Source organism: Pontixanthobacter sp. (genome assembly GCF_049682855.1).
Lineage (GTDB): Bacteria > Pseudomonadota > Alphaproteobacteria > Sphingomonadales > Sphingomonadaceae > Pontixanthobacter.
In genome coordinates this window covers 111,972-169,207 of record NZ_JBAUIK010000002.1, presented here as the reverse complement: position 1 = coordinate 169,207, position 57,236 = coordinate 111,972, and the positions used below count along the sequence as shown (strand labels likewise).

Below are 57,236 nucleotides of genomic sequence, written 5' to 3'. Positions count from 1 at the left end.
TGGGCAAGTGTCTGCCTGCCGCGCTCGCGCGCTTTTGCAGCGCCGCGGGCCAGGATTGCATCGAGCGATTCGCGGTCCTGTTTTAATTCGCGGAACCGCTGGGATATCGGCGCAAGGGTTTCGACCAGTACCGCGCCCAAGGCAGGTTTGAACGCACCGAACCCTGCCCCGCCATGCTCGCGCAGTACGGCATCGGCGCTTTGCCCGGTAATGGCGGCATAGATCGTTACCAGATTGAGCGCCTCCGGGCGGTCTGCCAGACCGGCGCTTTCCGATGGCAGTGCATCTGCATCGGATTTGGCTTTCTTGACCTTTTTCATGATCGTATCGGCGTCGTCATGCAGGTTGATCCGGCTCATTTCGGACGGATCGGATTTGCTCATTTTGGCGCTGCCATCGCGCAGGCTCATAATCCGTGCGGCTTCGGGGGGGATGATCGGTTCGGGCAGAGTGAATACCGGATCATCCTCACCGCAAAAATCGCTGTTGAATTTCTGTGCGATATCGCGCGCCAGCTCAAGATGCTGTTTCTGGTCATCGCCCACGGGCACATGCGTTGCCTGATACAGCAGGACATCGGCAGCCTGCAGCACAGGATAGGTGAACAGGGCAATACTTGCCCCTTCGCGGTTCTTGCCCGATTTATCCTTGAACTGTGTCATCCGGCCCAGCCAGCCCATCCGCGCGGTGCCGCTCAGCAGCCATTGCAATTCGGCATGGGCGGGCACTTGCGCCTGGTTGAACAGGATCGATTTGTCCGGATCGATGCCGCACGCCACCAGCGCAGCGGCCATTTCCAATGTCCCGGCACGCAAGGCTGCCGGATCATGCGCCATCGATAGCGCATGCAAATCGGCCAGAAAGAACAGACACTCGCCCGCATTTTCGCCATTACCGGCGATGTCGTCCTGCATTTTTACCCAGTTACGGATGGCGCCAAGATAATTGCCGAGGTGAAGATTGCCGGTCGGCTGGATGCCGGACACGACCCGCATCGGGCCGGTTCTGGTTGGGATATCAGACATTTTTCGGCAGCTCTCTTTTGGTCAGTGCACGGATGCGTTCGCGGTCTATCGCGCCAAGCGTAAAGGCTATCCCGAAATAGACGATAGCTGCGCTTAGTCCCAATATCGCAAGGGCAAACAGGCGCGCAAACAGGCCGGCATCATAAAATTCGGTCAGCACATCACTGGTGTACCACAAAACCACGCCCATTGCTGCAGCGGCAATGATCTGGCGGCCCAGCCTCAGCAGCAATGCGCCGGGAATGCGGTAATCGCCGCGCCTCGCCAGAATGACATAGAGGAACGTGACATTGAGCCATGCGCCGAATGCGCTTGCGGCTGCCACGCCTACAACGCCGAACCGGTTCATGAAAATTATATTGAGCGCGATGAACACTGCCAGCGCCAGAAATGCCGCATAGACCGGCGTTCGCGTGTCCGAACGGGCATAGAAACCGGGCACCAGCACTTTCACCAGAACATAAGCGGGCAGACCAAACACCAAAGCGGTCAGCACTTGCCCGGTATATGCGGCATCGGCGAGGTCGAACCGGCCGCCCTGAAAGATGATGGTGATGAACGGCACGGCGCAAATCGCCAGCGCGACCGCAGCCGGAAGCGTGAGCAACATCGCCAGCTCAATCGCATCGGACTGGATCCGCGCTGCACCCTCCTTATTATTGCTGCCGACAAAGCGCGACAGGGTGGGCAAAATCGCGGTGCCCAAAGCGATGCCGATGATGCCCAGCGGCAACTGGTTCAGCCGGTCGGCATAGTTCATGTAGGATACCGCGCCGCTATCCAGCTGGTTGAGAAAATAAAGCTGGACCAGAGTATTGATCTGATAGGCACCGCCGCCGATTGCAGCGGGCAGGGCGATAATGCCCAGCCGTTTGACCTCGGGCGTTATCCGCGGCCAGATCAGCCTGGGCCGGAAACCTTCCACCCGCACCCAGATATACAGCCAGACCAGCTGCATCACGCCGCCGCCGGTCACGGCCCAGGCGACGCCGTAAGCGACTTGCTCAAGACTGGCACCGGCGGCCATCCACCGTTCGCCAACCAGCAATGCGGCAATCAGCACCAGATTGAGAATGATCGGGAAGCTTGCCCCTGGTGCAAAGCGTGATACCGAATTGAGCATTCCGGTGAACAGCGTGACCAGACTGACAAGAATAATATACGGGAACATGATTCGCGCGAAATCTACAGAGATCGCAAAATTGCCCGGATCCACGGGTTTTTCTGCCAGAAGCCAGATCACGCCCGGCATCGCCAGCAGGAATATCGCCGTCAGCGCGATCAGGACCGGCAGGAATACCGACAGGACATCGGCGCTGAAAGACCGTGCTGCCTCCAGCCCGCTCTCCCCCTCAGCGCCTTTGCCATGCAGACGCTTGGAAAACATCGGCACGAATGCGGCAGAAAACGCGCCCTCGGCAAATAGCCGCCGAAAGACATTGGGAATAATGAACGCTTGAAACCACGCATCGGTGACATCATTCGCGCCAAGAACGCGCGAGAAAATCATTTCCCGCGCCATTCCGGCGATCCGGCTGACCATAGTCAGCCCGCCAATGGTCCCGACGCTTTTAAGCAGGCTCATATCTGCGTGCCCGCCCCGTTTCAGCCACGTGCCGCCTGCGCTTACGCTTCGCCGGCAGGAGGCCCGCCAGCGGCAGCTTCTTGCTCAGCCTTTTGCTGGAGCTGCTGCATGTACAGACCGTTAAAGTCGATCGGATCAAGCATCAGCGGCTGGAAACCGGCATCGCGTGTCGCATCGGCCACGACATTGCGGGCAAACGGGAACAGCAAACGCGGACCTTCTGCATACATGAAGGCGTGCATCTGTTCATCCGGCAGATTGCGCATGCCAACCAGCCCGCAATAGGCGAGTTCGACGAGGTAGATATTGCCCTTTTCCGATTTCGCGGTGACATTGATTTTCAGCTCGATCTCGTGGATTTCGTCATTCACCGGCGTGGCGCCGATATTGAACTGCAAATCGATCTGCGGCTTGTCCTGCCATTGGAAACTGTCCGGCGCGTTCGGATTTTCGACCGAAAGATCTTTCACATATTGCGAAATAATTCCTGCAACCGGGGACGTATCCGCGCCGTTTGCTGCAGGGCCTTCATTAAGATCGGTAAGAACGCCTTCATCGGCCATGATCGCTGACTTTCATAATTCACATTGCAAATATGTGCCCTGAATTTTCAGCCACACAGTTCGCGCGCCGCGTAGCACCGCCGCGCGCGGGCCGCAACGGGGGTAGCACAAGTTTGCTGCGGCGCGACATGGAATAATGTGCATATTTAGCGCCCAGCGTAAAGTTTCCGGAGCCAAATTGCTGCCTTAGGCGTTGTGCGTTTGTATTCAGGCCCTATTTAAGGCAGGAATGTTAGGGAAGTATGGATAGGCATTCCTATCCCAGCAACAACAGGACTCCATCGTGTCAGGTCATATTATCGAAATCGTTATCCTTGCTATGGTTGCGGCCTTTCTTGGTCTGCGGCTCTATTCGGTGCTCGGACAGCGCGCCGAGCATGAGGAGGAATCGATCCCGACACGGGTGGAGCAGACCCCGCCAGCACCGGCTGCCGCCACCCCGGCGCAGCGGCATAGCGTGCAGAGTGCGGGCAATGTGCACCCGCTGCCCGATATGCTGCCCGCCGTGGAGCGCGGTATCAACGAGATAGCGTCAGCGGACCGCCGGTTTGACATTTCCAGTTTCGTCGAAGGCGCGAAGGGAGCCTACCAGATGGTGCTCGACGCGTTCTGGGCCGGAGACCGCGAGACATTGAAAGAGCTGTGCGATGATGACGTCTATGAAAGCTTCGACGCCGCCATCACAGTGCGCGAAGACGCGGGCGAAACGCTCAATAACCGCCTGATCCGCATCGAAGAAACGGTAATTACTGGCGCCGCACTGGAGGGTACGGAGGCGCGCGTCTCGGTTCGTTTCGTGGCGGATATTGCTGCGGTCACCTATGACAAGGATGGCGCGATGATTGCCGGTTCACTCGATGATGCGATCGAAAGCCGCGATGTGTGGACATTCATGCGCGACGTGAAATCCTCCGATCCCAACTGGCTGCTGGACGAAACAGACGCGGCGTAACGCCCCATGCGGCTGCTGACCGGTCTTGCCAGTTTGGCCCTGCTGTCGGGCTGCGGCGGCACCATTTCCCCATCACTCGACCCTGACCCGCCTGTAAGTGGAGCGCCGTTCACCTCCGCAGTGATGGCCGGAGTAAAGCAGGGCCCTCCTGTAGCGCGTTTGGCAATCGGTTCTGCCGATGCCGAGGCTGCCCTGCGATCCTTTACTGAAAGCTGCCCGTCTGCGCTGCGGCGTGAGGACCGGTCGGGATTGACGCGGCCTTTCGATTGGCAGGACGCCTGCGCCGCCGCCCCGGGCAATCGCGGGACGGCCACTCTATTCTTCGCCACCTATTTTGAAACCGCGATTATCGGTTCGGGCGAGGCGTTTGCCACAGGCTACTTCGAACCGGAGATTGCCGGGTGCCGTACGCGCAAGCCGGGGTGCGACGTGCCTGTCTATGCTCTGCCTGATGATCTGGTGCGCCAGTGGCCCGCCGACATGCCAGCGGCGGAACGCACAGGCCGCCCGCCGCTCGGCCGGATTGATGATAGCGGCGCATTTATACCCTATTTTGAACGCGCAGAAATTGATGCGGGCGCTTTGGAAGGGCGGGGCCTAGCCTTTGCTTGGGCAAAAGATCCGGTGGAAATGTTCTTTCTCCAGATCCAGGGTTCCGGCCGTCTGGCGCTGGATGATGGAACTGTCATGCGGATCGGTTATGCGGGGCAGAACGGGCGCGGTTATACCGGGATCGGCGGCGTGATGCGTGAACGCGGATTGCTGGGCGATGGGCCGGGCCAATATGCGGGTTCAATGCAAGGCATCATGCAATATATCCGCGAACATCCGGGCGATGGTAAGGCGCTGATGCAGCTCAACAAAAGCTGGATATTCTTTACCGAGTTAACCGGGGACGGCCCGCTTGGGTCGCTCGGCATTCCCGTGCGGCGGGAAAGTTCGGTCGCGGTGGACCCGCTCTTCGTCCCATATGGCGCGCCGGTATTTCTCGATCTTGACCGCGATGTGGCAGACGGGCTGTGGATCGCTCAGGATACCGGCGGCGCAATCAAGGGCGCGAACCGGTTTGATACATTCTGGGGCGCGGGCGAAGATGCACGGAGCATTGCGGGCGGCATGACCGGACGCGGCAGCGCGCTGATTCTGGTACCGCGCGGCACGGTTAAACGCCTCAATAGCCAGTGAAATTCCCGCGCGGCCTGTCGGTTGAGGAACAGGCCGCGTGGGCACATCTCGCCTCCTCGGTTGATCCGCTGGACGGGCGGGAGCGGCCAAAACTCCCCGTCAATGCGGCTGCGGCGGCCAGCCCACCTCCGCCGCCAAAATCCAAAAAATCGGTCACGTCGCCGCGTATGGTTCCGGTGCCAGCGCGCCCCGTTACGCCCCGCAAAATTGGCCACACCAGTCTGGATTCGCATTGGGACCGCAAGCTGAAAAGCGGCGCGATTGCCCCCGATTATACGCTTGATCTGCATGACCACTATCTTGATGCAGCGCATGACCGGCTCGAAAGCGGATTGTCGCAAGCGCGCGCGATGGAGGCGCGGCTGGTGCTGGTGATCACTGGCCGCCCGCGCCCGGTGGAGGCGGCCGATCGCGGGTCAAAACGCGGCGTGATCCGGGCAAAACTGCTCGATTGGCTGGCGGCCGGTTCGCATGCTGATGCCATCGCAGCGATCCGCAAGGCGCACCGCAAACATGGCGGCGAAGGCGCGGTCTATGTTGTGCTGCGGCGGGAGAGGTAATCCTTCACCCACACTGCGCGCGGTGGAGCATTTTGTGATCGGCCAGTACCAGCGCCATCATCGCCTCCACCACCGGCGCGCCGCGAATACCGACGCACGGATCATGGCGGCCTTTGGTCATGATCTGGGTGTTTTGCCCGTCGCGGCCAATCGTGTCGACGGGTGTCAGGATGGAACTGGTCGGCTTGAACGCCACGCGGCACACCACCGGTTGGCCAGTGGAAATGCCGCCGGCAATTCCGCCCGCATGATTGGCCCCGAATGTGGGGCCGTTCTCGCCGGATCGCATGGCATCGGCGTTTTGTTCACCCGACAGGCGCGCTGCGCCAAAACCGTCGCCAATCTCCACGCCCTTGACCGCATTGATGCTCATCATGCCTGCTGCAAGATCGGCATCCAGCTTGGCATAGACCGGCGCGCCCCATCCTGCGGGAACGCCTGTGGCCACGCATTCCACTACGGCTCCCATTGACGAACCCGCCTTGCGCGCATCATCGACCAGTGCCTCCCACCGCTTCGCCGCCACAGGATCGGGACAGAAAAACGGATTATTGCCGATTTCCGCCAAGTCGATTTGGCTGCGGTCAATTTCATCTTCACCGATCTGGCTGACATAGGCGGTCACAGTCACTTCGGGCATCACCAGCCGCGCCACTGCGCCAGCGGCAACCCGCGCCGCGGTTTCGCGCGCTGAACTGCGCCCGCCGCCGCGATAATCGCGAAAGCCATATTTGGCGTCATAGGTATAATCGGCATGGCCTGGGCGGTAAGCCTTGGCAACGTCGGAATAATCTTTGCTTCGCTGGTCAACATTCTCGATCATCAGGCTGATCGGCGTGCCGGTACTTTTGCCCTCAAACACGCCGGACAATATCCTTACCTGATCGGGCTCTTTACGCTGCGTGGTGAATTTTGATTGGCCCGGACGGCGCGCATCCAGATAGGGTTGGATATCCGCTTCGCTCAGCGCCAATCCCGGCGGGCACCCGTCCAATATTGCGCCCAGCGCAGGTCCGTGGCTCTCGCCCCAGGTGGTGAATCGCAGCACGCGGCCAAATGTGTTCCAGCTCATATGGGCAGCCATGTCTCAACTGTGGGCCGCTGTCCACAATGGGTTGCTTTGGGCTGGACCAAGAGGCGCTTTGCGCGCAAGAACAAACCATGCCCAAGGGGAATGCGTAAATGATTGCCAAACTCAAAGGACTGCTTGATGAAACCGGCAATGACTGGGCGGTGATCGATGTGCAGGGCGTGGGCTATCTGGTCCATTGCTCGACCAAGACGCTGGCCGCGATGGCAGGCATTGGCGAGGGGTGTACGATCTATACGGACTTGCAGGTGAGCGAAAGCGACATGCGGCTGCTGGGATTTGCAGATAGCGCAGAGCGTGACTGGTTCCGTCTGCTCAACCAGGTGCAGGGCGTGGGCAGCAAAGTCGCGCTGGCGATATTGTCGGCGCTGTCCACCGCAGAGGTCCAGACCGCTTGTGCCAATGGCGATGCGGCAATGGTCGCGCGGGCCAATGGCGTGGGGCCGAAACTGGCGGGCCGGATTGTGAACGAGCTGAAGGACAAAGCGGGCGCGCTACCGGCATCGGCGGGCGGCGGGGCGACGGCGATCACACCGGCTGGCGGTGCAAGCGCGGATGCCGTGTCGGCACTGGAGAATTTGGGTTTCAAGCCGCTGGTGGCTGCGCGCGCCGTGGCGGCTGCGCAGAGCGAATTGGGCGATGATGCGAGCGATAGCGATTTGATCAGAGTCGCGCTAAAACGGGCGGCGGGATGATGGAGAATATGATGAAATTTATGATGGCTTTGGCTGCGCTATTCTTTGTTGCACCGGCATCCGCGCAGGATATGTCGGCATTCAAAACGGGGCCGGTGTTTGAGAGTTTCGGGCCGCATGCGCCGGTAGATGGTATGGGGGAAGTCGCTGCTGATACCGAGTTTTCCATCGCGTTTGATGTGGCAAAAGCTGCCGAAGATGGCATGCTCAATCGCGGGTTTGAAAGTGCCGCACGGTTCATCAATATGCATGTTGCGGTGGGCGTTGATCCTGACAATATCCGGCTGGTGGTGGTCGTTCACGGCAAGGCCTCGCTCGATTTGCTCGATGATGCAGCCTGGGCCGCGCGGCAACCGGCGGTAATGTCGGGTGGGGAGGAAGAAGCGCCCGACAATCCCTCCTCTGCGATGGTCCGCGAAATGATGGATGCGGGCGTGCGATTTGTCCTATGCGGCCAAAGCGGCGCGGCCAATGGCATGGCGCAGGAAGATCTTATACCGGGCGTGGAAACCGCGCTCTCCGCCATGACCGCACACGCAATCTTGCAGCAGCGCGGCTATACGGTGAACCCGTTTTGATTGGGGCAGAGTGGATATCGGCGGGAACATCGGTTATCGCTATAGTGTTATCTTCAATCGCTTTTTTTAAAGCTAGAAAATCAGATAGCCAGTCACGATCTTTGGAATTTAAAAATGCTCAACTTGCTGAGTTGCAAACCAAGTTAGCTCATCAGAGTTGGGTCGATGAGTACTTTCGCGAGTTAACTGTTTGGGCCGCTGAAATTGCGGATCAGATATCGCAAGCTATTCATTATTTGGACGTAGACGATGATAAGGCTCGTCGCGACATACTTGCACGACTATCGTCGAGGATAGATACTGGGCGATGGTATTTTCCAAATAGTCTTGAAAAAGGTTACGGCGATGAAAAGGAGCCTGCTTATAGAGGCTTCCGCCAACCTCTTTTGGATTGGGTAATTCTCGCCTATGATATTTTTGCTGGCAATCGCGTTTTCAGTGATCCACGCGGAATGCTCTTAACTTGTCAGCGGCAATTCGTGAGCGCTGTGCAAGAACATATCGATCCTCGGTCGCGTAAAGATGCTATTTTGAAGGTATTGTCGGACTTTGGACCTGTCGGCTCTCTACCGAAGATTGAAAGTCCAGCTAAAGAATGACCGATAACCCCGACCTTACCCCTGAACGCCAGCCGGAGGACCATGACGCGGCTTTGCGGCCCAAATCGCTTACCGAATTTATCGGGCAGGAGGCGGCGCGGGATAATTTGCGGGTTTTTGTCGAGGCGGCAAAGGCGCGCGCGGAGGCGATGGACCATGTGCTGTTCTTTGGCCCGCCGGGGCTGGGCAAGACCACTTTGGCGCAGATTGTCGCCAAGGAATTGGGAGTTGGTTTCCGCGCCACATCGGGACCGGTGATTGCCAAGGCTGGCGATCTGGCGGCATTGCTGACCAATCTGGAAGAGGGCGATGTCCTGTTCATTGACGAGATTCACCGGCTCAATCCCGTGGTCGAGGAAGTGCTCTATCCGGCGATGGAGGACCGCGCGCTCGATATCATCATTGGCGAGGGGCCCTCGGCGCGCAGCGTGCGGATCGACTTGCCCCCCTTCACGCTGGTTGGGGCAACTACGCGGCAGGGGCTGCTGACCACGCCATTGCGCGACCGGTTCGGCATTCCCGTGCGGCTCAATTTCTATACCGAGGACGAACTGGAACAGGTCGTCATGCGCGGGGCGCGGCTGCTGGATATGGATATAGACCGCGCGGGCGCCCGCGAGATCGCCCGCCGCGCGCGGGGCACTCCGCGGGTTGCCGGGCGGCTGATGCGCCGGGTGCGCGACTTTGCCTATGTGGCGGGTGATGGGGTGGTGACGGCGCGCATCGCAGACGAGGCCTTGACCCGGCTCGAAGTCGACCGGTTGGGGCTGGATGCGATGGACCGGTGCTATCTGACCATGATTGCCGATATCTATAAAGGCGGGCCGGTAGGGGTGGAAACGCTGGCCGCTGGCCTGTCCGAACCGCGCGACACGGTAGAGGAAGTGGTCGAGCCATATCTCATCCAGCTGGGCCTGGTGGCGCGCACCGCTCGGGGGCGCTGCTTGAATGACCTCGCCTGGACGCATCTGGGCAGGATTGCCCCAAAACGGCCAAAAAGCGCGCCAGGTGATTCGGGTGGCGATACCGCACAAAGCGGTTTGTTTGACCCGAAAGGTTAAGATCAGTGAAGGGATTGGCGCGGGTTTGGTTCCATTGTGGGACAACTCGCCGAATCGCGCGGCTCCGAGCTCAGAAAAATCGGCTTAAGCGGAAAATTGATGGTTAATTTGATTGCCGGTTAACTGGTGAAGGCGTCTCTTGGTGTCACAGGGATCTGAATGGAGGTGGACCCGCCGCTTTCCAAACATCCCGACAGAGTAACAAGAGAGTTCGTCCATGTCTGTTAAAATGGCCCTTGCAAAATTATCTGCTACTGCAGCAGGCGGAGCGCTTCTGGCGGGCGGTGCAGTGCACGTCGCTGAAACGCCGATCACCGATGCGCCTTCGTACAAGTCGTCCGGTCAGACAAGCGTGAAGGCCCAGCCTGTCCGCTATATCAAGGAACGCCCGCGCGCCCAGCGTCAGGTAAAAACCACAGTGGTTCCGCGCCAGCGCCGCATCGTGCAGCAAGTCACCGAATGTCAGCCCATCGGGGCCGGACAGATCATGACATATGGCCAGGGCGCACACGCGGGTAGTGCAGCACATGCCGGAAGCACACGCATTGTGAACGGCCAAGTCGTAAATACACAATATGCAACCGGGGTCGATGGATGTGCGCCTGCCTATCAAATGGCACTGGCTGCGATCCCTGCACCGCTTGCACCGCCGCCCCAACCGCCCATTTCCGGCGGCGGCGGAGGCGGCGTTACCGTAATCGGCGGCAGCGGCGGCTTTGGCGGCGGCTTTGGTGGCGGCTTCTTCGGCGGCTTTGGCGGCGGCGGCGGTGGATCGGGCGGCAGCGTGGTTGTTAGCTCGACCACCACCACATCGGGCGGTAGCACCTCCACTTCCGGCGGCAGCACGTCGACCGGCGGTAGTTCCAGCTCAACCGGGGGCAGCTCAACCTCGACATCGGGAGGCACCACTTCTGATGGCGGCACGTCTGGCAATACCAGCGGCAGCACCACCACCACCACCACCAGCGGTAACGTATCGAGCACCAGCGGCAATACATCGACCACTGGCGGCAACACATCAACCACCACCACATCGAGCACGAGCGGTAACACCACCACCAGCACGGGCGGCAATACCAGCACGTCAACCACAACGGGCGGTAACACCACCACCAGCACAGGCGGCAATACCAGCACGTCAACCACAACGGGCGGTAACACCACCACCAGCACAGGCGGTAATACCAGTACGTCAACCTCGTCCACCAGCGGCGGCAACACGACAACCACTACCAGTACTGGCGGTAACACGACCACAGGCGGCAGTTCGTCGTCCTCGTCCTCATCTTCCTCATCGAGCAGTTCGTCGAGCTCAAGCTCATCCTCTTCGGGTGGCAATACCACATCGGGTGGCTCGGGCGGTTCGGGCGGCTCAGGTGGTTCGTCTGGTTCGTCTTCGTCAAGCAGCTCATCCAGCTCCAGCTCCTCGTCATCCTCTTCGGGCGGCAGCACTGGCGGTAACACGACTACTGGCGGCACGAGCGGCCACCCCGGAACGACTACCGGCGGAACAACCACCGGCGGAACAACCACCGGCGGAATGACGACTACTGGCGGGTCCTCGGGTTCAAGCAGCTCTTCATCGAGCTCTTCCAGCAGCGGTTCGTCCTCTTCGTCGGGCGGCACCAATGGCGGCGCGACTTCGAGCGGCGCGACCTCTAGCGGTTCATCCTCCTCATCGAGCAGCAGCTCTTCCTCGTCGAGCTCGAGCTCCTCATCGGGCGGCGGTACATCAAGCGGGGCTACATCAAGCGGGGCAACCTCAAGCGGCTCTTCCAGCTCGTCGGGTTCGTCGAGCTCATCAAGCTCGGGCGGCAGCACTTCGGGCATCATTACCAGCTCGACCAGCTCGTCATCCTCCAGCAGTGGCTCTTCATCGAGCAGCTCCTCGACATCGGGCGGCAGTACGGGTGGCACAACAACCGGCGGCACCACTGGCGGAACACCGGTCCCGGCACCGCCAATGATGATCCTGTTCGGCCTGGCTGCGGCAGCGGTGATGGGACGCAAGAAACTGATGCTAAAGAAAACCGCTTAACCGCAGTCTTAACGCAGCTTCATAAAAAGAGCGGTCCGGGAACGGGCCGCTCTTTCTTTATGCGTAATGTTTTTTCGCAGTATTTTCGCAGTGCTTTTGGTATCTTTTGCGGTGTTTGCCGCTTGCACTGTTTGCCGTTGGTGGTGGCTGTCCACGCTGCGATAGGCATCGGCGCAGCCACGCGCGCAGCGTCTACCGGCTATACATACAAAAAAGGCCCCGCCTAAGCGGAGCCTTTAATGGGTACCGCGACCAGCCTGTTACGAAGCGAGCTTGCGCAATACGTAATGCAGGATGCCGCCATTGCGGTAATATTCCATTTCGTTGGCAGTATCGATCCGGCACTGCGCCGTGAAAGTGGCCTCGGTACCGTCTGCGCGGGTCACGGCCACATCGACGTCCTGGCCCGGTGTCAGATCAGCAAGACCTGAAATGCTGAAGCTTTCATCGCCTGTCAAAGCGAGCGTTTCGCGCGTATCGCCGTCTTTGAATTGCAACGGCAACACGCCCATACCAACCAGATTGGAACGGTGGATCCGTTCAAAACTTTCCACGATGACCGCGCGCACACCGAGCAGGATTGTGCCCTTGGCGGCCCAGTCACGGCTGGAGCCGGTGCCATATTCCTTGCCGCCGATCACCACCAGCGCAGTGCCATCGGCTTTGTGCTTCATGGCCGCATCATAGATGGCCATCTGTTCGCCCTTATAGGTGGTAAAGCCGCCTTCGACACCGGGGACCATTTCATTCTTGATCCGAATATTGGCGAACGTACCGCGCATCATCACTTCGTGATTGCCGCGGCGGCTGCCATAGGAATTGAAGTCCGCCTTGGCGACCTGGTTGCTCATCAAATATGCGCCGCCGGGGCTGTCTTCCTTGATCGCGCCAGCCGGACTGATGTGATCGGTGGTGACAGAATCGCCCAGCAACGCGAGCGGTTTCGCATCGGTAATATCCATGATCGGGGCGGGAGTCATTTCCATCCCGTCAAAATAGGGCGGGTTGGCGATATATGTGCTGCCCGGACGCCATTGATAGGTATCGCTGCCGACCACGTCGATCGCTTGCCAATGCTCGTCACCCTTATAGACATCGGCATAACGGTCTTCGAACATCTTGCGGTCAATCGCGCCGGAGCGGATGGTGGCAATTTCATCATTGCTGGGCCAGACATCTTTCAGGAAGACATCATTGCCGTCCTGGTCCTGGCCGAGCGGTGTTGTGGTGATATCCTCCGTAACGGTCCCTTTCAGCGCATAGGCCACGACCAATGGCGGCGAGGCGAGAAAATTGGCGCGCACATCAGGTGAAACACGGCCTTCAAAGTTGCGGTTGCCCGACAGGACCGATGCGGCCACAATATTATTGCTGTTGATTGCCTGGCTGATCGGCGGGGCCAATGGGCCCGAGTTCCCGATACAGGTGGTGCAGCCATAGCCAACCAGATCAAACCCGATAGTATCGAGTTCGCTTTGCAGGCCGGCCTTGATCAGATAATCCGTCACCACTTGCGATCCCGGGGCAAGGCTGGTCTTTACCCACGGTTTGGGTTTCAGCCCCTTTTCATTGGCTTTTTTCGCGACCAGACCGGCGGCTATCAGCACATCGGGATTGGATGTGTTGGTACAGCTGGTGATCGCCGCAATCACGACATCGCCGTCGCCTATGTCGTGATCTTTACCATCGACAGCAGTGCGCACAGGGCCGGCTTTTTTATATGTGGTTTTGAGGTCATTATTGAACAGCTCGTCCACTTCGGGAAGAACGACCTTGTCCTGCGGGCGTTTTGGTCCGGCGAGCGAAGGTACCACCGATGCCACATCCAGTTCCAGCCTATTGGTGAAAACAGGCTCGTTCTCAGGGGTGAACCACATGCCCTGTTCCTTGGCATAGGCTTCGACCAGCGCGATGGTGTCTTCGCTCCGGCCGGTCAGACGCATATAATCAAGCGTCTTGTCGTCAATACCGAAAAAGCCGCAGGTCGCACCATATTCGGGCGCCATATTGGCGATTGTCGCGCGGTCGGCCAAGGACAGCGCCGCAACGCCCGGGCCATAAAATTCAACGAAGCGGCCCACAACGCCCACTTCGCGCAGCATCTGGACGCAGGTCAGAACCAGGTCTGTCGCAGTCACGCCCTCGGCCATTTTACCGGTCAGTTTGAAACCGACAACTTCGGGCACCAGCATGGATACCGGCTGGCCCAGCATAGCCGCCTCGGCCTCAATACCGCCAACACCCCAGCCCAGCACGCCAAGCCCGTTAATCATGGTGGTGTGACTGTCCGTGCCGACACAGGTATCGGGATAGGCAACAGCCGCGCCGCTGGCATCGTCTGTGGACCAGACACCGCGGCCAATATGTTCCAGATTTACCTGGTGACAGATGCCGGTCCCGGGCGGGACAGCAGAGAAGTTCTCAAAGCTTTTGGAACCCCATTTCAGGAAATCATACCGTTCCGCATTGCGCGCATATTCCAGCTCGACATTCTTCTCGAATGCTTTTGGATGGCCAAATTCATCGACCATGACCGAGTGATCGATAACCAGATTGACGGGTACTTGCGGATTGATTTTTGCGGTATCACCGCCGAGCCTGGAAATCGCGTCACGCATCGCTGCCAGATCAACCACGCACGGTACGCCGGTAAAATCTTGCAGCAAGACCCGTGCCGGACGGTACTGGATTTCATTGCCGGTTTTGGGGTCTTTCTGCCAGTCGGCAATGCCCTGAATGTCATCAGTGGATACCGTAAAGCCGCCATCTTCGAACCGCAGCAGGTTTTCCAGCAGCACTTTCATTGAAAATGGCAGCTTGCTGACATCGCCAATCGTTTCTGCCGCTTTGTCGAGCGAGTAATAGGCATATTCCTTGCCGCCAACTTTCATGGTGCTGCGGGTTCCGAGCGTGTCCTTGCCGACCTGGGTCATTGAGCGCGTTTCCTTCTATGGGTGGGCCTGCGCCGCCGCCATGCATTTGCACGGCAATGCGGCAGGCAAACTGTTACTGCGCACCTGCTCTTTCGGCGGCGTTTGGTCAAGGGTAACGGTGCATTTGCCGCCATGTTGCATCAATTTACTAACGGCTCAACCGGGCGATGGTTAATGAAGTCTTACCGGCCAAGATTATGAACAGGGGAATGCAGGTCAGATGCGCGAAAATACGGACACTTCACGGCGATCATTGCACCAGTTGCGCATGGGCGTGCTGGGGTCGGTGACCGCAGTCGTTCTGTGCTTTGGTGCAGCAGCGGCCTTTGCTGGCGATCCGGCAGAACGCGCGGCGCAGGAGGCGTTCGTTGCCCGCTAGCTGCTGACCCTACATCGCAGTGTGTTCAGGGCGGGCCTGCTCGGCGCTATGCCGCGCCGCAATCCAGCATCCGCAAACAATCAGGGCTGTACCGATGACTGCGCTGATGGTCACGGTTTCCTGAAAGAATAACCACCCAAACAGCCCGGCCCACAGAAAGCCGGTATATTCCAGCGGGACCAGCACCTGCGCCTCGGCCCGGGCATAGGCCCAGGTCAGCGCCAGCGAACCGCCAATCGTCAGCACAGCGGCAGCGGCAATATCTGCGTACACCGGCACAGCGGGCAGGGTTAATAACCACGGGGCCGCCAGCAACAGCACGAATGCACCCACGCTGCTGTGAAACACGGTGGCCTCCAGAGGGCTGGACACCAGTGCCTGTCTGCGGATGATGATGAAATTCCAGGCATAGAGCAGAGCGGAAAATAGCAACGCAGCCAGACCTTTCAGCGTTTCGAGATCGAAATCTGCTGCACCCAATCGCCCGCCAACGATAATCATCGATCCGGCAAAGCCCAGAACCGATGCAAGCACTGCCTCATGCCGGATGGTTTCACCCAGCAGAATGGCTGCGAGATACAGCGCGACAAGCGGCGCGATAAAGGAAATGGCGATCGCTTCTGCAATTGGCAGCTTGGTCAGTGCATAAAAGAAGCTGAGCGCCATGAAAGCCGACACTGTCCCGCGCAGCAGGTGAATTTTCAGCACAGCGAAGACCGGCCACTTACTGCCCCGCATCAACCATATGGGCGTTATCATACCCGCTGCAATGGCCGACCGGAAAACCGCAGCACTATAGGCACCCGCTGCCAAGGCCGCGCCTTTCATGAAAGCATCCATCAAAGATAGGGAGGCAATCGCCATCAAGGCAGCCACAATCGGCAGGAAGGCGCGGTTATCAGGCATGGCGGCGCTATAGAACCGCGATCCCCAGCCGTCACCTGCGGTTTATCGGCAATAGTCCGGCATAATTCAGCAGGCAGTCAGGCATGACAGTTGATGCTGCCCTCGTCTTGCGGCAAAACTGTGCTATATAGATGACAATATTCGATTTCAGACTGGTGGGACGCGCAGTGATTACGATTTTCAATACCAAACGGGCGATACAGGTTTCCTTCGTGGCTTTGGCGGCAGCGATGTTGCCCGCCAATTCAGGAGCGCAGAATGCCGCGCCTGAAAATCTGCTGCCGCAAACACCCGAAATTCAGCAGGAAGCTATCGAAGTCGCTCCTGATGCGGTCGTTTCGGACCCTGTGGTGCAGGCCATTGATGCAATGGCGGAACCGGATCTGTCGCCCGTCCAGAATTGGGATATCGACCATGCCCGCGCGCTCGCCGCAATCATCGAAGGCATCGGTGCAGACGGTCTCAATCCGGCGGATTACAATCTGGCCGGGTTGCGTGCAGCGATCAGCACCGCGATCAGCGTTGGAGCCCCTGACGCTGATACGCCAAATGCCAATCTCAACGCAGTCGCCAGCAAGTCTTTTGCTTTCCTGGTCGAGGATCTGCGCGATGGCCGCACGCCGATGGATGGGCGCAAGCAATGGTTTGTTCTCGATCCTGATGTTGACCGGTATCCGACCGAGACATTGATGTCCGATGCCCTGGCCAGCGGCGACATGGCCGGTGTGCTGGCGCGCATCATGCCCGAACATCCCGACTATTTCCGGATGAAGCTGGAACTCGCCAAGAGCCAGGCGGGCACGAAGCGGTACAAATTGATCCAGGCGAATATGGACAGGTGGCGATGGCTTCCGCGTGATTTGGGCAGCCAGTATCTGATGACAAACGTACCTGAATACCAGCTGCGTCTGACCGTAAATGACAAGATTATCCGCACTTACCGAACAGTGGTCGGCAAGCCGGGCCGAACAGCGACGCCGCAATTGGCAGAAAGCGTCGAAGGCGTGATTTTCAACCCGACCTGGACAGTGCCGCAATCCATCGTGAAGGGGGAGGGCCTTGGTGCCCGCGTGCTCAACAATCCGGCATGGGCGCGCCGGGCCGGATATACCGCTACTCGCGGTGCCAATGGCTGGGTATCAGTCGTGCAGCAGCCTGGACCAACCAATTCGCTTGGCCTGATGAAGCTCGACATGCCCAACCGCCATGCCATCTTCTTCCACGACACACCCTCGCGGCACTTGTTCAAGAATGCCCGCAGGGCGCTCAGTCATGGCTGTATCCGGACAGAGAATGCCACGACTCTCGCGATCACTTTGGCTATTTTGCAAGGCGGGCTTACTGCCGATGAAGGCGTGGAAAAACTGAAGTCCGGCAAATATACCAAAGTGCCGTTCAACAACACCATACCCGCCTACATCACCTATTTCACGATGGCGCAGGACATTAATGGCGATTTGACCACTTTTGAGGATATTTACGGCCGCGACGCTGCCGTGCTCAGCAGCTTCCAAGAGGCGCGGGTTCCAAACCGCAGCCGCGTGACCGGCGAACAGATTATCCCGATTGAGAATGACCCGCGCGATATTGTCTGATCGTATATGCGGATAACCGGCTGCAACGTCGACCGGGTGGGAAGGCGGGGCGCTTAGAACACGCCCGGGTTGGCGCGCTCCGCCGCGGTTGGCATATCGCGCTGCAGAATTTTTAAATCAACCGGTGCCTCGGTCGTTGGCGGCATGATGATATCGCCATTTTCCTGGAGGCCCAGGCTGTCGGCATGGATCACGCGCCCGCCGCCAAGCGTCAGCAAAGCCAGCTTGAAATCAGCATCGCCCATTGCAAAACACCCGTTGGACCGGCCAAGGCGGCCCCAACGATCCAGATGATCCTTTTCGGCATATTTGGCACGGTGCATCACGATCGCACGGTCAAGCGCGTTGGAGTTGCTTTCATCCAGACCGTCCAGGCGGATCGATGTGCCAAACCGGCCTGTGTACCAGCCATAGGTCGCATAGCTGCCTTTGCTCGTGCAATGCGATCCATGCGTGTTGGAAAACCAATTAAGCCATCCGTCATGTTCAGGATCGGACCCGTCGCCGTGGCTGACCAGATAGGATGCCACGGTGCCAGCTTCCATATTCACGACATGGAAACGCGGCTCTGATGAACGCAGACCGAAATCGGCAATCCCCACATAGTCATTGCGCCACAGTTTATCGCCAGCCTTTGCCTGGGCTTGCTTGGCGATTTGCGCGAGTTTGATATTGCGGACGGGGCCGGTGCGCGGCTGCGCCGCCAGCATGGCCGGCATGGCCAAAGACGCTCCGGCGGCAGCAGATCGAATTATGAGATCGCGTCGGTTCATCTTGCCATCTTATATAACAGGCCTTGTGCGGGGGATGAACAGAAAAAAGGGGGGCACAATTCTACTGGTGACGAGCCGCGCCGGAATGCGGCCAAACGCCGGGGCGGGATCATCCGTTTTCTAGCGCCATCTGGCCGCCGACGATCTCGACCGATTTGATTTTTGACAGGAATGACTGGCCAAGCAAGGATGTATCCAAGCCTTCTGGAATGATCACCGCCTGCACATTGCTCTGGGTGATGCCGCCAAGATCAATCGTGTCGATCACAGCCGATACCCCGTAGACATCGCCGCTTGCCCCGCGCCCAATCAGGCTGACATCGGCAGGGTTCCAAGTGAGCCCCGCATCGCGCGCATCATCCGCCGTCAGCGCCACGACGCTGGCACCGGTATCGACCAGAAGCCGCAAAGACACGCCATTGATTTCGGTCTGCGCGTAAAAATGCCCGTCACCGCTGCGGGTCAGCGTGTGAACCCCTGCGTACCAGCCATTGCTGGCGGGCTGGCCCGCAGTGCCCGATGCGGTCATGCTGGCTGAACCGTTTGCCAGGTCGGCAGGGTCCTCTCCCTTAGACGGGGTCAGAATGAAAGCGGCGATAAGCGTCACCCCGCTAAAGGCAATAATCCGGTTGAGCATGTCCCGATATTTACGCCGGACGGCTTAAGCGCGGGTAAACGGCATTTTCCTGCGCCATTGCGATCATGGAACGCGCATGACGTTCGGCGACGGCGCGCTGATCTGCTCCGTAACCACCGCCGAGCGCACTGGCGAGCGGCAACCCGCGCGAACGGGCTTGAGCCACGACATAGCGGTCCCGCTGAACCAGTCCGGCATCGCTGAGCGCCAGGCGGCCCAGCCTGTCCTCGCGGTGCGGATCGACGCCCGCCTGGTACAGTACCAGATCGGGTGCGAAACTGTCGAGGATGGCGGGCAAGTGCCGGGCCAGCTCGGCCATATAGCCATCGTCGTCCAAATCATCGGGCAAATGCACATCGCAATTGGAACGTGCCTTGCGCACTGGGAAGTTTTTTTCCGCATGCATGGAGAAAGTGAATATATCCTCATTCCGGGCTGTCAGGCTGGCGGTACCGTCACCCTGATGCACATCCAGATCAGCGATCAAGATGCGCCGGGCATCGCCTTCAGCAATCAATCGGTTCGCCGCCACGGCCAGATCATTGAAGACGCAATATCCCGCGCCAGTATCGTATAATGCATGGTGGCTGCCCGCCGCGCTATTGGCGGCATAGCCATGCGGGTCCGCCAGTTTCGCAGCGAGCCAGGTGCCGCCATTGGTGTGCCGTACGCGGCTCGCAATATGCGGCGTCACCGGAAAGCCGATGCGCCGTTCCTTGTCTTTTGGTACGGTGGACGTGAAGACTTGTTCGACATAATCGGGGCAATGAACCGCCTCCAGCCAGGCGCGGGGCATTGGCGGCGGGCTGTGTTCCAGGACCGGATGGCCGCTTGCCCGCAACGCTTCCATGACCAGATAATACTTATCGAATTTGAACGTCCCGCGTTCCGGCGCAGGCGCCATGTAATCGGCGTGATGGACAACGTGAAGCAGCAGTTTAGTCCACGATGCTCTGTGCCGTTGCCATCAGCGCCAGTTCGTCGAAAATGGCATTCTCGCTCCGGCTCGCGGTGTTGCGCCAGCTTTTGGCGGTATCACCGTTCAGCAGGACACCATCCCAAGACAATAGCAATACTGTCGGCGTGCCTTTGATATCCTCCACCCCGAACCGGCTGGCAATATCCAGATTATGTCCATCCCCGGTTTGGGGGATCCCCACATTGACATAGACCAGCTCGTACTGCGCATCGGTGAGCGTCTTGAACCGCGGCGTTTCCATCCACCCGGCAAAAGCGCGGCTGTCGTGGCACCAATTGGCACCCAGAACCAGCAGCACGTTGACCGTGCGCTCTGCCGCCCGGGCAAGAGCTGCATCCACAGCGGCATTGGCATCATGCGATGTGTCATAGATACGCGCTTCGGGATGGTCCGCGGCCTGTCTTGTCAGCGATGGCGCGCTCGGACCGGTCGCAGCGCAGCCGCCCAGCACCAGCGCGCCCGCCGCCAACAGGAAGGGTCCGCTCTTCATCGGTTTTGATGCTCCGCCCGGGCTGCCACGGCTAGGCGCTGCAAACCGGGAATACCGACTTCAAGGGCGTCCTGAAATCCGCTCATCACTGCCAGGCGCGGATCACCTTCCGCCATCATCTTGGCGACAGTTGTACCGGTGGGGTCAAGCCGCGCTTTTGACAGCCACGCCGCGATTTTCGGGTTTTTCGACCACGCCCCGCGGTTCATGAAATTGGTCAGCATACCCAGCGGATAAGTGTTGGGCGTATCGGTCAGCGGGGAGGGGATACCAAGCGCGTTCTTTTCCTCATCAGTATCGAAAGTCACCTCAAGGAAAGCGGTGAGCGCCGCGCTCAGCGTTACCAGCGGCACATGGATCGGTTGCAGAACAACCGTATCACCGCGGAATTGCGGACCGTGGACGCGGCTTTCGGTAAACGGTACGGCGGTCGCTGTACAATCGATAAACAGCGCATTATCGGGTACGGTTTCCTCGCCATCGGCAAAAACCATGCGGCCAGGCGCGACCGCGGAAACGCGGCCCCGGCGGATGACATGTTTGATTGTCCGCAAACGCTCCACTTCGCCTTCGGATATGGTGGCATAGTGGAACATTTGCGGTTTCACACTCTCGTCAATGCGGAGCATGTAACCATCACGGCCAAGAATTTCGAACATATCATCGCCGGTTTCAGCTTTGCCAGCAGCGTTCAACTGCGCGATCATATTGCCCACCACACCTTCGAAGAAGTCAGGGCCCGGCTGGGTGTATTTGCGGTTAATCAACCAGCTGTCGCGCGGGCAAACCCAGCTGATCTGGCCGGGATCGATCCCTGCCTCCAGCAACCACACACCGGCATCCATTGCTGTCTTGCCAGCACCAACGATCACATAGTGGCCGGGCAGATCATCCCCGCGCATCCACAATTTGGGGAGATCGCCGGGAATCGCCAGCGGTGTATTTTCCGCTACATCATATTGCGGGCTGTGCGTTGCGGGGACGGATGTTTTGTAGAATGTTCCGTCAATCACTTTGCGGCGAATTTTGACCTTTGTTTCTTTGCCCGACAGGATCGATTTGAACGTGCCGACCATACCGTCATCCTTGCCGAGATATTTCGACAGGGGATGATAGCTGACCCGCCCGCTGGGCAGGAAACGCCGGTTCATCAGCGTTTCGAAATAGGCAGAGATTTCGGAACCGCCCGCCAGCGGAAACAAGCCCTTATTGGGCCCGTGATCGTCCACCACGTCACCGCCAAACTCCATCGAGTTGACTCCGTAAAAGGCGCTCGGCTGGTGCAATGCGACGAAGCTATAGGCATCGTTCCAATGTCCGCCGGGTTTGGCATGCATATCGACCATTGTGACATGGCAATCGGGGTCTTCATCCAGCAGCGTGTCGACAAATGCCAGACTGACCGCGCCAGCGCCGATTACGAGATAGTCGGTTTCAAAATCGGTCAAACCGGATTTCCTTTTATATGATTGCTCAGCCCAGAACCGCGGTGTCGTGTGTGTGCGGGTCAAATGCGGTCGCTTCACCAGCTTCAATGGCAGCGGCTTTGGCTTCCACCAATTCTACAATGTGATCGAGCATATCGTCCGATTGCACGGTATGGTCGGTAACGCCGGACAGATAGACCATATGCTTGCCGCTGCCCCCGCCGGTCAGACCAATATCGGTTTCGCGCGCTTCGCCCGGGCCGTTGACGACGCAGCCGAGGACCGAGAGCGAGAGCGGGGTCTTGATATGTTCGAGCCGCGCTTCCAATGCCTCGACCGTGCGGATCACGTCAAACCCTTGGCGGGAACAGCTGGGGCAGGATACAACGCGGACGCCTCTGGTCCGCAGTCCGAGCGCCTTGAGCATTTCAAAGCCAACCTTAACTTCCTGTTCTGGTTCTGCCGAGAGCGATACGCGGATCGTATCGCCAATCCCGGCCCACAGCAGGCTGCCCATCCCGATTGAGCTTTTGACCGTGCCGCCGATCAATCCGCCCGCTTCGGTGATACCCAGATGCAGCGGGCAATCCACCGCATCGGCCAGCCCGTGATAGGCGGCAACGGCGAGGAATACGTCGCTCGCTTTCACTGCGACTTTGAATTCGTGAAAATCGTGATCTTGCAGCAGTTTGATATGGTCGAGCGCACTTTCAATCAGAGCTTCGGGGCAGGGCTCGCCATATTTTTCGAGTAAGTCCTTTTCCAGACTGCCTGCATTCACGCCAATACGAATCGCGCAGCCATTGGCTTTGGCGGCGCGGACGACTTCGGCCACACGCGCACTCGATCCAATATTGCCAGGATTGATCCGCAAACACGCAGCGCCAGCATCGGCAGCTTCCAAAGCACGTTTGTAATGGAAGTGGATATCCGCCACTATCGGGATACGCGCGGCTTTGGTGATTTTGCCGAACGCTGCCGTGGCTTCCTCTGTTGGGCAGGATACGCGGATGATGTCCGCGCCCGCATCTTCGCACCGCTGGATCTGGTTGAGCGTTGCCACCGCATCTTCGGTCGGCGTGTTGGTCATGGTCTGCACAGTGATCGGTGCATCGCCGCCAACCGGAACATCGCCGACCATGATCTGGCGGCATTGGCGGCGTTCGATTGTCCGCCACGGGCGAATGTCATTCATTTTGACTGCTCGTTTCCTTGCTGCAAGTGACACATGAAAAAATGTCCTAACGCAAATATTTGAAAAGGTCACACCTGCCGCATTTACGGTTTGAGTGGGCAATATTGCCACGCACCCATATGGCGGCTCTTGAGCGGTTTTGCGAGATCAAACATGCGCGCAAAAATATCGGCGCAGAAACATTCAGGACGCGATTCAACACGCCAGTCAAGATCGGGAAGGAAAACGGGTGACGACAATGCGGCTAAGCGGCTTGCGATCCGCAGCTCGCAGCCCGCATCCCGCTAAGCCGGCAAAAAAGGCTCTGCTGCATTAGAAGCAGCAGAGCCTTTATCTATCATGTCAGGACCAACCAATCTTTCCTGTCGCTGGCTGTCTCACCAGCGGAGCAGCGGCGGCAATGCATAGCGCCCGATAATTGCGCCAACCACTACCGGCGCGGCATGCCACAGGCCAAGGTGGACGACACCGTCGATCGGGCATGCCAGACCGTAAGCGACCGAGCCCAGGGCGGTTGATGCCACACCGATATGCAAACCGGCGATATTGGGCGAAACCGGTGCCCCCTTGCGCAGCCAGTAGATCAGCGCGCCTGCGGTGAGAATTGAAGCGATCAGGCCGGATAGGAAGCAGGTCAGCCCGTAAGGGTCATCGAGCGCGGATATGCCGTGATCGTGGCCGGCCAGAGTGATGAACGCAGCCAGCGGCAACACTGCCGCCATTGCCATCGCCCATTTGGGCCCGTCATGGCTATTGCCGACTCGCGGTGTGGCCATTTTCAGCACGCTGTTGGCGCTCGAAACGCCTAGAATCAACAGCAGCCCATTACCGATAATGAAAAATGGCGATGCCTGTCCGTTCATGATTCCACGCCAAAGGCCGTCAAACACCTCGACACCCAGAACTGTGATCATGACAGTCAGAGCGACAAGGATTGCGCCATCGCGGAACTTGATCGCGCGCACAGGCTGCAAGTCTGCGGCCATCTGTTCGATCAGCGGATTGGGGGCGGCCCTTTTCCGGTCGGGTGTCATATCTATTCTGCCTTCTCGATTAGCGCGGACATTTTCTTCAGGCCGCGATGTATATTCACTTTCACGGCAGATTCTGTCTGACCGCTTTTATCGGCTGCTTCCTTGATCGACAGGCCTTCAATCTTGACCATAGCGATCACTGCCGACTGCTTCTCTGGAATTTGGACAAACAGACGCTCCAGGCTCATCCGCGCCAGAACCGCCTCTTCATCGCTGTCTTCAGCCGCATCGAAATCTTGCAGCGTATCTTCTTCGTTGCGGTACACTTTACGCAAATGATCGATCCACCGGTACCGCGCAATGGCAGCAAGCCAGGGCATGAAAGGCCTGGCTGCGTCATAGGTGGCGCGTTTATTGTGCACTGCCATCAGCACTTCCTGGACCAGATCATCCAATTGTGCAGGCGGGCAGCGGCGGCGAAAATACCGTTCCAGCCACAATTGCACTTCGGTAAGAAGGACAGTGTAGGCCTGTGCATCCCCCTTTTGCGAGGAGACCATCAGCCGCGCCATTGTTGCTTCATCTGCTATCATCGGACCCTCCCACTCCGTCAGGGTTATGTCTAAGAACCGGGCTGCGTCACAGTGCCTTTCGGTTAACCGCGCAATTTGGTTACAGCGGCGTCCAAAGAAAACATCCCTGCCCCGCGAGAGATCAAAACCAGTGCCATTGCAGCCCATAGACTGTGGACCGCCCACCACGCTTCGGGAAAGACGAAAATCTGGATGACCATCGTCATGACCAGCAATGCAGCCGCGCCAAAGCGCGTGGCAATGCCGAGTACGAGCAGAATGGGAAAGGCGTGTTCCGCATAGGTTGTAAGCGGGACCGCGATTTCGGGCGAAAGGCCGGGCAGGCCGAATTCTTCAAACAGAAAATACTGAGTCTCGTCGATTTCCAACGCGGTTCCCTCCAGCACTTTGGTCCTGCCCGATCGCCAGAATACGCTGGCCAAAGCCAATCGGGTGAGCAGCAACGCAAAACTTTCCATCATGCGCCCGGAAAGAAATCCGGTGGTCCGGTCGTATAGGTGAGTAATGCGCTGCATGGCTCGTTTCCTGCTGTATCGCGGCCAGAACCTAGCGGCGGATTGGCTTTAATGAGCCGTTGCCTTTGGGTGTCTTGATCGTTTCGCAGGTACCCTTGGCGACCAGCGACCAGGCGTTACCCTGATAATCGCGCGTTGATGTACCCGCACAGCTTGTACCTGGCCCTGCTGCGCAATGGTTTTTTCCGGCCTTGGCAACGCCGTAACATTTTTCTTTCGCGCCGCTTTGCGCTGCTGCCGGGGATATGGTCAGGCCGGCTGTGACACTTGCTGCCAGAGCGAGACCGGCGATGCGGGCTACTGAGTTCTTGTTCATCCTTATTCTCCTTGATGATCGCACTATCGCAAATCCTCAGAATGGCTCTGCGATTGGCCCGGTATGTGCCGGGAACATCATGGAGTTCGGCGGTGACCGGCGAAGCGTTACACATTTGCGCAAAGTTTTATCTTCAAGACGATCTGTAACCTTTTCCCTGGGCCGCCGAACAAGCGGGTGTCCCATGCGGACATGTGCAGAATAAAACGAAACCTGGACGAGACTGTTGAAACGGCATGAGACTGTTCAGGCGCTGGCCGGCGGGGAGCCGGGATCAGCGCAGAGATATGGCTGAATTGGCCAGGCATCCGTCTGGCCGGTTTTTGGCGGCCTGGTGGTTATCCAACCCTCCCCCACACACCACCGGGCCGTCATTACAAACAAGGACGCTTCATGAGCAGTATCGCATCTTTTTCCGGGTTTGGGTTGGGTCTGCGCCGTCCACATTATGAACATTTTCTGCGCGGCGATGTCCCGGTGGATTTTGTCGAGGTCATATCTGAAAATTTTATGGTCGATGGCGGCAGCGCGTTGCGCACACTGGAAGATATCCGCGCGACAATGCCGGTGATTCTGCACGGTGTATCAATGTCCATCGGATCGGCGCACGGGCTGGACTGCGAATATCTCGCGCGGCTGGAAATGCTGGCGAACCGCATCGATCCGCTGTGGGTGTCGGACCATGTATGCTGGACGCGGACCAGCGCGCATAACAGCCATGATCTCTTGCCGCTGCCTTATACGGCAGAGGCGCTGGATGTGGTGTGCGACAATATCGATCATGCGCAGGAAACGCTGGGACGGCCGATGCTGTTTGAAAACCCGTCCAGCTATATGGTGTTTCCCGAAGATGATATGACCGAATGGGAATTCATTTCCGCCATGTCTCTGCGCAGCGGGTGCTATCTGCTGCTCGATATCAACAACATCTATGTCAGCGCGCATAATCACGGTTTTTCTGCTGATGACTATATCGCCGGGCTTCCTGCGGACCGCGTGCGGCAGGTACATCTGGCCGGTCACACTGATGGCGAGATCAAAATTGATACGCATGACCAGCCAGTATGTGACGGCGTATGGCAGCTTTATACCAAAGCGCGCCTGTTACTGGGCGATGTTGCTGTCATGATCGAGCGCGATGGCGATATTCCGGCGATAAGCGAGTTACTGACGGAGCTGGGCCGCGCACGGACTTTGGTGGACCCGCCGGCCCAGCACGCGGCCGCTGTGCAGTGGTAGGCGCGCATTCATTGGCTCAGCGCCAGCGGGACATCATGGCGCATGTGCTGGAGGACGGCCGCGCATTGCCCGGTGGCTGGACGGACAGCCATGCTGCCGGTCTGGATATCTACCGCAATACCTACCGTGCACGGCTGGTCGGCGCCTTGCGCGAAACCTATGAACGCACTGCGAAATGGGTGGGTGATGACGGCTTCCGTAAGGCTGCGGCGCATCATCTGATCCACAGCCCGCCCTGTGGTTGGACTTTGGATGATGCAGGCCACGGCTTTTCCGAGATTTTGGCAGAACTATTTGCTGATAATCCCGAAGTGGCAGAGCTGGCCTGGCTCGAATGGGCGATGCACCGGGCCTATGTGGCGGCTGATGTCCAGCCGATGACAGCAGCAGATTTTGAGCGGTTGGCAGCATCTTTCAGCGAGGATGACTGGGGCGCGCTGCGGATCGTTTTTCTGCCTGGCACCGCCCACCGCACTGTCCGGCATGACATCACTGCGCTGTGGACGTATCTTGACCATGATAGTGCCGGTGATCATGCTGGCAGCAATGATGCGGTCAGCCATCCGCAGATCGCACCGATCGACCCCGCGAGCTTGATCCTATGGCGCGAGGGCGAAAAGCCGGTATTTATGGCTGGATCTGAAATGGAAGGCCAGGCCCTGCAATTGGTAACTGGCGGCGCGTCTTACGGCGAGATGTGCGCGTTCCTGCTCGATAGGCTGGGCGAAGCTGCCGCGATTGCAGAGGCCGGGGCGATGTTTGGCCGCTGGCTGCATAATGGTTTGATTGCCTCTGTCTCCCGATAGAGTGCAGGGCGTAAGCGTTCGCCGCGCTTGACCTTTGGCCGCCAATGCCGCTCTCTGCCTTCACCACAGGGAGATGATGCGTGAGCGCCGAGCAGCCTTTCGAATTACGTTTTGCCAAACCCAGCCTGCGTATGCGGTTGATGGAATGGATAATTGCCAAACGCGGCAGCGATTTTGGCGATGCGCAAGCGATCAGGGCCAGTGTTCCCATTCGCAAACCCCCGCGCGATGCGCCAATGCCGGGCCGCTTCAATGCGCGCTTTCAGGTTGAACATTGGGAAGCAGAAGGGCAGGCGGTGGTCACCCTGCATCCCAAAGCGGGCAGGGGTGAGTGGCATATCATCTACTGGCACGGCGGCGGTTTTTTTCTGCCGATGTTCAAGGAACACTGGCCGCTGGTGGCAGCGATGGCCGAACATACCGGCGCGAGTATTTCCGTCCCGCTTTACAATGTTGTTCCCGAACATGATTATCATCCGGCCAACAAGCAGGCGGACGCGGTGTATGAGAAAGTCGCTGCCGAATGGGGTGACGATAAAATCGCGTTAAGCGGTGACAGTGCGGGCGGCAATATGGCGCTGTCGCTGGCCTTGCAGCGGCGCGATGCAGGCAAGTCTCTGCCCGCTAAGCTCATCCCCTTCGCGCCCTGGCTCGATATGGGTTTGAGAGATCCGGCAGCCCGGGCGATCAATGATGTCGATGTGATGCTGGATGTGGACAGCATTATTTTACTCGGACGCTGGTGGGCCGGGAACCGCGGCACCGACCATCCCTATGCCAGCCCGCTATTCGCGGACCTGGCGGGCCTGCCGCCCATCGCGATTTTCCAGGGGCGGCATGATCTGTTCGTGATCGACAGCCGTACCTTTACCGCCAAAGCGCGGGCGGCAGGCGTGCCGGCCCAGCTGTATGAATATGAAGGCAGCCCGCATGTCTATATGGCGCTGACCTTTACGCGCGAGGCCAGGGATACATTCGCCGTGGTAAAAGCGTTTCTGGACGCATGATCAATAGGCGAAACTCTCGCCAACCATCGCTTGGGATATGTCCCACAGCCGTTCAGCCTTGACCGGATCGAGCGCATAGGACCGGACGCTGCCATTTGTGTCGGTATCATCCACCTTGGCAATATGACAATCCTCCAAATAGACGCCGCCGGTACCGGCAAGTTCGGCGGCTGTGGCGGCGTAGCAGGTGGTGGCCGCGCCTTGGGGGATCGTTTTCAGCTTGGGCCCATCGCCGCCTTCGGACTTGAAACGCGCCATCATCCATTTCATGTCATCGTCAGTCATATGGCGGCCAAGATTGGTCATTATCCCGCCGGGATGCACAGCGTAGGAATGGATACCGTGCTCAGCGAGACTTTTCTCCAGCCCGACGGTGAACTGAATATTGGCGGTTTTTGACTGACCATAAGCGGCCCATTTTTCATAGTCGCGATGGTCAAAATGCGGGTCATCATGATCCACCTGATCGAGATGGTGGCCGCGGCTGGACAGGTTGACGATGCGGGGTTGGTCCCCTTTCTTAATAAGCGGAATGAGCAGATTGGTTAGCAGGAAATGGCCGATATGGTTGGTCCCGAACTGCATTTCAAAACCGTCCGCTGTTCTGGCAAAGGGGCAGGCCATTACACCTGCATTATTGATCAGCAGATCGATCCGGTCAAAACGGGAGGCGGCGGATTTGGCGCATGCGCGGATGCTGTCCAGCGAAGCGAGATCGCACAGGATCGTTTCGACCAGAACGCTATCGCTGCCTTCCCTGATTGCGGCTGCGGCCTCACCCAGCTTACCCGGATCGCGCCCCGCGATAATCACCTGCGCTCCCTTGGCGGCCATAGCGCGGGCGGTTTCTTGGCCCAGACCCGATGCACCGCCAGTGATAAATGCCAGTTTTCCTGTCAGATCCTGGCCTTCAAGAACGTCGTCAGCGGTGCTGGCCGCGCCAAAATTGCTCATAATTCACTCCTGAACAGGCGGTTATGGATTCAGTCTCAGCTCGTACAGAAACTCTGCGTCGCGCTGCTGTCCGACCCAGAAACCGATATCCGCAATTTTTTGGAAACCGTAGCGTTTATAGAACCGCTGTGCACCGTAATTCTCGCTATAGACTGACAGTTGCACCGCATCGGCGGCATGTTCACGCGCCTGAGCCAATGCCCAATCGGTCAGCGCGGCACCGATGCCCTCCCCCGTGCGGCCGGGGGCAGTGTAGAGCTGATACAGGCCCATTGGCCTCTTCGCGTCTGAATATTCGGAATAGCCGCTTTCAATGGCGATTTTGCAATAGCCGATCAGGCCGGTGGTGTCCTCTGCCAACCGATAGACGAAGTTGGGTTCGTGAAAATCACCGGTAACGCCGCTGACCGAATAGACTTGCTGCAGGAAGCGGGCGAGATCTTCATCTGAATACAGATGCGCAAATTTTTCGCAAAAACTGGTGCGGCCCAGTTCTGCAAGGGCGGGTATGTCTTCCAAAAAAGCGGGGCGCAGGATCATTACCCTGCGCCCCTACCTCTATCGGTCCCTTGTTGTGAAGGGCCATTCCAATGCGTTTATTTCGCTTTGGGTGCCGCTTTGCGCGGTGCAGGCTTTTTGACCGGTGCCTTAGCCGGTGTTTGGGCCGGTGCTTTAGCCGATGCCTTTGCCAGCGCATCACCGTCCATTTGCTCCAGCTTCCTGGCTGCCCAATCGCGGCCACCAAGACCAAATGCGAGCGAACCGGCAACTGCGCCGCCAATAACCAATGCGCCGAATGCCATATCCACGATCTCTTCGCCCACACCCATGAAACGCAGGCCCATAAATGTGAAGAGGAGGATCGTCGCATAACGCACTATGCCAGCTGCGGGGCTGGCATCGCTGGCCCCGCCAACGATACGGGAAAGCAGATTGGCAATCAGGAAGCCAACCCCGATCACGACCGCACCAAACATCACGCTGCCGCCGAGTTCAAGAATCTGGTCCAGAATAGCGGTCAATTCAGGGAAGCCGAGCAGTTTCGTCGCAGCAATGGCAAAGAACAGAATAATCGCGATCTGTACGATCCGCGCAATGACATTGGATGCGCTGGTGCTTGCTGGAAGCAGTCCCATCGCATCAACCGAGCGATCAATGCCGAGGCCTGACAGCAAATCTGTCAGAATACCGACGGCGAATTTGCTGATCATGTACCCAACGCCGAGCAAGATACCCGCAGCGATAATGTTGGGAATTGCGCCCAAGATCATGCCAAGCATTTCGGTCGCGGGAACCGAGATGGCGGCGATGTTCAGCACGCCCAGAGCGCCTATGGCCACTGGAATGGCAATCAGAACGTAAACGACAGTCCCGATGGTCCTGCTGATAGTCGTGTTCCCGGTAACATTATCGACGCCGCCCTTGTTCGCCCATTTGTCCAAATCAACAGTTTGCATCGCTGTGACGACGATATCGCGCACAATACCCGCCACCATCAAACCGATAAACAGCAGCAGCCCCGCGCCAATAAGATTGGGGAGCAGACCCATCATGGTGTTGAGCAGATTGTTGATCGGTCCAGCAACACCGTCCAGCTCAAACACCTGCAGTATGGCGAGAAGCCCGAACAGCCAGATAAACAGCGACACGATTTTGCCCAGCGATTCGCCCACGGACGTACCACCCGATGTGCCGCGCTGGAGAAGAGAAATCTTGTCGACAAGTTTTGCAAATGTCCATTTGGCAGCTTTCGCAAGCAGCCATGTGACAAATAGGATCGCAAGCGCCTTCGCGCCGGTCAGGGCGAGATTAAGTGCTAGCTCCTGATCAAATTGATAATCGCCAAGTGGCATAAGTCTAATCCCCTGAAGTTCGTGCGTGCCGTCATTGGCACCATATTGATTTGCGCGTAACACCTTGCTGGTGCGTATTGTGACAAATGCATCCGAATGCCGGTAAAGTGCACCATTTAACGCAGAATTGCACCCCTATGAACCACCATTTTACATTTTTGGCCGCATTTTTCGCATTGTCCTTAGCGACATTATCATCATTTGTCAGCGCCGAAGATGGAAATAGGGCGGACACAGGCGATTGGTCCATTGCGGTGCATGGCGGCGCGGGCACGATCGACCGTGGCGCAATGACAGCGAGGGAGCAAGCCAGCTATAAGGCAGCACTTGCGGCTGCCTTGGATGCCGGGTCAGATGTTCTCAAGAATGGCGGCACAGCGCTGGATGCTGTACAGGCGGCGATTGTGCCGCTGGAAGATGACCCCAAATTCAACGCCGGTCGCGGGGCGGTATACACTTGGCAGGGCACGAACGAGCTGGACGCGGCCTTGATGGATGGCGAGACACGCCAAGCCGGTGCGGTGGCTGGCATCTCATCAGTGAAAAACCCCATTCTGCTGGCCAATGCGATCATGCGCGATGGCCGCCATGTGTTCCTGAGCGGCGCAGGTGCGGAAGAATTTGCGGGCGATGCCGGACTGGAGCGGGCTCCGCCAGAATGGTTCGCGACACAGCGCCGCTTAGAATCGCTGGAACGGATGAAAGCGCGATTATTGAGCGCAGCGGATGTGGATCATAAATTTGGCACTGTTGGTGCAGTCGCGATGGACCAGGACGGCAATCTGGCGGCGGGTACGTCTACCGGCGGTCTGACCGGCAAACGCTGGGGCCGGATTGGGGATGTGCCGGTGATCGGTGCGGGTACCTATGCCGATAACCGGTCCTGCGCCGTGTCTGCTACGGGGACAGGCGAATATTTCATTCGGGTGGGCGTGGCGCAGGAAATCTGTACACGGCTACGCTATAGGTTCCGCGCCGAAATGGATAAAGCGCAAGCCGCCGTTCCGCTGGGTGAAGACGGTATGGCGTCTTATATGGTACATGCCAGCGAGTTTGGCCTGGCGGGCGATATGGTTCAGGAAGAAGTCGATGCCGTAATGGCGGAGGTGAAAGATCTTGGCGGGTATGGCGGTGTTATTGTCGTGACGCCCGATGGGCATGCAGTGTTCAGCTTCAATACGCAGGGCATGTATCGCGGCCGCGCGACAAGTGAAGGAATGAATGAAGTGGCGATCTTTGCAGACGAGTAAGGCGATACCTTCCTGATGCCTGTTCCGGGCGCGGCGATTTTCCTGAACAGGCCGCCGCTGTCAGCAGCTATGCCTATCGCCGGGCCCTATCATCTTGCTATGCTTTGGATCACGCGGCCCACTTGCGCCAGTACATCAAGCGAAGCGGGGTCCATTGCGGCATGGGTGCCCCGCGCGCGGTAATAGGCCGCGAATGTCAGCGGCGCGTGTGACGGCGGTTCGGCAAACCCGATATCGACATACAGACTGCCCATGCCGGGCCAGATCGATGTGCCAGTTTTGTCGCCTGCACGCCATGTGTCTGGCAGACCCTTGCGGACCCGGTCCAGTCCGGTCGGCGTATCGACCATCCATTGCTTCAAAATGCTCCGGCTGTTTTCCGGCAATGCATCACCATAAAGCACCGTCGCCAGCGTTTGGGCCATTGCGCGGGGCGTTGTTGTGTCGCGCATTTCACCCGGCGGAACATTGCCCAATTCAGGTTCCATCCGGTCAAGGCGGCTGGTTTGATCGCCAAGCGCGCGCCAGAACCGTGTCAACCGCGCTGGCCCGCCAAGCCGTTTCAGCAAAATATTGGCCGCAGCATTGTCGCTATATTTCTGAGTGTACTCGGCCAGTTCGCGCAGGCTGGCACCCTGTTCCAACCGCCGCGTGGTGAAAGGGGAGACGAACATGAGATCGTCTGCGCTCCAGCGGATTTGCTCGTCAGCATCAATTGTTCCGGCGGCATCCAACTGCAAAACCATCGCGGCGAGCGACAGCTTGAAGGATGAACAATGCCCGAACCGCATAGCGCCATTATAGGTCGTGATCGCGCCGGTAGCCGTATTGAGTATTGCCGCACCTAACGTGCCCTGCGCGCTCGCTTCAATGATCCGCAGCCTTGATGTGATCCGGCCGGTTGCGCTGGTATCAAGCGGGACACATGCCGAAGCCAGCACGGCCGATGATCCGGCGAGGAACTGGCGGCGATCAGGCATCATGCAAATTTATCGGCTTTGCGTTTGCCGAACCGCATATCGGTTTCCAGCCGCGCGCGGAGCTGGGCATAGAATGCCTCCAGAAAGGCGCGCTCATCACCTGCTCCTGGGTTCCAACCGATTTTGCGGCAGATAGTTTCGGCAACTGCATCAATCGCCTCCGGCTTATCATCGCGCAAAACCCGTTCCAGCACTTGCAATTCATATTCGCCATAGACGCACAGTTCGCTATCGCCGAATATGTACTGGACGCCGGTGACCGCACTCGAACCGGCGGCGGCTGCGCCCTGGGTAGACAATGTATCAACCAGCGTGTGCTTGGGCGCATCAACGACCCAGGTTCCTGCGATAACGTCTCCTGCGCGCATCGCATCTTTGTTGAATAACGGGAATAGCAGGAACACCAAAAACCACGCAGCGGCTGCCCATCCCGCCAGTCCGCCACTGCCCGACGGCGCGCTGAGTATCAGTACCAGAGGCACAAAAAGCTCTATATCGCGCAGCAGATTGCGCGCCACCACGGCTTCGGGGCTAAGCCGGTCGCCATCGCGCGATGCCACACGGACGCCGACTATACGTTTGCCCGGGGTCGCCCCGCGCGGGCCCATTTCGAAGAACATGAAATATCCATTCCAGGTGATAAACCACATAAGCGCCCAGAACACGAACAGAAATTCTGCCGATCCGGGCATACCGTCCAGCCCGGCTTCGACGAATGTACCTGTTGCAATAAATATCAGCGCAACCGTCAGCGTTATGGTGCCCAGCACAAGAAGCAGAAAATCGAGCATCAAAGCGCCCGCACGGTTCGCGCGCGATGCTATTGTCAGAGGCAAGGCGACACCTTCCGGTGTCACCATTACCCGTTGCCGCCTGGCACGCCGTTCGCGCGATTGCTGGGTCAAACGTGCTGCGCTCATGGCGCGGTGCCCGATTTTAAGGTCGTCTCGCGGCCATAGAAAAAGAAATACGCGGCCCAGAACAGCAGCATAAATATGCCGATAGTTGCCCGCGCTTCAGTGCCAGCCAATTGCCGCGGAAATGCTTCCAGCAATGCCGCGAATATCAGCATCATCACCACGCCCACCATCACTTGCGCCGCGCGCTGCCCGCTTTGTGCTGCTGCGGCCAGAATCGATTGTGTGCCCGGAAAGGCCATTTTCCGTCCGATATGCATTCCCGCCGCTCCGGCGAGCAATATGGCGAATAGTTCGGTTGTCCCATGTACGCTCAGCCACGCGGCAAATTCCCACGCCAGCCCCTGACTGTTATACAGCCACAGCATCGCCCCCAGCACCGCCATATTGTGGACCAGCAGCATTAGCGAGGGGATACCAAATGCAAACCCGAGCGCAAAGGCGAGTATCGAGACACCGGCATTATTGGTGAATAGCTGCGCCGCAAAAGCAGACAGCCCCGATGCGCTTTCTTCCACTTTCAGCGTGTCCAGCAATACCTCGCGGCTCGCGCCGGGTACGCGGCTGTCGGTAAACTGGCCCGGGACCAGCCGGAAATACCATTCTGTATCCTGCGCCACCAGCAGCCACCCGGTGACCGCGCCCGCGACCATCACGAACAGCGCAATACAGATGTCCAGCCAGATTGCCCGGATCGCGCGGCTAAGCTGTCCGCCAAGAAATTTGCGCATCCAGGCAAACAGGCCGTAGCGCGGGCCGTACACCTGAAACCAGGCCCGTTGCACCAGCGATTCCAGATACGATAATGTTGCAGCATCCAGCGATGTTTCGCGCGCGACCGCAAGGCTAGATGCGGCCATCCGGTATAAGGCTGGCAGCGCCAGCAAATCCTCGTCGGGCAAGGTGCGCAAACGGCCTTTTTCCAGCCGCGCAAGAATACCCTCAAGTCGCCGCCAGTCGCTCTCGCGCTCAAGCCGGAACCGGTCTGACCTGAGTGCGGCCTGTTCGATCGAAGGCGGCGTTACGATTTCATGTTCGCGATTGAATATGGCGAGTTTGGGCACCTTCATCCGATCGCCCCGCTGCGTTTGATATCAAGGTAGGAATCGATCAGCCGGTACCCGATCTGATCCCACGGCGCTTCGATGATATCAACCCCCATCTGGCGCAGGCGCTGCAACACTATAGCGCGTTGGCGGGCAAGTGTATCAGCGGTAACCGCGACAGCCAGATCATCCACACTGCCCGGTTCGATATCTGCCATGTCCGCTAGTTCTGCGTCTTCGATTGTGACGAAAAGAACCAGGTGTTTTTCCACCAGGCGCCCGACACTTTCGATCATCATTTCCGCCCCGGTTGAATCGGTAAAATCGGTGAACAATATGATCAGTGAACGGCGCTGCAATGCCGCGGTCAGCGATGCGAGAGCGAGCGTGAAATTCGGTTCCTCTGCATGATAGTCAAGACCTGCTGCGGCGGACTGCAATTGATAGAATGCGCGCGTGTCGCCAACAAAGGGCGTCATCATTTTAGGGCGCCGGGCAAACCCGAACAATGCCGCCCGGTCACCGCCTTTCAACGCAACATAGGATGCGGTAAGTGCGGCGGTGACGGCGCGGTCTATCCGTGGCAAACCTGCCACCGGTTCGCACATGGCGTGTCCGCAATCGAACGCGAATACGATCTGGTTGTTGCGCTCGCTTTCATTTTCTCGGGCAAAAAGTTTGGTGTGGCGCGCGCTGGCTTTCCAGTCGATCCGCCGGCGATCCATGCCCGGATGATATTCGCTCAGCGCCTCAAACTGCGTTCCCTCACCGCGTATGCGCCGCGCGATCAGGCCGAACTGCGCGTCGCGGAGATAGTTTTGCAATTCGGGTGAGCGGATTGGCGACAGGTCAGGCCAAATGCGGATTTCTTGATCCAGCACGTGCGTAATCTGCCGCGCCCCTAGCCCCAGCGGACCGGACCAGCGCAGCCACATCTGATCGATCGATGCTGTTCCGCGCCGCGTTGGCACGGGTTCGATTTCGCCATGCCAGCTGTCATCGTCAGTCGAATATGCCAGCTGCATCTGAGCGCAGCCGGTGTCCGCCAACCGCGTGTCCACCTGCAGCACAATTTTCGGCGCAGAGCCTGACGCACGTCCTGCAAACTCAGCGAGAGCCCCGAGCTTCACCGGTTCACCGACTTCGCAATCGGCGGGGTGAATGATCCGCCACGAAACCAGTCGCCCGGCGAGCGTGCCATCCAGCATCACCAGCAACATCAGACTGACTGCGGCGGCTGGAACAATGACCCACGCACCCGGCGCGGTCGCGGCAACGACAATCGCAACCGGGGCGGCCAATGCTGCCAGCCATGCCGTTCGGCCGGTGGGGAGGATGGGGAAGTTCACGCGATAGAGCCTTAGCGTGGTGCTTGCGTGCTTTCGACCAGCCCGTCGACCAGATCTTCCACGCGGCGCCCCTCGATTTCGGCAGCGGGGCTCAGCACCAACCGGTGCCGCAGCACGGATGCCGAAAGGGCTTTGACATCATCGGGGATCACGTAATCGCGCCCTTCCAATGCCGCCCGCGCGCGCGCGGCATTGGCGAGCAGTACCGCAGCGCGCGGGCTGGCGCCGCTGGAAAGTTCGGCATGTTCGCGGGTCGAGCGGATCAGCCGGACGATATAATCGGTGATCTCTCCTGCCACTGTAACGCTCGCAAGGGCCGCACTGGCTTCGCCCAATTTCCTGGGATCGGTAACCGCCGCAATACCAAAATCATTGGCGCGTTGCGGACCGGTTTTATCACCAAAACGCGTGACAATGGCGGTTTCCTGCTCCAGCGTTGGGTAATCGACCATCAGTTTGAAAAGGAAGCGGTCCAGCTGTGCCTCTGGCAAGGGATATACGCCCTGATTCTCAATCGGGTTCTGCGTTGCGACCACCATGAAGCGGTCGGGCAGCCTGTGGGTTTCACCGTCCAGCGTTACCCGCCGCTCCTGCATCGCTTCCAGCAAGGCCGCCTGGGTTTTGGGCGGTGTACGGTTGATTTCATCAGCCAGCAGCAATTCGCAGAAAATCGGCCCCCGCGTCAAAGTGAACTGGCTGGTCTGGAAATTGAACAGGTTAGACCCCAGAATATCTCCCGGCAGCAGATCAGGCGTGAACTGGATGCGCCCAAAATCCAGCCCCAAAGCGGCAGTAAAGCACTGTGCAAGGAAAGTTTTTGCGGTTCCCGGCGGGCCTTCCAGCAGAACGTGGCCCCGACTGATCAGCGCAACCAGTAAGTGATCAATCGTCTCGTCCTGCCCCACGACAGCTTTACCCACTTCGTTCCGGATGGTCCGCGCCATGCTGCGCACATCGGCTAAACTCATACTCATTTGACGATCATCCTTCGGTAAGTCTTTTTTCGAGCGACTTAAGCGCAGCGGCGGCGCGTAACAATTCTTGCGGATTTCGGGCGCTGCGCAAATCGGCGGAGCACTGCGAAAAAGACCGCGCCTCCGGCATGCGTTTAGCCAGCGCCCTGTCAATCGCGGCATCATCGGGTGCGCGCAAAGCCAATGCGACGACAATGCGTTCCCGGATCATTGAGGCATAGGGGCCTTTGAGCAAATGCAAACGCTGGCTGCGCTGAATGAGCCCCGCACTGTTGTGGACCAGACGGGCCTTGCCGAGTGCGATCGCGCGGCCTTCCGCCACGGGTGGGCCAAAGCGGCGGAAGGCCCGCCAAGCAATAATCATCATTGCCAGGGCCAAGCATAGCGTCGCGGCAAGAAATGGCGGAGTAAATGCCAGCGTCAGCAGATTTTCCGATGTTCCCAGACCGTTCAACGTCAGATCGAAAATGATCGGCAGGTCCTCTTCGCCCATCGCCAGGTGGATAATCTGATGCGCCAGATCAGCGCGCGCCAGATCGGCAAAACCGTAATTGTTGAACAGATCCGGTTCGGCGACGAATATTACCGGCCATTTGCCGCCATGATATTGACCGCCAAAAGCAGCGTCATCATAACCGGCATTGTCGTCGCGGTCGATGCGGTAGCCATCATCATCAAATTCCGGTTCTGCGGCTGCCGGGCGCGCGCCGTCCTGCACATAACCCGCCAGAGCATCGCCGTTAGGGTTGGTGACCAGAGGTCGTACATCGCCCCCTCGCAGCGACATTGTCTTATCCGGCACAGGCAGCCGCCCCGTTTTCCCGAGCCCGGCCCACTGTATCTGCTCGCGCGACATATCGGAAATAACGGCCGACATTGCGAACGGACGCTCCAGCTCGGCGATCCAGCCTGGCGTGGATACTCCTGCGAGTGCGACCCAGCCGTCCTGTGCTGCGCCGGTCAGGGACGGCCGCGTCTGGCTGGCAAACCATTTGGGCAAAATCACCAGCGTCGGTCCGGTATAGCGGCGTCCGTTTAGGGTAGAGGTAATGTCCTGCGCATCGGCAAAAGCGGGCGGAGTGAGTATCAGCAAGCCGGTGTCTTTCAGCTTGGCCTGACTGCGTGACAGCGTAACCGAGTGGCCGTCTTCTTCGAGTAGGCGGGCAATCGCTGCATAACCGTTCAGCCCTTTGCCAGCACCATGTGCTGCACCGTCATTGGTACCGCTATTGGTCTGGCCAGTTCCGATGAAATACAGAGCCGCGACAAAGGCGATGGCCCCGAATAGAAGCACCCCGAACACGACCTTTGGATCAAATGGGCGCGGGGCGGTGCCCGGCTGCAAGCTTGCGCCCGTGCGAGCCGCGGCCATGAAGGTCACGGCGGCGTTCCGCGCAAACTTTGCAACGCAAAGTCCGCATAGGCTGCGCGGGCCGTTTCCCAGTCATCGCTGCCCAGCATTTTCAGCGCAAATATGCTGGTTTCGACGCGCTCGGCAATAATGCCGAAGGCGCTGCGCGCTGCGGCGGGCAGAGCAGGCAAAGCCGCGAGTTCGCGCGCAGTGCTCGATGGTTCCACCCAATCGGGACGCGCCGCCGCAATCTGTCCGACGCTGCGTTGCAATAACAGATGTGTCGCTGCATCATAATTGCCCGTAGCAGCCAACCGGTCCGCCTCGCTCAATAATGCCAGTGCCTCACCTTCTTCAGGTGCCCAGTCCTCTGGCTTAGCAGACGAGCGGTGCGGCTGCCGACCAAACACCGGGGCAAGCAATTGCCATAGAATATACACCAGCAGTGCTGCGGCACCGGCCAGCAAAACCCATTTCAGAACCGGCCAGATTGACACCAGTCCTTGACCAATAGGGCCCAGAAATTCTGACAGAAATTCGCCCAGATCAGCCAGCCAGCCTGGCGGTTCGGGCGGCGCAGGCTGTTCAGCCGGGGCATATTGGATGGAACCATCGCTGCGCACATCCTGATAAGAGGATGCGCCATAATGTCCGCTGTTTGCAGAGACATCTGTTGCAATGGGGCGGGCTGCCGTGCTCACCGATCGGTGGTGGCAGAGCGCAGTAGGCCGCGCAAGTCATAGAAGTGACTGGTTATTGCGTTTTTGACCTCTTTTTGAGGATTACCCCACTGGACTGTTCATCCGCGCACACGGGCCTGGCGATAGGAGCCGAGTAAGCGCAGTTCCTTGCAATGAAAGGCGAGCTCCTCCAGCGCGCGGTCGACCGCCGGATCGCCCGGTGCGCCGATGATATCCGCATAAAATGTCGTGGCAGAAAAACTCGTGCCCTTCTGATAGCTTTCCAGCTTGGTCATATTGACCCCATTGGTGGCGAAGCCGCCCATCGCCTTATACAGAGCGGCGGGAATGTTTTTCACTTCGAAGATCAGCGTGGTCATCACGGTCCCCTCCGTTAAAACTGCGGGATCAAGCGGTTGGCGTGACAAAATCACAAACCGCGTTGTATTATCCTGTGTATCTTCGACATTGTTTTCGACAATCTCAAGACCGTAAAGATCGCTGGCCAGAACTGGGGCAATAGCCGCGACGCTTTCGTCGGCGAGCTGCGCAACATGAGCGGCTGCACCGGCCGTATCGGCGAAGCTCAACGGCACCATTCCGCGATCGCGCAGGTACGCGCGGCTCTGCGCCAGCGCGTGGGGGTGGCTGTAGGCCGCCTTTAACGGCCCCTTCGCACCGGGAACAGCCATCAGGGCATGGCGGATATGCAGGAAATGTTCGCCCACAATCGACAAGCCGCTTTCGGGTAGCAGGAAATGGATATCCGCCACCCGTCCGGCGTGCGAATTATCGATAGGGATCATCGCACATCCGGCGCGCCCCTCTTTCACCGCATCAATTGCGTCGGCGAAGCTGAAACACGGCAATGGCAGCGATTCAGGTGCCCATTCATTGGCCGCGCGGTGCGAATTGGCGCCGGGCGAGCCTTGGAAGGCGACAGCCTGCTCGGGCCGGGCAGAGGCCGCCTGTCGCATCTGCTCGACCATTGCGAGCGCGGGTTTGGGAAAGCTGTGCATCGCGCACCGCCTAACCGCGTGATTGCGCCGGGGCAATATGCAAGGCGGATATTCGCAAGCTGGCGCACAATGCCTTAATCGGTGCAGCATGTGCAACAATTGGTGCAATGGAAGGTCTTGCAGTCTCTCTGCGCAATCATTAGGGCGCAGCTACACAAAATAACTGTATACGCGGAATTTACGCATGGATGATCGTTTCAACACTGCCTCCGGATGGGTCCTGTTTGCAGGCATTATCGCTTTGGGTCTGTCATATATCTCATCGAAAGTGTTTGATACAGAACGTCCTGAAGTGATGGGCTACGCTATTGAAGTCGCCGATGCGGGCGGAGGCGCGGACTCCGGTCCGTCTTTGGCGGAACTGCTGGCAGCCGGTGATGCCGCAGCGGGCGAGAAAGTTTTCGCAAAATGTTCGGCCTGCCACTCGATCAATCAAGGCGGTGCGCAGGGTATTGGCCCGAACCTTTATGGGATTTTGGGTTTGCCGATCGGCAAGCACGCCTCTGGCTTCGCATACAGCTCTGCACTCGCGGAAAAAGGCGGCAATTGGGGCTTTGATGAGATGAATGCCTGGCTCAAAAACCCGCGCGGTTTCGCCAATGGCACGAAAATGAGCTTCGCCGGTCTGGGCAAGCCTGAAGACCGCGCCAATGTGATACTGTACATGCTTGCCAACGGCGGCGGCCCGGAATTACCCGAAGTGGTTGCTGCACCTGAAGCAGCTGACGCCGAAGAGCCGATTGACGCCGAAATGGCATCCGCTCAGGCCAGTGTCGAAGATGCAGCAGAAGAAGGCGACGCTGCGCTAGCCGAGAGCGAGTGAACTCTGTCTGGCAGCAGCTTCTGCCGGAGTGTTTAGCCGGCTCTCTATTTGCGGGACTGCGCTCTGCCACGCTCTGTCACGCGGTGTCTACTCCCGGCCTTTAAACCCCTGGGCGACGACGTACCATTCTGAGGAGCCTTTCCGGCTGGCGGGTGGCTTGGCGTGCTTCACCGTTTTGAAGTGCCGCTTGAGGTAGCCAAGCAGTTCAGCATCGGTGCCGCCTGCAAGCACCTTAGCTACAAATGCTCCCTTGTCTGACAGCGTTTCAGTGGCGAAGTACGCAGCCGCCTCAACCAGCCCCATCGTGCGTAAATGATCGGTTTGTTTATGCCCGACTGTATTTGCGGCCATATCGGATAGAACCAGGTCAGGCGGCCCGCCGAGCGCAGTTTTTAGAACGGCTGGAGCATTATCGTCCATGAAATCCATCTGCAATATGGTGACACCGTCAATCGGGTCAGTCTCCAGCAGATCAATCCCGACGATTGCCGCTTTCGGTGCCCGTTTGCGGACCACTTGCGCCCATCCGCCCGGCGCGATGCCCAGATCGACTATGCGCCGGGTACCGTGCAACAGTGTGAATTTATCATCCAGTTCGATCAACTTATAGGCTGCGCGGCTACGGTAGCCATCGGCCTTCGCTTGTTTGACGTAAGGATCGTTGAGCTGCCTCTCGAGCCAGCGCACTTGCGAGGCAGTGCGTCCCTTGCCGGTTTTGACGCGCCGACTGGTGTCTTTGCCGGGTCTGGTCATGATGCGTCATTTTGCATCGCGGACACCGCGCAAATTCTGGCGGCACTGCTCGCCTTCCGCATCGGCGGCCATCAGGCTGCGCAAGATACCCTCACGAATGCCCCGGTCGGCGACACCCAGATTGACCGCTGGCCAAATGTCCATGATCGATTCCAGTATCGCGCAGCCAGCCACCACCAGATCAGACCGGTCGGTTCCGATACAAGGCAGTTCACCGCGTTTTGCCGGTGAGAGTTCCGACAGCATAGTGCTGATCCCGCGCATGGCGTCGGCAGGTACAATCAGCCCGTCCACTTCCCGCCGGTCATAATGCGGCAATTGCAAATGCAGGCTGGCAAGCGTGGTGACCGTACCGCTGGTACCCAGCAAACGGATATCCTGGCCCGCAGAGGCGCGAACGGCAATCCGATCCGCAAACGGAGCAAAACTCTCGCTGACGACCCGGCGCATTTCGGTATATTTGGCAAGCCGCTGATCCCGGCTGCCTTCTGACCGCCCAACTGTATCGGTCAGCGATACCACGCCCCACGGCACGCTCTGCCAATCAATGATGCGCGGTATTTTGTCACCGGGTTCGATCAGCACGAGCTCGGTCGACCCGCCGCCTATGTCGAAAATAACGGCCGGGCCTTCACCGCCTTCGAGCAATACATAGCAGCCCAATACAGCCAGCCGCGCTTCTTCCTCTGCAGAAATAATGTCGAGCGCAATGCCGGTATGGTCCTTCACCCGTTCGATAAAGGCAGGCCCATTGGCGGCACGGCGGCATGCCTCTGTTGCGACAGAGCGTGCCAGATGGACATTGCGCCGCCGCAGCTTTTCCGCGCAGACTTCCAGTGCGGCCAATGTCCGGTCCATCGCGGCATCGCTCAGCTTGCCCGACATCGCCAACCCTTCGCCCAATTTCACCACCCGGCTGAAGGCATCAATGACGGTGAAGTTTTCGCCAGACGGGCGCGCGATGAGCAAGCGGCAATTATTGGTACCCAGATCGAGCGCGGCATAGGCTTGCTTGCGGTGATGCGGCGTGTGAAATGCGGGTGTATCCGGGCCGCGCCCGCCCGCATATCCGGATGACGTGTCACCAGGCGCAGGATTACGGCCTTTAGCGCGCTTACGCTTGGCAGAAAGGGCGGCGGCGGACTGGGAGGGGGAGCGGTAGCGAAAATCTGCTACCTTGCCGGACTTCTCGGCCCCTCTTTGGCCAGTCCTTTTATGTTTGTCCGGCGGAGAGAAATCCGCCATTTTGTGGTACTTTCATTAACCTCTCGCGGATATTCGCGAGGACTTGATACGATGCTAGCTCGCCAGAGACGTTTGGGCAAGGGCCTGTATAGGCCGGCGCGTTTGCTCGCTTGCCCGCAATTGGTCAGCCGCCTAATGCGGACAGCATGACAAACAAAAAATCCGATCACGACATTTCCGGCCGCAAATTCTACCCTGCCAAGGAAGAGGCGCGGTTTACTGAAGATTGCCCGGAGAGCACGCCGCAAACCGAACATCCGGCCTATAAGCTCGCTTTCCGCGACACAGACTTCATGCTGCGCGAGGAATTGCGCCCGGTCCGGTTTCAGCTGGAATTGTTGAAGCCGGAAATGCTGCTTGACGAGGCAGGTGTCGGCTCGACATTGGTGATGTACGGTTCCGCGCGTATTCCCTCACCGGAAAATGCCGAAGAACTGGTGGCCAATGCGCTGCCGGAAAAGAAAGCCGTGGCGCACAAGCTCGCCGAGAAAGCGAAATATTATCAGGAGGCCTACCGCCTGGCCAAAATGGTCAGCGAGAAATCGATCATTGAGGATGGCAAGCGCCAATTTGTGGTCTGTTCCGGCGGTGGTCCCTCAATTATGGAAGCGGCCAATCGCGGTGCATCCGATGCCGGGGCCGAGTCGATCGGCCTCAATATCATCCTGCCGCATGAACAAGCGCCCAACGCCTACGTTACGCCGTACCTCTCGCTCAATTTCCACTATTTCGCATTGCGCAAAATGCACTTCCTGCTGCGCGCGCGCGCGGTGGCGGTGTTCCCCGGCGGGTTCGGCACATTCGACGAATTTTTCGAACTGCTCACATTGATCCAGACCGGCAAGATGAAGCCGATCCCGATCATGCTGTTTGGCAAGGATTTCTGGAACCGTGTTGTCGACCTGGAAGCTTTGGCCGACGAGGGCACGATCAATCATGATGATCTAAAGTTGTTCCACTGGTGCGAAACTGCTGAAGATGCATGGAAACATATAGCCGAATTTTACGAATTGGACCGGTAGGCCGCGCTAAATACGCCACGGCGGATAGCGGCGAATTTCGCCTGCTTGATAGAAACATACGCGATTGCCGCCAGGGTCAGTGATCCAGCTTTCGCGCCATCCCCAGCTTTGATCCGCCGGGGCAGGGCAAGCGATGCCGTGCTCACGCAGCATGGCGGTGTAAGCATCAACATCTAGGCATTCGAGATATATTGATGCCGCGCCGGTTCCACCGTGACCGGTGGAGATGGACACAGTGACCCCGCCTTCGCTTTCAAACCTGGCGTAGCCGTTGGCAGGGCTATCGACGATCTGGGTCAGGCCGATCGCGCGGTAGAACAGCACGGCTTCCTGATAATTGGTTGCGGCCAATGTGATCTGGTTGAGGCGCGGTTCTCCGATAAGATCCATGCGTACAGCCTGATGGCCAAGCGGCCCCGATTGTGCGCCAAAACCGGGCGCATCATACAGCGCAAGCCGGACGAATTCGCGCGCGCGTTCGATGGCTTGGCCGAGTGCCAAGCCCGACGCCATGAAGGTCGCGATGGCGCTGGATAAAGTGCAACCCGTACCGTGGGTGTGGCGCGTTTCGATCCGTTCGGCGGACCACCGGAGCTCATCTCTGCCCGGCCGGATCAGGCGATCTGTCAACGTGTCCTTGCCGCTATCGCCGCCTTTTGCAAGATATGCGACGCGGCGCTGCGCCATCGCACTGTCACCGCCCAAAGCGTCGAGCTCTGCCAAATTTGGCGTCGTTAGAGCAGCGATGCTCAACAGCCGTTCGAATGCGGCAATCGTATCGCTATCAGCAAGCACCGAGCCGCTGGTCGCCACCATCACCGGATCAAAAATAATTGGCACAGCAAGCTGTTCCAGCCGGTCTGCCACAATATTGGCAATCTGCGGCGCGCCAAGCATGCCGATCTTGACCGCATCGACACCCATATCATTAATACAGGCGTCAATTTGGGCTGCGACCATATCCGCGCTGAGTATTTCGGCTGAATGCACGCCCAGAGTATTCTGCGCGGTGATGGCGGTGACGGCGGTCATCGCATAACCGCCCAGCATGGTGATGGTCTTGATATCGGCCTGAATTCCCGCACCGCCCGAACTGTCCGAACCGGCGATTGACAGGATGCGGGCAGGCTTGGCGCTCACTTTTTGAATTTCCGTATTGTGCTTGCAGGGTAAGTCTCTTGCAGTTTTCTGCTCCGCGTCGGGCGGTCCAGCAATGCGCCGCCGCAATTGGGGCACACATTATCTACTCCATTGGCGCATTCGGCGCAGAACGTACATTCAAAGCTGCAAATAAACACGCCCGGCGCGGCGGCTGGTGTATCTGCGCCGCAGCGTTCACAATCTGGGCGCATCTCCAGCATCAGGCGGCATTTCGCACAGCATCGCAAATCCGGTCCACAATGCGCTCAACCTGATCAGCATCATCGCCTTCGGCCATCACGCGGATAACCGGTTCGGTTCCTGAAGGGCGGATAACCAGACGGCCAGTGCCCTGCAGTTCACGTTCCGCCTGTGCGATCACGCCTTTGACCGTATCATCGTCGAGCGGCTTTCCGCCTGCATAGCGAACATTCTTGAGCAATTGCGGAACCGGATCGAACAGATGCATCAGCTCGCTGGCTTTTTTTCCCGACCGGACCAGGCTGGCAAGAACGCGCAATGCGGCAGTGGTCCCGTCACCAGTGGTGGCATAGTCCATCAGGATCATATGGCCGGATTGTTCGCCGCCCACATTATAGCCGCCTGCGCGCATTTTTTCGAGCACGTAGCGGTCCCCGACTTTGGCGCGTTCCAGCTTCAAGCCTTGCGATCCCATATATCGCTCGAGGCCGAGATTGGACATAACAGTGGCGACCAGCCCGCCGCCGCGTAGATCGCCCTTCTCGTGCATGCGGGTGGCGATCAGCGCCATCAGTTGATCGCCATCAACGGTCTGGCCTTTCTCATCGACCACAATCAGCCGGTCTGCGTCCCCATCCAGCGCAATGCCAATGGCTGCGCCTTCTTCGACGACTTTGGCTTTCAAAGCGCCGAGCGAAGTTGATCCGACCCCGTCATTGATGTTGGTGCCATTGGGCGAAACGCCCAGCGCAATAACTTCCGCGCCCAATTCCCAGATTGCCGATGGTGCGACCTGATATGCGGCTCCATTGGCGCAATCGACCACCACTTTCAGACCGTCAAATCGGGTTTCGTCGGAAACCGACTGCTTCACCGCGTGGATATAGCGGCCCTGTGCATCATCGATCCGCCGTGCACGTCCGACGCGGGAGGGAGGCGCCAGTTCCTGTTCACACATAATCGCCTTTTCGATGGCCAGTTCATCCGCGTCGGACAATTTGAATCCGTCGGGGCCAAACAGCTTGATGCCGTTATCTTCATAGAGATTATGGCTGGCAGAGATCATGACGCCCATATCGGCACGCATTTCCTTGGTCAGCAGCGCAATCGCCGGTGTTGGCAGAGGGCCAGTCATAATCACATCCATGCCGACACTGGTAAACCCCGCTACCAGCGCGCTTTCCATCATATAGCCTGACAGCCGGGTGTCTTTGCCGATTACTACGCGGTGGCGGTGATCGCCGCGCATGAAATGCCGGCCCGCAGCCTGTCCCACTTTCATGGCGATCTCCGCAGTCATCACGCCGTTGTTGGTGCGCCCGCGAATACCGTCCGTGCCAAAAAACTTACGTGTCATGATGCCCCATCCTAAAGGTCAAAGCACACCGCAAGCAGCGTGCAGATTTGCCACGGGCTTCTGGCGCGATTAGGCGGCAATGTGAAGAGCGCAATCGTAAAACCGCGCATCATAGCCGAGTTTGGGGACATGAATTGACACGCGAAACGCATGACACAGCCGACCTGCCGGCCCCGCAGCCAGTAGAGCTGGTGTCCATCCGCCTGCCGGTGTGGTGGACGTTTGGCGGCTTGATAGCAGGTCTGACATTGGGATTGCTGCTGTCAGGCAGCGACATTCTGGAGATCGCGGCAAAGCCGATCAATCTTGTTGGAACCTTGTGGTTACGCGGTTTGCAGATGACGATCATCCCTCTTGTTGCGGCGTTGCTAATCCTTGGTATTTCGCAAATGGCACAGGCCGCGCGGGCAGGGGCAACAGCGCGGACATTCCTGGTATTGGTGTTCGCGGTTCTGGTATTTAGCGGTTTAGTATCGGCGTTGTTATTGCCCGTACTGCTGGGCATTTTTCCCATACCCGAAGCCGCAGCATCCATGCTGGCGCTCCAACCGGTCGCGGCCCAGCAGGTGCCCGAGATCTGGGCGTTTGCGGAATCGCTAATTGCTCCCAATCTGGTGGCGGCGGCAGCGGAGACGGCCATGTTGCCGCTGACGATATTTTTTGCCCTGTTCGCAGTTGCGATTGCGCGATTGCCCGATGCGCAGCGCGCCACGCTGATCGGTTTCTTTCACGCACTCGCCAATGCGATGCTGACGATCATCGGCTGGGTTCTGTGGCTTGCACCCATTGGTGTGTTTGCGCTGGCCGTCGGTGTTGGTGCCCGCAGTGGTGGCGGCGCATTTGCAACGCTTGCGCATTATATTCTGGTGGTTTCAGCGATGGGCGGCTGCGTTTTGGCTGCCGCCTATGCGCTGGCGGCCCTCGGCGCGCAGATATCTCCGCTCAGGTTTGCAAAAGGCATCTTGCCATCGCAGGCGGTGGCGGTTTCGACGCAAAGCTCGCTCGCCAGCCTTCCCGCTATGCTGGCGAGTGCAAAACGGCTCGGCATTCCCGATGCGACCGCAGACTTCGTGTTGCCGCTGGCTGTAGCGATATTCCGCGCGACCAGTCCGGCTATGAATATGGCAGTCGCTATCTATGTTGCAAATCTGGCCGGAATTGATCTGACATTTTCGGTACTAATGATCGGGATTGCGGTGGCATTCATCATCAGCGTTGGATCGGTCAGTCTGCCCGGATCGATCAGCTTTGTGGTATCGATCGGCCCGATCGCTCTGGCTATGGGTGTGCCGGTCGAGCCGCTGGCGTTATTGGTGGCAGTAGAGATGCTGCCCGATATCATGCGAACCTTAGCCAATGTGACCATGAATGTTTCTGTCACGGCGACCGTCGACCGCCTTCGTAATAAGACGTGATCTATATGCAACTCTTTCGCGCGACGTGCGTTGAAAAGGCAACCATACATTTTTGAAGCACATCCAAGGGAGTTATCATGGCTTTTTCATTACCCGCTCTGCCTTATGCAGACACTGCACTGGCACCGGCCGTTTCAGCTGAGACATTGTCGTTTCACCACGGCAAGCATCATCAGGCATATATCGACAAGACCAACACCGCGATTGAAGGCACTGCGCATGCGGATGCATCTTTGGAAGACATCATTGCTGCATCGCGTGGTTCCAATCAGGGGCTGTTTAACAATTCTGCCCAGACCTGGAATCATGCATTCTACTGGCATTCTATGACACCTGAAACGACGGCGCCGTCGGATGAACTGCTGGCGAAAATCAACGAAGCCTTTGGATCGGTCGAAGAGCTGAAGACACAATTGGCAGATCGCGGCGCGGGCCACTTTGCCAGCGGCTGGGTCTGGCTTGCAGAGAAAGGCGGCAAGCTATCGATCGAGGAAACGCATGATGGTGACACATTGGCGGATAGTGATTTCAACCCGCTGCTGACGGTCGATGTGTGGGAGCACGCCTATTATCTCGATCACCAGAATGCGCGTCCGGCCTATTTGAAGGCGGTAATTAACGAGAAGCTGAACTGGGCGTTCGCGTCGGAAAATCTTGCCCGCGGCACCACCTGGCAATACGCTTAAATTCTTCACTTGACGCAAAACAGCCTGCCCCGCTTCACTGCGTGGCAGGCTGTTTTATGCGCGTTATGACGGGGCCCACCGCGCGCCTAAGGGCCGCGATCAGGCAGCCGTTCTTCTGATCCCAAATCCATCAGATTTGCGGCGAATAAGGGTTCGCCAAATACAAAGCCGATCAGATTGGGCTTCCCGACATGATCAAAAAATGCGGTCAGCATCAGCAGTATGGGCACGGATAGCAACGCGCCGAACACGCCCCAGATCCATGAGAAATAGCTTAGCGCGATCAGGATCATGACCGGGTTCATCGTGAACCGCGCGCCAAGAATGGACGGCGTGACCACATTACTCTCGACCGTATGCAAGCCGAGATAGGCGGCGGCTGGTATAAGGCCGAGGACCAGTGTTTCTGCAGTACCAATCCCGAACAAGGTCAGCAAAGAAGTCATGACCAGCGGACCGATATATGGCAGGAAATTCAGCATCGCCGCCAATCCGCCCCACATTACCGGCGCATCGACGCCCAGCATCCATGCGCCGAGAGCAACCACAACACCCACGCAGCCATTGATCCACGCCACGGTGAGAATATAGGCGGCCACGCGGTCCTGCACTTCGCGCATCACGCGCGCGGCCTTGATGCTGGTTCCGTGGCTTGCGCGGTCAAACAGCAGGTGGCGGCGTAAGCTCACCCGCCCCTGGATCATAAAATAGGTCATCAATAAAGTGAGCAGGACCTCGATCAACAGGCTCGGCGTTGCGAATGCCAATTGCTGTATCACTGACGGGCTGGCGAGGACGACCTGAGTCGCGCCCGATTGACCCATCAGCAGCGTCAGTTGCTCATTTGCCAGAGCAACCCATGCGAATTCATCTTGCAGTTCACCAAACCGCTCACCCACGCGCTCCGCCATTTCCGGGACGCGGTCAAACAGATCGACCGCCGGTTGCAGGATAAGAGTGAGGGCGAGCAGCAATATGGCAAAGAAAATCAGCAGCGCCGCAAAGGACGCCAACACATTGGGCGCGCCCCATCCTGCAAGCCTATCAGCCAGCGGTGACAGGATTATCGTCAGGACGATGGCCGTGGTGACCGGCAGAAAAACCACCGAGCCGATCGACAGGACGAAGGGTAAGGCGAAAAACAGGCCGAGACCGAGCAACAGAACAAGAGCCGATATCAGGCGCAATTCCTGCTGCGCAAACGCCATACGCTTGCTGCTGCGCCCGTTCCGGGCAATGCGGCCGATTTTTGAAGATGGTTGATCCCCGTTCATAACGCCCTATCTGGCGACGATCCGACGCAAGGGCAAGACGGCTATGGCACGTTTGCGACGCAGCACGGCGGCCGCGTTACACTTTTGTTGCCAGACCGTTACCAGCAGCCACGTCGTCCAGCTCTTGCAGAATGGCACGGTGGGCGCGAACGTCATCGACCGAACGCTGCGGAATGTCACCGTCTTCGAGCATGGAAGATAGCGTCGCCCGTGCACGGCCAACACGGCTTTTAATCGTTCCGACCGCGCAGCCGCAAATGCTGGCGGCCTCTTCATAAGAAAAACCGCCGGCACCCACCAGAAGCAAGGCCTCGCGTCGCTCCGGGGGCAAGGTCAGCAGCGCCCGATGCATATCGGACAGATGGATCGGTTCCTCCTGTCCAGCAGGGGCGGTCAATATCCGCTCGGCCACACCCTCGTCATATTCTCCGCGGAACCGGTTCCGGCGCATGTCGGTGAGATACGCATTACGCAGGATTACAAAAGTCCACGCCCTGATCGACGTGCCCGGTTCAAACCGTTCCTGCGCTGCCCATGCTTTCAGCATTGTTTCCTGCACCAGATCGTCGGCCATATCCGGCCTGCCGCACAGCCCGCGCGCGAATGCACGCAGATGCGGGACAACGCCGGTCAGCTCCCTCTTGAAATCTGCCTTTTCAGCGGGCGTCCGCTTGCTTTCCGCCATCAGGAATTATCGTCCAGTTTGGATAGAAGGTCCTTAAAGCTGTCAGGGAGCGGCTCATCGACCACCGAATTGTAGAGCTGGCGTAATCCGTTAGCCCATTCAGGCTGTTGCTGCTCGGCGCCTCGGTCGTGGGGGAGCTCATTATCAGGGGATTTATTGTTCATTTCATTGTGCCAAATCAAAATCTGTCAGCCCATCGTGCTGCATGCATACATTATATTGTTGGAAAGGGAACGAAGGCTGGCGAGTTTTGTTCCCTTCAACACCGGCAAGTATATCGCGCTCGCCATACAACTATTTAATTAAGGGAGCATTGCAGGTCCCGCCAACAGCAGAAAGGTCCGCGTGGCTCAGTCCAATACCAGTGAACGCCGCGCTCGCCGTCTGTTAATGGACTTTCCGCGTGCGGTTCCCGTGGCGATATTCCTGCTAATAGCCGCGATCACCGGATTCAGCGTATTTGCGATTGAGCGCGGCGAGCACCAGCGCGAGCACGCCGAACTGCGCGAACGCGCGCAAGCCGTAGCCTCTGCCCTCGAACGGCGGGGCGGCACCACAGCATCCTATCTGCGCGCGGGAGCTGCGCTGTTTAGCACGAGCGGCCAAGTGACACCGGAACTGTTTGACCGCTTTGTTGAAAATATCCAGGTGGATTCAGATTATCGCGGGTCCGACGGGCTGGGATGGGCTGAACTGCTCCGCGCCAATGAGACGCCCAGCTTTGAAGCATCGTATTTTGAGAGAACAGGACAGACAATCAAGGTCTTCCCAAGCGGTTCAGCGTCCGCTGACAGCGTGGTGCCGGTAACATATTTGCGGCCCGATACAGAGCGCAACCGGCGCGCAAGCGGATATGATATGTATTCAGATCCGGTCCGCCGGGCAGCGATAGATGCGGCGCGTGAGACGATGCGGCCGATGTCCACCGGCAAACTCGTTCTGGTTCAGGAGGGCGGCATAGACGCCGCTGGCTTCATTATTTACATGCCTGTATTCGCAGAAGGAATTTCTGCCGCCCCGCCGATCGGGTTCGTTTACAGCCCTTTTAATGCGCAGGAGTTTCTTGCCTCCGCGCTGGAGCTTGAAACGCGCGGCGGCAAGGGGCTGCGCCTATATGATGGTTTCGATGAACCAGACCTGCTTCTGGCGGAATTTGAACCGGCGCAAAAAACCGATGTTACCGTGACCGAGCCGGTAACTGTGGCAAACCGCGTGTTTATCCTCGAAGTCGAATCCGCACGCGGAAATTCTTTATCGGCATTATCAATGCTGACACTGCTGTTCGGGATGCTGGTTGCCAGTCTGCTTATTGTGGTCGCGCGCTTGCTGACCCGCCAGGCGCTTGAGGATCGGGCATCGCTCGAATGGCTCGAGGAACAAAACTCAATCCGCAATTCGCTCACGCGAGAGCTTAATCACCGGGTCAAGAATACGCTCGCTAATGTCCTGTCGATAATTGCACTAACCCGCCGCCGGTCGAAGTCGCTGGATAGTTTCGCTGACAGTCTTGATGGCCGTATCCGGGCATTGTCGGCAACGCATGATCTGTTGACCCAATCGGATTGGGGAACCACCCCCATCCGTGATTTGATCAGCGCAGAAATGGCACCTTATGCAAAGGGCAAAGACACAGCGGTTGTGTTGGACGGGCCGGACGTGGAAGTCGCGCCAAACGATGCCTTATCGCTCGGTCTGGCAATTCACGAGCTGGCGACCAATGCCGCAAAATATGGCGCGCTGAGCCAGAGCGGCGGACGGGTCAGCATTCAGTGGATGGTACCAAGCGAGGGCTTGGCGCGGCTGGAATGGCAGGAAAGCGGCGGTCCGGAAATACCCGCAAAACGGACACCGGGTTTTGGCATCAATTTGATCGAAAAGATTGTGGCGCATGAGTTGAGCCATCCGGTCGATCTGGTGTTTGACCCGGCCGGCGTGCGCTGCACCTTGACAGTACCGCTGCGCCAGCCAAGCGATTTCGCGATCCGGGCCAGCCGGCTGCGATAAGCGGCGCGGCTAGCTGACCGGGGCCGATACTGGCAGTTGTGGCATAAAGTCAGCCGAGCGGCTTGCTCGATCCGAAAAACAAAGCCTGGCTGATCGCTGTTCTCACTGTGCTTTCCTGAAATGGTTTCGTTACCAGATAAGTTGGCTCAGGCCGGTCTCCGGTCAGCAGCCGCTCGGGATAGGCAGTGATGAAGATAACCGGCATGGCGTCAATCGCCAGAATATCGTCGATCGCATCCAGACCGGACGAGCCGTCAGCAAGCTGAATGTCAGCCAGGACCAGACCCGGCGATGTAGACGCGGCCAATTCCGCCGCTTGCGTGCGTGTGGCTGCTGTGCCGCATACCTCGTGCCCCAATCCGGTCACCAGATCTTCAAGCTGCATCGAAATAAGCGGCTCATCTTCGATAATCAGCACGCGGGTTGCCGATTCCTTGTCGATCTCTGTGACCGCCTCTGCGATCAGATTTTGGACATCGTCCGGCGCCAAATCCATGATTTTGGCTGCTTCATCAATGCTGAAATCTTCCAGCGTGGTCAACAGCAAAGCCTGCCGGTTGAGCGGGGTGACCTGCCGCAGCCGGTCCTGCGCGGCGGCTTCGTGTTCGCTATCGGCATCAGAGGGACCTTCGACCTCCAGATAGGCGCTGGACCAGACTTTGTTAAATGCCGTGTATAACGGTACGCGGCCAGCGGAGAGTGATGCTTTAAGGTCATTATCTGCAAGAGCGGCTTCTAAGGTTGCGCTGACAAATGCGTCTCCGGTGGTTTGGGAACCGGTCAGCGCGCGCGCATAGCGGCGCAGGAATGGAAGATGTTGGGCAACTTGCTGACCAAGCGACATGGGCGAAAATTCCTTATTAAACGGCGGTATCGAGGATTGTCTTCGATCAGACCGACTAGGCAACGGATTGATGCAGGGATAGTTCCAGTTTTTGCAACACTAATCGCCCGACATACGGGCTGTTTATATAATTGGATTGGTTTGTAAATTCCAATAAAAGCGCATTCGAAACAAAGCCGTATAAAAAAGTTTAAATTTAATGGTCTCTGCGGGAACCACCAGTCATCACGCGCATTAAGCGTGTGTCACTATCGAGACCCCCCTCCCGTCCAAGCGATAGTGACATGATCCCGAGGCCTCTATCTCTCAGTGAGATGGAGGCCTCTTAATTGTCTGTACATAACCCGCAAGCCCAGCGATGCTTTGGGGTTATATTTGGGCGTTTTGGCTGGTCCCGGACGGAACGCATCACAGGCTTTTCTCGTAAATCAGATATTCCTTGTTGATCGTGCTGCCAATCATATCGGCAATGGCAATCATTCCCTGGTTATCTTCCAATATCCAGCCAATTTCCCCGCGTTTTGAATGGAACACTTCGTCAGCGTTGCGGCGGATGGAATCGACCAGCAGAAAAGCCATCGCACTGGCCATGCGGGTGCCATGAAACTCTTTCAATACGCCCATCAGCGGAACGCGCATACCGCTACCCATTGGTTTGCGCGCCCATTTAAGCAATTTCAACCAGCCAAACGGCAGCAGTTTGCCATCAATCTCGCTTAGGACATCATTGATATCGGGCAGTGTCATCATGAACGCCACCGGTCTGCCTTCAAGTTCGATGATTTTGACAAGTTCGGGATGAATGAGCGGCTTCAGTTTCTTTGTGGCATGGGCGATTTCGCGGTCGGTAATGGGTACGAAGCCCCAATTCCCTGACCAGGCATCGTTAAGAATATCGAGGATGATGCGCATTTCATCGGCAGATCGACGTTTATCAGCGGAGCGTAAGGTGAGCTTTCCGGACTTTTGGCTCGCCGCGATCACACGCTGTACAATAGGCGGGAACTGGCGAGTTATATCCAGTTCGTAAGTCAGCAGGCGCTTTGCGACTGTGTAACCATTATTTTCAATCCAGCCCTGATAATGTGCAGGGTGGTGCCCCATCATGATCATCGGCGGATGGTCATGGCCAAAAGTAAGCAGGCCTGGTTCTTCCCAGATCGACATGCTGATTGGGCCGAGCACGCGGATCATCCCCTCACTGCGTAGCCATCCCTCGGCTTTCGCCAGCAGGGCATGCCCAACCGATTCATCCGCGGCATCAAAATATCCGAACATCCCGGTGCCCGGGCCAAACCCTTGCTTTTCTGGTAAGTCCAAAGCGAGCTCATCAATATGCGCAGAGATACGGCCTACCGCTCGCCCCGCGCGATGCGCGATGAACAGCTGCACCCGGGCGTGTTCGAAAAACGGGTTTTTAGCCGGATCGACCAGTTCCATCTGTTCGCTGCGCAATTGCGGCACGCTATGCGGCGTGGCAGCAGAAAAACGGCGGCCAAGATCGACAAACGCAGCACGCTCCGCCTTGCTGTTTGCAGATGTAATGATTATTTGCTCGTCTGACACGATATAACTCTTCGCTCGCTGTCTTGTTCAGGGTTCATTAGACTGCGGACGGCTCTGCGTATGTTGACCGAGTTTTGTCAAGAAACACGCTGCGACATCGGTGGCCTTGCAGGCGGCGGAACGTTCTACCGGTAGAGGCTGTTATGATGATGAGAAAGCAGCTAGAGTGCTCACGGACTTTGATGTTATGAATATGCAACAGACGATACCCACTGTGCCCGATGCTGGCATTGAAAATACCGTATCGATGCGTCATCCGATTGCTGATGATAAGGCTATGCTGCGCGCAGCACGGGACCTTACGAAAGATATCTCAGAAGCGCGCGCAGGAATTTACTGGGCGGACATGTTGGGGTCTGCGGCGGCCGGATACGGGGCGATTGCGGGTGCCATACTGGTGGAAAACACAGTTGTCGCGGTGTTGCTGGGCGTGGTTGCAGCACTCTTTCTCTACCGCGCTTTGTTGTTTATTCACGAGATTTCCCACCTGCATAAAAATGCTTTGCCAGGCTTTCGTACGGCGTGGAACCTTCTGGTCGGGATCATCATGCTGACGCCATCCTATATGTATGAGGGGGTACACACATTGCACCATGCGCGCACGCGCTATGGTACTGTGGAGGACCCTGAATATCTGCCGCTGGCCCTGATGAAGCCGTGGTCGCTGCCCCTGTTTGTGGTGATCGCAGTACTAGCACCGCCTGCATTTTTGTTCCGATTTGCCGTACTGGTTCCGCTTGGCGCGATCATCCCGCCGGCGCGCAAACTGGTGTGGGAGCGGGCGTCTGCGCTATCCATCAACCCGCAATTCCGGCGCCGTCCCCCCGAAGGTGATCTGAAGCGCCGCGTATTTTGGCAAGAGGTGCTGGGGACTGTCTGGTCATGGGCGCTGATTGCCAGTATTTTTGTGTGGGGATGGAAACCGTTGCTGGTCGCTCTGGCGATTTTCTCGCTTACGGCAGTGCTTAACCAGTTGCGCACATTGGTGGCGCATTTGTGGGAAAATGACGGGGAAGCAATGACCGTCACTGCGCAATATCTCGATTCGGTAAATGTTCCGCCACCCGGCTTTTTGGCGGAAATCTGGGCACCGGTTGGTCTGCGCTATCATGCATTGCACCACCTGTTGCCGAGCATGCCGTATCATTCTCTG

At 58.1% G+C, this 57,236-nt stretch carries 57 protein-coding genes (2 of these 57 cut by a window edge); 19 read left to right on the top strand and 38 right to left on the bottom strand.

The features are described from left to right. The 3 genes in view from trpS to secB are tightly spaced (at most 41 nt apart) and all read right to left on the bottom strand, a layout consistent with a single transcriptional unit that may run on beyond the window. Positions 1-995 carry the 5' portion of a tryptophan--tRNA ligase gene (trpS, locus tag WA922_RS01185; RefSeq protein ID WP_424769875.1) on the bottom strand. 34 nt of this gene lie to the left of the window's left edge, so 995 of the gene's 1,029 nt are visible here — the first part of the coding sequence; the start codon lies at positions 993-995; the stop codon falls past the left edge of the window. Positions 996-1,017: 22 nt separating this feature from the next. Further along, positions 1,018-2,610, bottom strand: coding sequence for a murein biosynthesis integral membrane protein MurJ (murJ, locus tag WA922_RS01180; RefSeq protein ID WP_424769844.1), 1,593 nt, complete (start codon positions 2,608-2,610; stop codon positions 1,018-1,020). Positions 2,611-2,651: 41 nt separating this feature from the next. After that, positions 2,652-3,173: a protein-export chaperone SecB gene (gene secB, locus WA922_RS01175; RefSeq protein WP_424769843.1), complete on the bottom strand. Its 522-nt coding sequence runs from the start codon at positions 3,171-3,173 to the stop codon at positions 2,652-2,654. Between the two features lie 283 nt (positions 3,174-3,456). Here secB and WA922_RS01170 point away from each other — a divergent pair, with 283 nt between their 5' ends. From WA922_RS01170 to WA922_RS01160, 3 genes are read left to right on the top strand one after another with little or no spacing between them, the layout of a single operon-like run. After that, entirely contained in the window at positions 3,457-4,125 is a 669-nt protein-coding gene (locus WA922_RS01170) for a Tim44/TimA family putative adaptor protein (RefSeq protein ID WP_424769842.1), read from the top strand. Between the two features lie 6 nt (positions 4,126-4,131). Continuing rightward, positions 4,132-5,310 (top strand): murein transglycosylase A, encoded by a 1,179-nt coding sequence (locus tag WA922_RS01165; protein WP_424769841.1) that lies wholly within the window; start codon positions 4,132-4,134, stop codon positions 5,308-5,310. After that, positions 5,307-5,870: a Smr/MutS family protein gene (locus WA922_RS01160; protein WP_424769840.1), complete on the top strand. Its 564-nt coding sequence runs from the start codon at positions 5,307-5,309 to the stop codon at positions 5,868-5,870. Before WA922_RS01165 ends, WA922_RS01160 begins: the two co-directional genes overlap by 4 nt. A 4-nt stretch (positions 5,871-5,874) precedes the next feature. Here the strand turns inward: WA922_RS01160 and aroC are convergent, their stop codons facing one another. Continuing rightward, positions 5,875-6,942 (bottom strand): chorismate synthase, encoded by a 1,068-nt coding sequence (gene aroC / locus WA922_RS01155; protein ID WP_424769874.1) that lies wholly within the window; start codon positions 6,940-6,942, stop codon positions 5,875-5,877. Between the two features lie 110 nt (positions 6,943-7,052). On the opposite strand from aroC, the gene ruvA reads away from it, so the two are divergent. From ruvA to ruvB, 4 genes are read left to right on the top strand one after another with little or no spacing between them, the layout of a single operon-like run. Then, positions 7,053-7,655 (top strand): Holliday junction branch migration protein RuvA, encoded by a 603-nt coding sequence (gene ruvA, locus WA922_RS01150; protein WP_424769839.1) that lies wholly within the window; start codon positions 7,053-7,055, stop codon positions 7,653-7,655. 8 nt (positions 7,656-7,663) lie between these two features. Beyond that, the gene (locus WA922_RS01145; protein ID WP_424769838.1) at positions 7,664-8,233 is read left to right on the top strand and encodes a DsrE family protein; all 570 of its coding nucleotides are present in this window, start codon (positions 7,664-7,666) and stop codon (positions 8,231-8,233) included. After that, entirely contained in the window at positions 8,230-8,832 is a 603-nt protein-coding gene (locus tag WA922_RS01140) for a hypothetical protein (protein ID WP_424769837.1), read from the top strand. Before WA922_RS01145 ends, WA922_RS01140 begins: the two co-directional genes overlap by 4 nt. Further along, positions 8,829-9,893, top strand: a complete 1,065-nt coding sequence (gene ruvB / locus WA922_RS01135) for a Holliday junction branch migration DNA helicase RuvB (RefSeq protein WP_424769836.1) — start codon at positions 8,829-8,831, stop codon at positions 9,891-9,893. The genes WA922_RS01140 and ruvB overlap by 4 nt, the downstream gene beginning before the upstream one ends. Positions 9,894-10,502: 609 nt before the next feature. Here ruvB and WA922_RS01130 read toward each other — a convergent pair. Then, a complete protein-coding gene (locus WA922_RS01130) occupies positions 10,503-11,903 on the bottom strand; it encodes a hypothetical protein (RefSeq protein ID WP_424769835.1) in 1,401 nt (466 codons plus the stop codon). Between the two features lie 288 nt (positions 11,904-12,191). Next, the gene (acnA, locus tag WA922_RS01125) at positions 12,192-14,864 is read right to left on the bottom strand and encodes an aconitate hydratase AcnA (RefSeq protein WP_424769834.1); all 2,673 of its coding nucleotides are present in this window, start codon (positions 14,862-14,864) and stop codon (positions 12,192-12,194) included. Positions 14,865-15,084: 220 nt separating this feature from the next. On the opposite strand from acnA, the gene WA922_RS01120 reads away from it, so the two are divergent. Further along, positions 15,085-15,243 carry a hypothetical protein gene (locus tag WA922_RS01120; RefSeq protein ID WP_424769833.1) on the top strand — a complete coding sequence of 53 codons (159 nt, stop codon included), beginning with the start codon at positions 15,085-15,087 and terminating at the stop codon, positions 15,241-15,243. A gap of 9 nt (positions 15,244-15,252) precedes the next feature. On the opposite strand, the gene WA922_RS01115 is transcribed toward WA922_RS01120, so the two are convergent. Continuing rightward, complete coding sequence (locus tag WA922_RS01115) at positions 15,253-16,149, bottom strand: DMT family transporter (protein WP_424769832.1); 897 nt, start codon at positions 16,147-16,149, stop codon at positions 15,253-15,255. 131 nt (positions 16,150-16,280) lie between these two features. On the opposite strand from WA922_RS01115, the gene WA922_RS01110 reads away from it, so the two are divergent. After that, entirely contained in the window at positions 16,281-17,744 is a 1,464-nt protein-coding gene (locus tag WA922_RS01110; RefSeq protein ID WP_424769831.1) for a L,D-transpeptidase family protein, read from the top strand. Between the two features lie 53 nt (positions 17,745-17,797). Here WA922_RS01110 and WA922_RS01105 read toward each other — a convergent pair whose 3' ends face one another. From WA922_RS01105 to WA922_RS01060, 10 genes are all read right to left on the bottom strand, one after another. Then, complete coding sequence (locus tag WA922_RS01105; RefSeq protein ID WP_424769830.1) at positions 17,798-18,517, bottom strand: murein L,D-transpeptidase catalytic domain-containing protein; 720 nt, start codon at positions 18,515-18,517, stop codon at positions 17,798-17,800. 109 nt (positions 18,518-18,626) lie between these two features. After that, positions 18,627-19,154, bottom strand: a complete 528-nt coding sequence (locus tag WA922_RS01100; RefSeq protein WP_424769829.1) for a retropepsin-like aspartic protease family protein — start codon at positions 19,152-19,154, stop codon at positions 18,627-18,629. 10 nt (positions 19,155-19,164) lie between these two features. Beyond that, positions 19,165-20,058: a histone deacetylase family protein gene (locus WA922_RS01095; RefSeq protein ID WP_424769828.1), complete on the bottom strand. Its 894-nt coding sequence runs from the start codon at positions 20,056-20,058 to the stop codon at positions 19,165-19,167. Between the two features lie 34 nt (positions 20,059-20,092). Continuing rightward, positions 20,093-20,623 carry a thioredoxin family protein gene (locus WA922_RS01090; RefSeq protein ID WP_424769827.1) on the bottom strand — a complete coding sequence of 177 codons (531 nt, stop codon included), beginning with the start codon at positions 20,621-20,623 and terminating at the stop codon, positions 20,093-20,095. Further along, entirely contained in the window at positions 20,620-22,071 is a 1,452-nt protein-coding gene (locus WA922_RS01085; RefSeq protein WP_424769826.1) for a hypothetical protein, read from the bottom strand. The genes WA922_RS01090 and WA922_RS01085 overlap by 4 nt, the downstream gene beginning before the upstream one ends. A 25-nt stretch (positions 22,072-22,096) precedes the next feature. Next, the gene (ispG, locus tag WA922_RS01080) at positions 22,097-23,245 is read right to left on the bottom strand and encodes a flavodoxin-dependent (E)-4-hydroxy-3-methylbut-2-enyl-diphosphate synthase (protein WP_424769825.1); all 1,149 of its coding nucleotides are present in this window, start codon (positions 23,243-23,245) and stop codon (positions 22,097-22,099) included. A 377-nt stretch (positions 23,246-23,622) separates the two neighbouring features. Then, positions 23,623-24,279, bottom strand: a complete 657-nt coding sequence (locus WA922_RS01075) for an NrsF family protein (protein WP_424769824.1) — start codon at positions 24,277-24,279, stop codon at positions 23,623-23,625. Between the two features lie 2 nt (positions 24,280-24,281). Continuing rightward, positions 24,282-24,812, bottom strand: coding sequence for a sigma-70 family RNA polymerase sigma factor (locus WA922_RS01070; protein WP_424769823.1), 531 nt, complete (start codon positions 24,810-24,812; stop codon positions 24,282-24,284). A 62-nt stretch (positions 24,813-24,874) separates the two neighbouring features. Then, the gene (locus WA922_RS01065) at positions 24,875-25,327 is read right to left on the bottom strand and encodes a DoxX family protein (RefSeq protein WP_424769822.1); all 453 of its coding nucleotides are present in this window, start codon (positions 25,325-25,327) and stop codon (positions 24,875-24,877) included. A gap of 31 nt (positions 25,328-25,358) precedes the next feature. Then, a complete protein-coding gene (locus tag WA922_RS01060; protein ID WP_424769821.1) occupies positions 25,359-25,643 on the bottom strand; it encodes a DUF2282 domain-containing protein in 285 nt (94 codons plus the stop codon). Positions 25,644-26,036: 393 nt separating this feature from the next. Here WA922_RS01060 and WA922_RS01055 point away from each other — a divergent pair, with 393 nt between their 5' ends. The 3 genes from WA922_RS01055 (at position 26,037) to WA922_RS01045 (ending at position 28,695) form a co-directional block, all read left to right on the top strand. Beyond that, entirely contained in the window at positions 26,037-26,882 is an 846-nt protein-coding gene (locus WA922_RS01055; protein WP_424769820.1) for a DUF692 domain-containing protein, read from the top strand. Positions 26,883-26,893: 11 nt separating this feature from the next. Next, complete coding sequence (locus tag WA922_RS01050; RefSeq protein ID WP_424769819.1) at positions 26,894-27,688, top strand: putative DNA-binding domain-containing protein; 795 nt, start codon at positions 26,894-26,896, stop codon at positions 27,686-27,688. Positions 27,689-27,768: 80 nt separating this feature from the next. After that, positions 27,769-28,695 (top strand): alpha/beta hydrolase, encoded by a 927-nt coding sequence (locus WA922_RS01045; protein WP_424769818.1) that lies wholly within the window; start codon positions 27,769-27,771, stop codon positions 28,693-28,695. On the opposite strand, the gene WA922_RS01040 is transcribed toward WA922_RS01045, so the two are convergent. The 3 genes from WA922_RS01040 to WA922_RS01030 are packed head-to-tail and all read right to left on the bottom strand — an operon-like array spanning position 28,696 to position 31,502. Continuing rightward, positions 28,696-29,649, bottom strand: coding sequence for an SDR family NAD(P)-dependent oxidoreductase (locus tag WA922_RS01040; RefSeq protein WP_424769817.1), 954 nt, complete (start codon positions 29,647-29,649; stop codon positions 28,696-28,698). A gap of 21 nt (positions 29,650-29,670) precedes the next feature. Beyond that, positions 29,671-30,189, bottom strand: coding sequence for an N-acetyltransferase family protein (locus WA922_RS01035; RefSeq protein ID WP_424769816.1), 519 nt, complete (start codon positions 30,187-30,189; stop codon positions 29,671-29,673). Between the two features lie 56 nt (positions 30,190-30,245). After that, on the bottom strand, positions 30,246-31,502 hold the full coding sequence (locus WA922_RS01030) for a mechanosensitive ion channel (RefSeq protein ID WP_424769815.1): 1,257 nt from the start codon (positions 31,500-31,502) through the stop codon (positions 30,246-30,248). Between the two features lie 137 nt (positions 31,503-31,639). Here WA922_RS01030 and WA922_RS01025 point away from each other — a divergent pair, with 137 nt between their 5' ends. Continuing rightward, a complete protein-coding gene (locus WA922_RS01025) occupies positions 31,640-32,752 on the top strand; it encodes an isoaspartyl peptidase/L-asparaginase family protein (RefSeq protein WP_424769814.1) in 1,113 nt (370 codons plus the stop codon). An 89-nt stretch (positions 32,753-32,841) separates the two neighbouring features. Here WA922_RS01025 and bla read toward each other — a convergent pair whose 3' ends face one another. The 8 genes from bla to WA922_RS00985 form a co-directional block, all read right to left on the bottom strand. Then, on the bottom strand, positions 32,842-33,735 hold the full coding sequence (bla, locus tag WA922_RS01020) for a class A beta-lactamase (protein ID WP_424769813.1): 894 nt from the start codon (positions 33,733-33,735) through the stop codon (positions 32,842-32,844). Then, complete coding sequence (locus WA922_RS01015) at positions 33,732-34,652, bottom strand: RDD family protein (RefSeq protein WP_424769812.1); 921 nt, start codon at positions 34,650-34,652, stop codon at positions 33,732-33,734. The genes bla and WA922_RS01015 overlap by 4 nt, the downstream gene beginning before the upstream one ends. After that, entirely contained in the window at positions 34,649-35,719 is a 1,071-nt protein-coding gene (locus tag WA922_RS01010; protein WP_424769811.1) for a stage II sporulation protein M, read from the bottom strand. The genes WA922_RS01015 and WA922_RS01010 overlap by 4 nt, the downstream gene beginning before the upstream one ends. After that, on the bottom strand, positions 35,716-37,044 hold the full coding sequence (locus WA922_RS01005) for a DUF58 domain-containing protein (protein ID WP_424769810.1): 1,329 nt from the start codon (positions 37,042-37,044) through the stop codon (positions 35,716-35,718). The genes WA922_RS01010 and WA922_RS01005 overlap by 4 nt, the downstream gene beginning before the upstream one ends. An 11-nt stretch (positions 37,045-37,055) precedes the next feature. Then, entirely contained in the window at positions 37,056-38,012 is a 957-nt protein-coding gene (locus WA922_RS01000) for an AAA family ATPase (protein WP_424769873.1), read from the bottom strand. Between the two features lie 13 nt (positions 38,013-38,025). Then, positions 38,026-39,390: a DUF4350 domain-containing protein gene (locus WA922_RS00995; protein WP_424769872.1), complete on the bottom strand. Its 1,365-nt coding sequence runs from the start codon at positions 39,388-39,390 to the stop codon at positions 38,026-38,028. 5 nt (positions 39,391-39,395) lie between these two features. After that, positions 39,396-40,070, bottom strand: coding sequence for a hypothetical protein (locus WA922_RS00990; protein WP_424769809.1), 675 nt, complete (start codon positions 40,068-40,070; stop codon positions 39,396-39,398). A 98-nt stretch (positions 40,071-40,168) separates the two neighbouring features. After that, complete coding sequence (locus tag WA922_RS00985; RefSeq protein WP_424769808.1) at positions 40,169-41,068, bottom strand: prephenate dehydratase; 900 nt, start codon at positions 41,066-41,068, stop codon at positions 40,169-40,171. Between the two features lie 184 nt (positions 41,069-41,252). Here WA922_RS00985 and WA922_RS00980 point away from each other — a divergent pair, with 184 nt between their 5' ends. Beyond that, a complete protein-coding gene (locus tag WA922_RS00980; RefSeq protein ID WP_424769807.1) occupies positions 41,253-41,891 on the top strand; it encodes a c-type cytochrome in 639 nt (212 codons plus the stop codon). 87 nt (positions 41,892-41,978) lie between these two features. Here WA922_RS00980 and WA922_RS00975 read toward each other — a convergent pair whose 3' ends face one another. Both WA922_RS00975 and WA922_RS00970 read right to left on the bottom strand, forming a co-directional pair. After that, positions 41,979-42,644 (bottom strand): RlmE family RNA methyltransferase, encoded by a 666-nt coding sequence (locus WA922_RS00975; RefSeq protein WP_424769806.1) that lies wholly within the window; start codon positions 42,642-42,644, stop codon positions 41,979-41,981. A gap of 6 nt (positions 42,645-42,650) precedes the next feature. Then, complete coding sequence (locus tag WA922_RS00970; RefSeq protein WP_424769805.1) at positions 42,651-43,889, bottom strand: Ppx/GppA phosphatase family protein; 1,239 nt, start codon at positions 43,887-43,889, stop codon at positions 42,651-42,653. A 146-nt stretch (positions 43,890-44,035) separates the two neighbouring features. Here WA922_RS00970 and WA922_RS00965 point away from each other — a divergent pair, with 146 nt between their 5' ends. Next, the gene (locus WA922_RS00965; RefSeq protein WP_424769804.1) at positions 44,036-44,911 is read left to right on the top strand and encodes an LOG family protein; all 876 of its coding nucleotides are present in this window, start codon (positions 44,036-44,038) and stop codon (positions 44,909-44,911) included. 6 nt (positions 44,912-44,917) lie between these two features. Here WA922_RS00965 and thiD read toward each other — a convergent pair whose 3' ends face one another. Genes thiD through glmM form a run of 3 tightly spaced genes read right to left on the bottom strand, consistent with a single transcriptional unit; the run spans position 44,918 to position 47,609 of the window. Further along, positions 44,918-46,051 carry a bifunctional hydroxymethylpyrimidine kinase/phosphomethylpyrimidine kinase gene (thiD, locus tag WA922_RS00960; RefSeq protein ID WP_424769803.1) on the bottom strand — a complete coding sequence of 378 codons (1,134 nt, stop codon included), beginning with the start codon at positions 46,049-46,051 and terminating at the stop codon, positions 44,918-44,920. Next, positions 46,048-46,272 carry a DUF1272 domain-containing protein gene (locus WA922_RS00955; protein WP_424769802.1) on the bottom strand — a complete coding sequence of 75 codons (225 nt, stop codon included), beginning with the start codon at positions 46,270-46,272 and terminating at the stop codon, positions 46,048-46,050. The genes thiD and WA922_RS00955 overlap by 4 nt, the downstream gene beginning before the upstream one ends. Beyond that, the gene (glmM, locus tag WA922_RS00950; RefSeq protein WP_424769801.1) at positions 46,272-47,609 is read right to left on the bottom strand and encodes a phosphoglucosamine mutase; all 1,338 of its coding nucleotides are present in this window, start codon (positions 47,607-47,609) and stop codon (positions 46,272-46,274) included. The genes WA922_RS00955 and glmM overlap by 1 nt, the downstream gene beginning before the upstream one ends. A gap of 134 nt (positions 47,610-47,743) precedes the next feature. Between glmM and WA922_RS00945 the strand changes: the two genes are divergently transcribed. Both WA922_RS00945 and WA922_RS00940 read left to right on the top strand, forming a co-directional pair. Beyond that, positions 47,744-49,024 carry a dicarboxylate/amino acid:cation symporter gene (locus WA922_RS00945; protein WP_424769800.1) on the top strand — a complete coding sequence of 427 codons (1,281 nt, stop codon included), beginning with the start codon at positions 47,744-47,746 and terminating at the stop codon, positions 49,022-49,024. Positions 49,025-49,101: 77 nt separating this feature from the next. Then, the gene (locus tag WA922_RS00940; protein WP_424769799.1) at positions 49,102-49,710 is read left to right on the top strand and encodes a superoxide dismutase; all 609 of its coding nucleotides are present in this window, start codon (positions 49,102-49,104) and stop codon (positions 49,708-49,710) included. 86 nt (positions 49,711-49,796) lie between these two features. On the opposite strand, the gene WA922_RS00935 is transcribed toward WA922_RS00940, so the two are convergent. The 3 genes from WA922_RS00935 to WA922_RS00925 all read right to left on the bottom strand — a co-directional run bounded on the left by WA922_RS00935 (position 49,797) and on the right by WA922_RS00925 (position 51,833). Beyond that, the gene (locus tag WA922_RS00935) at positions 49,797-50,984 is read right to left on the bottom strand and encodes an AI-2E family transporter (protein ID WP_424769798.1); all 1,188 of its coding nucleotides are present in this window, start codon (positions 50,982-50,984) and stop codon (positions 49,797-49,799) included. Positions 50,985-51,060: 76 nt separating this feature from the next. After that, the gene (locus WA922_RS00930; protein ID WP_424769797.1) at positions 51,061-51,669 is read right to left on the bottom strand and encodes a sigma-70 family RNA polymerase sigma factor; all 609 of its coding nucleotides are present in this window, start codon (positions 51,667-51,669) and stop codon (positions 51,061-51,063) included. Further along, positions 51,669-51,833, bottom strand: a complete 165-nt coding sequence (locus WA922_RS00925) for a NepR family anti-sigma factor (protein WP_424769796.1) — start codon at positions 51,831-51,833, stop codon at positions 51,669-51,671. The genes WA922_RS00930 and WA922_RS00925 overlap by 1 nt, the downstream gene beginning before the upstream one ends. 181 nt (positions 51,834-52,014) lie before the next feature. On the opposite strand from WA922_RS00925, the gene WA922_RS00920 reads away from it, so the two are divergent. After that, positions 52,015-53,673, top strand: a complete 1,659-nt coding sequence (locus tag WA922_RS00920; RefSeq protein WP_424769795.1) for a CHASE domain-containing protein — start codon at positions 52,015-52,017, stop codon at positions 53,671-53,673. 49 nt (positions 53,674-53,722) lie between these two features. On the opposite strand, the gene WA922_RS00915 is transcribed toward WA922_RS00920, so the two are convergent. Together WA922_RS00915 and WA922_RS00910 are read right to left on the bottom strand one after the other, a co-directional pair. Beyond that, positions 53,723-54,517, bottom strand: a complete 795-nt coding sequence (locus tag WA922_RS00915) for a response regulator (protein ID WP_424769794.1) — start codon at positions 54,515-54,517, stop codon at positions 53,723-53,725. Between the two features lie 408 nt (positions 54,518-54,925). Next, positions 54,926-56,083 carry an N-acetyltransferase gene (locus WA922_RS00910; RefSeq protein ID WP_424769793.1) on the bottom strand — a complete coding sequence of 386 codons (1,158 nt, stop codon included), beginning with the start codon at positions 56,081-56,083 and terminating at the stop codon, positions 54,926-54,928. A gap of 187 nt (positions 56,084-56,270) precedes the next feature. Here WA922_RS00910 and WA922_RS00905 point away from each other — a divergent pair, with 187 nt between their 5' ends. Then, on the top strand, positions 56,271-57,236 hold the 5' portion of the coding sequence (locus WA922_RS00905; protein WP_424769792.1) for a fatty acid desaturase family protein. It continues 123 nt past the right edge of the window; the window shows 966 of its 1,089 coding nt (coding positions 1-966); its start codon is at positions 56,271-56,273; its stop codon lies off the right edge, out of view.

Excerpts from the sequence above, each read along its gene's own strand:
- murJ (WP_424769844.1), bottom strand. The coding sequence starts at position 2,610 with ATGAGCCTGCTTAAAAGCGTCGGGACCATTGGCGGGCTGACTATGGTC.
- secB (WP_424769843.1), bottom strand. The coding sequence starts at position 3,173 with ATGGCCGATGAAGGCGTTCTTACCGATCTTAATGAAGGCCCTGCAGCA.
- WA922_RS01165 (WP_424769841.1), top strand. The coding sequence starts at position 4,132 with ATGCGGCTGCTGACCGGTCTTGCCAGTTTGGCCCTGCTGTCGGGCTGC.
- aroC (WP_424769874.1), bottom strand. The coding sequence starts at position 6,942 with ATGAGCTGGAACACATTTGGCCGCGTGCTGCGATTCACCACCTGGGGC.
- ruvA (WP_424769839.1), top strand. The coding sequence starts at position 7,053 with ATGATTGCCAAACTCAAAGGACTGCTTGATGAAACCGGCAATGACTGG.
- WA922_RS01145 (WP_424769838.1), top strand. The coding sequence starts at position 7,664 with ATGATGAAATTTATGATGGCTTTGGCTGCGCTATTCTTTGTTGCACCG.
- ruvB (WP_424769836.1), top strand. The coding sequence starts at position 8,829 with ATGACCGATAACCCCGACCTTACCCCTGAACGCCAGCCGGAGGACCAT.
- acnA (WP_424769834.1), bottom strand. The coding sequence starts at position 14,864 with ATGACCCAGGTCGGCAAGGACACGCTCGGAACCCGCAGCACCATGAAA.
- WA922_RS01120 (WP_424769833.1), top strand. The coding sequence starts at position 15,085 with ATGCGCGAAAATACGGACACTTCACGGCGATCATTGCACCAGTTGCGC.
- WA922_RS01115 (WP_424769832.1), bottom strand. The coding sequence starts at position 16,149 with ATGCCTGATAACCGCGCCTTCCTGCCGATTGTGGCTGCCTTGATGGCG.
- WA922_RS01110 (WP_424769831.1), top strand. The coding sequence starts at position 16,281 with ATGACAATATTCGATTTCAGACTGGTGGGACGCGCAGTGATTACGATT.
- WA922_RS01105 (WP_424769830.1), bottom strand. The coding sequence starts at position 18,517 with ATGAACCGACGCGATCTCATAATTCGATCTGCTGCCGCCGGAGCGTCT.
- WA922_RS01100 (WP_424769829.1), bottom strand. The coding sequence starts at position 19,154 with ATGCTCAACCGGATTATTGCCTTTAGCGGGGTGACGCTTATCGCCGCT.
- WA922_RS01095 (WP_424769828.1), bottom strand. The coding sequence starts at position 20,058 with ATGGCGCCTGCGCCGGAACGCGGGACGTTCAAATTCGATAAGTATTAT.
- WA922_RS01090 (WP_424769827.1), bottom strand. The coding sequence starts at position 20,623 with ATGAAGAGCGGACCCTTCCTGTTGGCGGCGGGCGCGCTGGTGCTGGGC.
- ispG (WP_424769825.1), bottom strand. The coding sequence starts at position 23,245 with ATGAATGACATTCGCCCGTGGCGGACAATCGAACGCCGCCAATGCCGC.
- WA922_RS01075 (WP_424769824.1), bottom strand. The coding sequence starts at position 24,279 with ATGACACCCGACCGGAAAAGGGCCGCCCCCAATCCGCTGATCGAACAG.
- WA922_RS01070 (WP_424769823.1), bottom strand. The coding sequence starts at position 24,812 with ATGATAGCAGATGAAGCAACAATGGCGCGGCTGATGGTCTCCTCGCAA.
- WA922_RS01065 (WP_424769822.1), bottom strand. The coding sequence starts at position 25,327 with ATGCAGCGCATTACTCACCTATACGACCGGACCACCGGATTTCTTTCC.
- WA922_RS01060 (WP_424769821.1), bottom strand. The coding sequence starts at position 25,643 with ATGAACAAGAACTCAGTAGCCCGCATCGCCGGTCTCGCTCTGGCAGCA.
- WA922_RS01055 (WP_424769820.1), top strand. The coding sequence starts at position 26,037 with ATGAGCAGTATCGCATCTTTTTCCGGGTTTGGGTTGGGTCTGCGCCGT.
- WA922_RS01040 (WP_424769817.1), bottom strand. The coding sequence starts at position 29,649 with ATGAGCAATTTTGGCGCGGCCAGCACCGCTGACGACGTTCTTGAAGGC.
- WA922_RS01035 (WP_424769816.1), bottom strand. The coding sequence starts at position 30,189 with ATGATCCTGCGCCCCGCTTTTTTGGAAGACATACCCGCCCTTGCAGAA.
- WA922_RS01030 (WP_424769815.1), bottom strand. The coding sequence starts at position 31,502 with ATGCCACTTGGCGATTATCAATTTGATCAGGAGCTAGCACTTAATCTC.
- WA922_RS01025 (WP_424769814.1), top strand. The coding sequence starts at position 31,640 with ATGAACCACCATTTTACATTTTTGGCCGCATTTTTCGCATTGTCCTTA.
- bla (WP_424769813.1), bottom strand. The coding sequence starts at position 33,735 with ATGATGCCTGATCGCCGCCAGTTCCTCGCCGGATCATCGGCCGTGCTG.
- WA922_RS01015 (WP_424769812.1), bottom strand. The coding sequence starts at position 34,652 with ATGAGCGCAGCACGTTTGACCCAGCAATCGCGCGAACGGCGTGCCAGG.
- WA922_RS01010 (WP_424769811.1), bottom strand. The coding sequence starts at position 35,719 with ATGAAGGTGCCCAAACTCGCCATATTCAATCGCGAACATGAAATCGTA.
- WA922_RS01000 (WP_424769873.1), bottom strand. The coding sequence starts at position 38,012 with ATGAGTTTAGCCGATGTGCGCAGCATGGCGCGGACCATCCGGAACGAA.
- WA922_RS00995 (WP_424769872.1), bottom strand. The coding sequence starts at position 39,390 with ATGGCCGCGGCTCGCACGGGCGCAAGCTTGCAGCCGGGCACCGCCCCG.
- WA922_RS00985 (WP_424769808.1), bottom strand. The coding sequence starts at position 41,068 with ATGCACAGCTTTCCCAAACCCGCGCTCGCAATGGTCGAGCAGATGCGA.
- WA922_RS00980 (WP_424769807.1), top strand. The coding sequence starts at position 41,253 with ATGGATGATCGTTTCAACACTGCCTCCGGATGGGTCCTGTTTGCAGGC.
- WA922_RS00975 (WP_424769806.1), bottom strand. The coding sequence starts at position 42,644 with ATGACCAGACCCGGCAAAGACACCAGTCGGCGCGTCAAAACCGGCAAG.
- WA922_RS00970 (WP_424769805.1), bottom strand. The coding sequence starts at position 43,889 with ATGGCGGATTTCTCTCCGCCGGACAAACATAAAAGGACTGGCCAAAGA.
- WA922_RS00965 (WP_424769804.1), top strand. The coding sequence starts at position 44,036 with ATGACAAACAAAAAATCCGATCACGACATTTCCGGCCGCAAATTCTAC.
- WA922_RS00955 (WP_424769802.1), bottom strand. The coding sequence starts at position 46,272 with ATGCTGGAGATGCGCCCAGATTGTGAACGCTGCGGCGCAGATACACCA.
- glmM (WP_424769801.1), bottom strand. The coding sequence starts at position 47,609 with ATGACACGTAAGTTTTTTGGCACGGACGGTATTCGCGGGCGCACCAAC.
- WA922_RS00940 (WP_424769799.1), top strand. The coding sequence starts at position 49,102 with ATGGCTTTTTCATTACCCGCTCTGCCTTATGCAGACACTGCACTGGCA.
- WA922_RS00935 (WP_424769798.1), bottom strand. The coding sequence starts at position 50,984 with ATGAACGGGGATCAACCATCTTCAAAAATCGGCCGCATTGCCCGGAAC.
- WA922_RS00930 (WP_424769797.1), bottom strand. The coding sequence starts at position 51,669 with ATGGCGGAAAGCAAGCGGACGCCCGCTGAAAAGGCAGATTTCAAGAGG.
- WA922_RS00925 (WP_424769796.1), bottom strand. The coding sequence starts at position 51,833 with ATGAACAATAAATCCCCTGATAATGAGCTCCCCCACGACCGAGGCGCC.
- WA922_RS00915 (WP_424769794.1), bottom strand. The coding sequence starts at position 54,517 with ATGTCGCTTGGTCAGCAAGTTGCCCAACATCTTCCATTCCTGCGCCGC.